Raw genomic sequence first — 44,347 nt, forward strand, 5'->3', positions numbered from 1 at the left:
AAGGAACTAATATTTCACAATAAATACAAAACAAGAGAAGAAGCAAGAAAGAGCATTATTGAATATATTGTAAGCTTCTATAATTACAAACGTATTCATTCAACTAATAATTATATGTCTCCAATGGCATATGAGAAGCTATATTTTAAGCAACTATCTAACAAGGTGGGGTAGAGCCGTTACCTCGATATAAAGGTAAGGGAAAATCCCTTACTTTTATATCGAGGCCAGCAAGCGAAGGCGCGGTAGGGATTTGTTAAAAATCTCAATTTGATTTGTCCATTTTCTTGACATAGTATCATAGGTAGCTGCTTTTACACTTTGGACAAAAACGATACCGAGTATATAAAACGGTGTTTTTTTGTTCAACTGATTTGATTGTCTTAAATTATTGGAGGTGGCTATGTTAGATTTCGATAATTTAGAAGGGTATCGTGATGCACACACTTATGATCTATTGAATGGTTTGGGCGAAATAGAAAGCAAGTTTTATTTTGACTTTGCAAACCAACAAGGAGGTCCAATTTTAGATGTTGCTTGTGGGACAGGTAGATTAACCTTACCATTAGCTGAGCATGGATTCGATATTACTGGTCTGGATTTAACTCCAGAAATGTTGGAACTTGCAAAGCAAAAGGCCGAACGCTTAAATGTCTCGGTCAATTGGATTCATGCTGATGCAAGACAGTTTGAGTTAGGCCGCAAGTATCGATTTATATTTACTACTGGTAACTCATTTCAGCACTTCTTGGATCGAGTATCAGTAGACAGATTTCTGGGATCCGTTCACAGACATCTTGATGAAGATGGAGTCTTTGCATTCGAAACTAGGAATCCGACGATTTCAGTTTTGGCGGTGAATGAAGATGCAGAAAAGGATTATGCCGATTCATGGATAGATAATGAAGGTTATCATTGCAGCAGCACATACAGACGTTCATATGATCATAAAAGTCAATTAGAGCACTATATCTTTACGAATCGTCGCTGGAAGGATGTGTCTAAAGTAGTGGAAACAGTAGAGCCGTTTGCACTTCGTTACTTTTTTCCTCAAGAGCTTGAAAGTTTGCTTTATTATAATGGATTTGTAATAGAAGAGATGTATGGGAAATTTGACAAGAGCCCATTTCAAGCGGATAGCCCACTCATGGTTTGCATTTGCCGAAAACGAAATAAATAAAGGATATACTGTTAAAAGGTACTTTTCTTTAGTAAAGAAAGGTCCATTTTTTTGTTTCCCCTGGATTTATAAGACAAGATTCAATTGTAGATGTATTGACACTCATTTGAAATGTATAGCAATTTTGCATGATATACCCACAACTGTCCTCATACAATTTCACATTACATTTTCACAGAACCTATTATTGATGATAGAAGAATGAACCTAATGCCATTATGTCAATAATATATTTGACACGACACTAATCAGTGTCTTATAATCAAGTCACCAATTGGTGTCCAATTATAAAGGGGGGGTGATTTTGAGCGAAAAAAATCAAGAGCGTGATATTTATGTAGCCATCGCTGACCCAACAAGACGTAAATTGCTACGTTTGTTGGCGGATGCAGAAGAGTTACCTCTTCATGAATTAACCGCTCAATTTCAAATGGGGCGTACTGCTGTCTCTAAACATTTGGCAATCCTTAAAGGAGCTGGTCTAGTTACGGACCGTAAAGTTGGTAGAGAAACAAGGTATCGACTAAATGCAGCTCCCCTACAAGAAATTAAAGATTGGGTATCGTTTTACGAAAAATTTTGGAATGAAAGAGTAGCACTTTTAAAAATGTTATTAGAGGAGGAATAATAAATGGCAGAATTTTCATTGGATTTTCAGATTAATAGTTCAATCAATAAGGTGTGGAACGCATTAACAGACTCAGATAATCTTGCAAAATGGATTATGAAAAATAACTTTAAACCAATCGTAGGACAAAAATATCAATTCGAAAATGAGCAGTGGAATTTAATCGTAGATTGTGAAGTACTAGTAGTGGACGAGCCTAATAAGCTATCTTACACATGGGTAGGTGGTCCTTTAAACACTGTAGTCACATGGACGTTGAAGGAAGAGGACGGAACAACTTACTTACATCTTGAACATACAGGATTCGATCAGGAAGATCAAGCGTTCAATGGTGCGAAATATGGTTGGGCGAATATGGTTGAAGAACTTAAAAAAATAGTAGAGTAATTGTAACAAAACCTCTGAAGTGAGTTTTTTAGTGTAAAGTTATCGTATATGAAATAACAAACGGCTCGGTATAGGACTGAGCCGTTTGCTTTTTCAGTACAAATATAAGTACAATTTTAATTAAGGAAAGATACCGAAATAAGGAGCTGTGTCAAAATGAAAATGGTACATCATTTAAAATTGGCAAGTTCCGTGTCGATTAAAAAAATATAGGCAAATTCATTTGAAATTGTGCTAACCTGGCAATACTAGATTTAGAGAATGGAGAGGATGTTCGGTGAAAATAAATCAATTAATTGCCAACAATATTAACCGTTTAGATGCCGTCTTACCGGAAGATCAATCGCTCGGAGTTGCTGGTTTGTCTGGATCCGGTAAAACCACCTTTTGTCAAACTATTGGTGAAGAATCCAAGAAACGTCTCGTTTCCTTATTGCCAAAGGCTGAATATCAATATTTGTTTTCTAATATAATGGAAACGAATTTTAGTGCCATCAGGATGGAGGAAATGCCTTTAGTACTTTTTCTCGGAAAATCATCCATTTCTTCCAATCCGCGCTCAACGATTGGCACCCATACTGGCGTTTTTAAAGAGATTCGCGATAGACTTGCTGAAAAATTTCATCTTTCTCCAGAAGTTTTTTCCTTTAATAATGAATTAGGCTGGTGTCCGGCTTGTAAAGGACGCGGAACTACTAAAAATGTCGAATGTAAAAAGTGTGAGGGACGGCGCTATAACCAAGAAGTTGAGCAGAAACAAATCGAATTATTTGAAAAACCACATAGTATTTCCGATATCAACAATCTAAGCATTGAAGCGATTTATTCCCGTGTAGAAGAATTACATATTAGTGAAGCGAAACAACATATTCTTAAAAATATAATCGATATGAATATTGGTTACTTAACATTAAATCGTATTATGGGTACATTGTCAGGCGGGGAATTAACTCGACTTTACTTGGCAGAATTCATGGCAGCAAGTGAAAATACGGTGATTATTATTGATGAAATCTCTGTTGGCCTTGATCACGAAACCTTAGTGAATATTTTAGATCAGATAAAAAAATTAGGCTATAAGAATCAAATTTGGCTTATTGATCATTCAGATACAGTTCTCAATACAACAGATGACCAATTGTTCTTTGGACCTGGAAGTGGGAAATATGGCGGTAAAATTGTCGAAGAATCACCGCGTCCAAAACCTGTTTATGGGGAACAAAATCAGGAAATGCCAACAGAATACTATCAATTTCATGATTTATATTGCCGTAATATTCAAATGGCTGAATTTCAGATTCCCAAAAATAGACTTTTAACCGTTACGGGGGAGTCTGGATGTGGTAAATCAACACTTGTCAATGAATGTATTGCCGAAGATTTTCTGAAGCGATATCCAAAAGACAAATTGGTTATGGTAGGTCAAGATAGAAACCAATCGATTACCAGTCGGTCAACCGTTGCGACTTTTCTTGATATTAAAAAGAAACTCACAAAATATAGTGAAGAAATCGATGACATTTTTGAACGTTCGATTGAAGATATTATTGATGAACTTCCAAATGAAGACATCGCTCATAAACGCTTAAGCTTATTAATCAAACTAGGACTTGGTTATTTGACGTTAGAAAGAAAGACACAATCCTTATCGACTGGTGAATTTCAATGTGTTCATTTAGTTTCGGAACTATTTGCTAATTCAAGAAACCCACATACGCTTTTTATCTTTGATGAGCCTTCAAAAGGTTTGTCCCAAAATATATTAAACCAATTTATTGATAGTGTCAGGGACATTCTGCAAGATGAATCTGTCTCCATCATGATGATTGAGCATAATGCCTATATGATGGAAAGCTCTGATTTTATCGTTGATTTTGGTAAAAGACAGCTGGAACCTGTTCGACATCTTGATGTTGTCCGTCATGACGATTATTTTAGTCAACATAAAAGTACAAATAGTGATGATCCAGTGCATATATCTTCAACACTAGCTTCAAAAAATGGCATTCACTACTTAAAAGAAAATCATATTAGCTATTTTAAAAATGCAGAAAACGTCTACAAAGGCGGTATCTTGAAAAGCTTATCATCCATGGCCCGTCTGATTTATGGTGAATTCGAATCTGAACAAATAGCACCAGTCATTGCTATCGACCTTGAGAGACACTTGTATAGTCAGTATAGTTTTCTCTATGAAATTGGTGGATTGATCAACCATATTGTGGCTGCACATCCAGCAAATAAAGATACTAGAAGCTTTGATTTCTATAATCAAGAAAATCATTGTCCAAGCTGTTCTGGTCGTCGGGAGATTGGGAAATTTGATATTGATGTGGTCATTCAAGACAAAAACGTACCATTCTGGGATGGTCTACTACATCCAGATGTAATGGAAGTATTAAAATATTATCAATATCCGAAACTGCAATTCCTTTTTGATGAGATCAAGAATGAACTAGGTCAAGATATTAGTAAAAGCTATAATGAGATGACAGAAGCGGAAAAGCATACCTTTTTATATGGTTATTGGGAAAATTCATTCTATGATAAAGAAGGTAAGACTCGGAGGATATGGGAAGGTTTTAATATCATCATCGGGCGGTATATGTCCATTTCGAAATCAGAAATTAAAGAGCAGATGAAAGCATCGAAAGAGATGATTACTTGTCCAGTCTGTCATGGAACCGTACTAAACCATCATAAAAAACTAACATTTGGTGAAACTGATATTCGTGAGATTATTCAACAACCTATTGATCAGCTAATCCAAACAATAGGGAAGCTACCAGAACTCGAGAAATTAAAAGCAATTGTTGGCGGCGATATAGTTTTGACGGAAGATGTCTCTCTGTTGCCTAGGGAAACACAGGTATCGTTGAAAATGCTTGAACTGGAACTAGCAAGCTTTGTCGGTTATGAAATGGTATTACAAAATGTTTTACCATTCTGGGACAAAATTAAAGGCAATATCGAAGCAATAAGTAGCAAAAATCTGATCACAATTTGTGATTTTACCAATATTGATGAAACAAGAGAAACCATCGTTGATAAGTATTTCACCAATGGAAAATACAAAAAACTAACATATGTTTATGAAGCATTTGGTTACAAAAAACTTGTCACCCCAATTAATAAGATTAGAAAAAGTCATCCATGCCCATTCTGTAAAGGGAAGAAAGTCATTTCAGAAGATAATCTCCATGATGGCGTGTTTAAACTAACCATTCCATGTGTAAGTTGCAATGTAAGTGGTATCGATGAAGAAGGACGCAACGAAACCGTTGATGGTATAGATGTACAAACATGGCTAACTGGAAAAGTAGGGGATGTTGTTGCTAAAAGCTTCCTTACAGAGGATGTTGAAGATATACCAATTTTTAGTCGTATTCGAGAGTTAAATAAACGAGATATGATGGCAGTTTATCAATGCCTTGAGCAAAATAATTAAGAATAATAAATGGAAGGACAGTAGAGAAAATTCCTGCTGTCCTTTTTGATGACTAGAAATTTCTATTGATCTAAGTGTTCTACATAATCCGACAGAGTGTTTATTAATCAAACGTTTGATTAAAATAGTAATAAAGCCTTTACGTGTCCTTTTTTGCTCATATAGGTTTGTGCAAAAAATGTAATGTTTTGGAAAGAATTCATTTTAAAATATGTCGAATAGCTTTTTTAGCTTGTGAAAAATATTTTGCGTATTTCAACAAATTATTACAAAGCAGGGTGTTAATCAAACGTTTGATTAAACCTATTTAAAACCTAAGTTTTTAAGGTGATTTCAAATAATCTAGACTGCAAAAATTGTTATCGTATGGCGAAGCATCGTTTATATCTTTTTCAATCCCCGCACATCCTTACTCAACAACGGGGCTAACCCCATTAACATCGCCCATGTACCTGCAAAATAAAAAATATAACGAATTGGAATATGATCGGCTAAATATCCGCCAAGAAAAACAGTTGCAGGCATCATGAATGCGGAAATACTAACAACAAGGGAATCCACTCGTGCACGGTATTCAGGTTCCACTAAGGTAATTAAAAGGGTTCCAAATACAACCGCTTGGAAAATACCAAAAAGAGTTTGAATGGCCAATAAAACAAAAGCGAATGGTAATGCGCTTCCTGTTCCTATTAGAATCATACAGGTTGAAGTGATAATTTGTGCTCCAGATAAAATAATCATCGGTTTGAATTTTTTAACAACCCTACCGACAAACAGACCAGTTATGATGGAAACAGCAACAGCGGTTGCCTCAAAGAATCCATATTGAGATGAAGATGCCCCATACTGTTTCTTAAGAATAACCATATATAAATATCCAATGGAAACTATGTTTGTCCCCATATTCATAAATGTGAGGGTAAGTAATGCTTTGTGACCACGTAAAATTTTTATCCCTTCCTTAAACTCCTTCCAAAATTCCCTTTTCTCTTTATTTTGTTGTCTTCCTTTTAACTTATATTTTGGAAGTGCAAACCATGAAACAAGCATTGCAGCAAGTAAAAATAAAAAGGAATGTGTCAACAGGACACCAATAAATCCGATCAACGAGAGCACAAATCCTGCAATAGCATTGCCGAGTAATGCAGCGGTATTGTTAGCTGAAGACATATAGCCACCCACTATTGGAATTCGATCTTTCCCTATTAGGGCAGGTAACAGGCGGTTTTTTGATGGGAATATAAATGCTAGAGCTACATCATTGAGGATAACCATTACCATAACAGAAAAGACTATGTAATCAATGAAAAAAACCTACAAAACATGGAATCATTGAACGAAGATTGGAAAATAATTTACGGAGAATCCGTAGAAGATACGATGGCCAGATGCTATACAAAGCTTAAACAACCAGAAAAAGCATTACCTTTATTCAGAGAATTACTAAAAGAAGACAATAACCATGTTTTTGAGTACTCTCCAATAGACATTGCGATTCGGGAGATTAACAAATCATACCAGGCGTTATGTTATATGGAATTGTGTCAACCGGAAACAGCCTTAGAATATGCACATGAAGCTGTTAAGAAGTTACGCCATTATCCACATACTGCATATTATCAATTTGCTAGGAATGTATTGCAAGAGATTCAGGTGAAGGCATTTAAGTGAAAATTTCAATGGAAAAAGAGATTTTGAAATTTCATGTAATGGGACAAGCTTAGAATAGTTACAGAGAAATAATGGATTGATATTTAAAAGTTAATAGATAAAAGTAAAACGGTTGGACTTAGCTAATCAGCCGTTTTATGTTCCTTTATAATTACTTAACATTGAATATTTACCTGATTCAACATTTTTCTACTGCTTTATTTTTAATCAAACGTTTGATTGAATTTCCCTGAGATGTTAGTATTAAGGGCAATTTATATGATTATGACTGCGAAAAGAGTTACTTTTTGACGAAGCATTTAATCTCAACAAATTATTTTCCAAAATTAATAATCCAAAAGTTTAGCAATCCCAATGGTAAAAATAGAAATATGCAGATACCGTTTAAAACTATTGCAATAGCCATCTTTTTAGCTTTTCTTACATCTCCAAGACAAGCTAAAATAAACCCGATAATTGGGCAGACCATAGCAGTGATCAATGTTAGATTTAAATAGTGATAATAAAAGAAGTCATTTGAAATAAATATGGACTCCACAATTTTTGCTACAACTGCAATAGAAAAAAATAAAAATGATAATGAGACAAGCTTTCCCATATAAATCCTCCAATAATAGTGATTTATTTCTTTCGTTTCTTGAGGTTATTAGCTAAAATTATCCCTAAACTCTGAGGAATCAAGTTTAATAGACTGACCACAATCTGTAATTGAGAGGGTGGAAATGGCTTCATATAATCTTCCCATCTTTCCACTCCGGACATTTGATTAACGAAATAATTAGATACAAGGGCAGAAGCTATATTGCCAATTAAAAGAGCTAGTTAGCCACTAGAAAATCTACCAAGAAAAGCAAGAATAGTAGTCACTACAATCGGACCTGTTAGAAAAGTCCTGGTACATAGACAAAAAAACATATGGAAAGAAGTCTAAACAGACAACAAAAATACCAATTACAAGCTTTTTCATCTTTCAACCCTCATTTAAAAACCAGATTGCCAAGCAATAATAATAAATGTGGTCCAAATTAACGAAGCAAATATCAAGAATGCACTTAGTAGCAAAATAAGGTTGTTTATGAGAAAAGCGGTTTTTTGATGATGTAGATTTTCAATCCTGATTACTAAGAATACTAGAAAAACTATTGCCAATATGGAAGAAACATATGAACTTTCTGCTCCTACCCAATACCAAACCATCGTTTCATTTCCCCAGTAAGCCATGTCCTGGAAAAGCATACTGAAGATGAATCCAATAATCGAAAAGATAAGGGTAAGAGTAGTTATATAGGGGGATACAATCATTTTTTTCAAAAATGTTCCTCCTTCTTTTTATCCTTAACTATCTAATTCACTTAATCGTCTTAGAGCTTCTTCTTTATCGAATGAGCTAAACCAGCGATAATGTTTGTCATCTAAAATACGATAATGCTGACTGATTAAATTTTGCTGCAAACGGAACTTTCCCTTGCTATCTATTTCCTTCCACCAAACTCTTCCGCCCAATGATTTTTCCATCGGTTGATTAATTCCGTTATGTGCAATGGTTTCCATCACCTCTAACGGTTCATTTCCCAAAATAGATTGCAGCACTTCACTTTCTTGGAATAGTGCACATATTGCCACTGCATTTGACCATCCTGATAAAGTTCTCCCTTTTTCAATTTGCACTAGAGTTTTTTTGGAAATCCCGATTACTTCCGCCATTTTATCCTGTGAATATCCTTTTTCTAACCGTATTAGTCTACATTTGTTAGAAATAAGTTCAATGACTTGATCCCGATTCATAAAATCACATCCTTTTTAAAGTTCCATTTCGCGCTAATTAGTGTAATTTTACACTTCTCGTTGTCGTTTAACAAGAAAACTTTACCTAAAATACCACAAAAAATATTTTTTATTCTAAAAATATTGAAATATCTATTTCATAAATATAGAATGTTGTATATAAAATATTTCGAATGGGGTGCAAAAATGGATGTCTTAAATCTAACAAGCCGAAAAAGAGAAACTTATAAAATTCAATTAAAATACTCTATTCTTTGGGAATGTGCACTTGGGATTGCGGCAATAACCAATACACGCTTAATAAATTCATTAGAAAAGTCGGCAGATTATTGGGAGGAGATTCGCAGTGAGTTATCAGGAGAAATCCTAAAACAATTAGATTATGTTGAAGAAAATAATACATGGAAAGCATTGCTCCAATTACTGCATCAACAAGACTTCTCAGAATTACCATCCTTTATTACTTACATCCAAGAACTTTCTAATTCAGAACTTAAATTTATTTGTCTCCCTTTTATCGGAAATGAATTTCAGGAAATAAGAAAACAAGCAGTATTAGGGGATGACACATCTGTTAAACAGATGAAAAGTCTAACGAGGGATAATCCATTTTTTCCGGATTACATAGAATTCATCTGTAAAGTGGATGGAGATTTCTTAAAAGAACACCTGATTGAAGTGATGACAGGGTGGTATCAATTTGTTTTAAAAAAAGATAATGAAAATATCTTGTCCATCTTAAAAACAGATTACGAATCGAAAAAAAAGATGGCGGATAAATTAACTCCGGAGGAATTGGTAGAATGGGCAACCGGTGGAGTAACCTATAACCCTGAGCCAAGCGTGAATTATGTACTTTTAATCCCGCAATATACTTATCGACCCTGGAACATTGCAGCAGATTTAGAAGATACAAAGGTGTACTATTATCCGGTTGCGAATGAAAGCATTTATCCGAATGATCGTTATGCACCAAGCAACTTTCTAGTATTAAAACATAAAGCTTTAGGTGACGAGGCAAGGTTAAGAATCGTTAAATTGTTGTATGACGGTGATCGTTCTTTACAGGAAATCACCGAACATTTGGATGTAGGGAAATCTACTATTCATCATCACTTAAAAATATTGAGGTCTGCAAAATTAGTAGAAATCATTGATTCGAAGTATTCCTTGAAAAGAAAAGCGATTGAAATGCTAGCTAAAGAATTGGAGTATTTTTTGAATGGGTAGGTAGATGCCGAAAAAATAGGAAGAAACTCCGAAAAAGGGGAGAAAATCTCCCAACTTTTGCGGGAAATCTTCCAACTATAGAAGGAAACCGCCGAACTTAAGATAAAGTGTCGAAAAACGAGGAAAAACTCCGAAAAAGGGAAGGAAACCTCCCAATTTTTCAAGGAAACCACCAAACTATAAAAGGAAATCATCCAACTCAAGAGGATGAACCGGAAAACAGGGGAGAAACTCCGAAAAAGGAAAAGAACTCTCCCTACTTTTGTTGGAAACTTCCCAACTATAGAAAGAAACCGCCGAACTAAAATTGATGTCCTGAAAAAATGGGGATAGTCACTGAACTGATTAAAGGTACCCTCCATTTATAAAATTTTTTCAAAGGTGTGTTCTAATTGAATAACAATCTACTAAAAAACCGTTCATTTCTTTCTGTTTGGATGGGCAATGCTGTCTCCGAAATAGGAGGAGCTTTTGGAACCTTTTGCAATTCGATCCTAATCTATCAGCTGACTGGTTCTAAAATGGCACTCAGCAGTATGTGGCTCTTATATTTCATCCCATCCCTCGTCATTCAATTAATCATCGGACCGTACATTGATAGATGGAGCAGAAAGCGGATTATGATCTTCTCACAATGGACAAGGGGGCTAATCTTTCTGATACCACTTGTTTCACTATTAAACGGACACCTTGAATCTTGGCATATCTACGCAGTCCAAATAATAGTTGGGTTGATTACTCCAATTTATACTCCAGCTAATCAGGCAATTACTCCGACTATTGTAGCAAAAGAACAAATTAGTAAAGCTAATGCCTATATTGATGGAACTGTCAGATTGATGACGTTCCTCGCACCAATTTTAGGAGGAATTGTAGTCGAGTATATAGGTGAAAAACTTACACTTTTATTTGTTAGTATACTGCTCATCTTAAGTGGAACACTCCTCCTTTTTATAAAAGAAAAAAGAAACCACCAAAATGTGCGCAAAACTTGGTTAGAACAATTTAAAGAAGGACTTTCCTATTTCTTTACACAACCTATCATTGTTTGGTTAGGAATCTTTCTTGCTTTTGTACAATTTGGAGTAGGGGTTACGATGGTGACAAATCTCCCTTACATAACAGATGAATTATCAGGCAGTTATGCGCAGTATGGTTATTTTATGGCCGGATTTCCTTTGGGATATGTGATTGGCTCTATGCTTGTCGGAAAAATTAAATTAAAAAGTCGCAAAGTTCTTATGTTAGGATCGCTAGTGATCGGTGGCCTTACATATGTATCTTTAGGTTTTAACCATAGTATTTATTTTGCTTGTATAACAGAGGCGATAGCGGGAATTGTGATGGCATTTTTCAGTGTATATAATATGACCATTTGCCAACAAACAGTACCTAATCACTTAATGGGGAAGGTTTTTTCCGTAAGACTATTGATTATTAGGGGTGTTATGCCAGTCGGTGTTGGGCTCGGTGGTGTATTAAGTGATGCCTGGGGAATTCGGCCATTATATATATTGATAGGCACAATTATTAGTGCCGTATCTTTATTTGGAATAGTACTTCCTTATTTTCGGTTTCTTGATCACTCAATCGATAGAAGAAATGTAGCGTAAGAAGGAAATTCGCACAAAATAGTAGAATCCATTTTAAAATCTATTTCAAGTAGGTGTAAAAAAATGTACGCTTCACAGAGTATCCTTTCAACATGGAGAAAATTTGATCAATTCCCAATGGAGACATTAACAAAAGCCTGGTTTTATCATCAGGATACGAAAAAGAAACAAAGAGACGTATCCTTAATGAAAGAGCATCGGGACCAGTATGGAATTTCCGGAAATTGTTTTGATCTTGCCATTTGGCTTCTCGATGAGTTTCTGAAAAATGGGATAAACGCTTATCCAGTAGGCCATTATCTAGGAACGAGTCATGCCCATGTTGCGATTATTGCTTTAGATGAATATGAAAATCGTTTCTTATGTGATCTAGGGGATCAGTGGCTTCAACCTATTTTAATTGACAAGAAACATGATGAGTTTACAGAGGGTAAGCTGCGAGGATTTTTCCCTGCCGCCAATGTACAAGTGAATCCGAGAGAAGAGGAAGTTGAAATCCTCTATCACCGCCCAAATGGAAAAATCTCAAAACAGGTATATGAAACTACACCAATTGACCAAGCTGAATTTTTACAAGCAGCAGAGTTCTCGCAAAATCTACTAAAGCAACGACCCTTGCTAGAAATGCAGAATCCCATATAAAGCGGAAATAGCCCAGTGGGAATTCTACAATTGGGAAAGCTTTTTAAGCACAACTAAGGGAATATTCCATGATCCTCAACTTGAAAGAATAGAAGATTGGGCAAATTTGATCCATGAAAAAACAGGTTATGATGTGACGTTTTTGATAGATGCTTTAAAGGTATATAGCGAAATGAACATTTAAACCAATCTCTTATCTTTAATGATAGAAAATGACAAATAATAGAAATATAGTACAAATGCAATCATAGCGAAGACAAGCCAAGTAGTTTTCGGTGAAGTATAGTAAAGCAGCCAGCCTCCTAAAAGACTACCAAGGGGGCGGCCGATTCCATCTGATAGTTTACTTATGCCGAAATAAAGGCCCATTTTTCCGGATCGATCGGAATAATAGGTAATACTTGTTTCGATAATTGGCAAAATGAATATTTGGCCAATTGTAAATAAAATAATCGCTATATATAAACTAAAAGAGTTATTCCAAAATCCAATGATAAAATAAGAGCCAAATAAAAACAGGATTCCTATCGACATATAAAATTGTGGTTTATAGAATCTACTAATTAATAAGCCTACAGGATATTGTAGGAGTAAACCTGTAATACTGTTGATGAAAAATAGACTTTGTATTTGGTTCGTAAAACTTTTTGCATACTCCGGAAAAGTTACAAATAGTTGTGCAAACAGTATGTAATAAAAGAATGTGAAAATCAAAAAGTGAATAAATTCTTTATGTTGAATCACTTCCTTTATATCTTTAAGTCCCAACTTGTTGAGGGGAGATTGTTTGTAATCTGAATGGACGAATCCCCTCAAAAGTACACTTCCTGCTAAATACAACATTCCTGCAAATATAAATACAAATTTTACTTCGCCTAACCAAATAACCAACCCTGCTAACGATGGTCCAATAAGAAGTCCTAGGTTCGTCGCACTTGATTTAAGAGATGAAAGCTTTGGTCGTTGACTAGAGTCGCCGCTTTTCATCATTAATGCTTGAAGGGATGGTCCGGTTATTCCACCTCCCAATCCTGCAAGTGCTGCAAAAAGAATTAAAAAGTAATATCCATTCATAATGCCAATACCAATAAAGCCAATTCCTCTTATCGTTTCTCCTAAACTTGACATACGTTTATAGCCAAATGTATCACCTAAAGGGCCGAAGATCACAGGTGTTACCATTTGCATGAAAATATAGATGGCAGTTAAACTACTTGCTTGAATAATTGATATGTTATCCACTTCAGTTAGGATTGGAAAAAGCGGCATTGCCATGTATCCTCCAGTAGAAAGAATAAAAATCAAGAAGGCAATAATATACGACTGTTTGTTCATTTTGGACCTCCTCTGCTTATTTTTAATCATAAAGGAGGATTTTCCATGTTTAAAACGAATTATTTTGATAACATTAATGAAATTATTTAATTAAATGGAGATAAAAATGGATATCGAGCAACTTAAAACGTTTATTTCTTTAACGAAAACGAAAAATTTTACCCGGACCGCGGAGGAGTTGAATGTTGTTCAATCGACTGTTACCACAAGAATTAAATTGCTGGAGGAATTTATTGGTGAGAAGCTTTTTGTAAGAAAAACGAGGAGTGTTGAAATAACAGAAGCGGGAAGGACTTTTCAAACCTACGCACAGAAGACAATAGAATTGATGAGCGAAGGGATAGTAGCAGCAAGAACCCGAACACAGTTTCATAATAGAATCGTAATAGGCGGTTTAAATTCTATATGGGACAGTCCTATTTTTGATATTGTAAAAGAATTTTATAAGAAGAGTGAAAGGACGGCTATTAGACTTGTAACGGGTCATTCGCAGGATATCATAGAAAAAATTTATCAAGGAATCATGGATATCGGATTTGTATATGTTCATCCACGATCTTCTGCATACAAGGTGCTAACATTTGGCGAAGAATCCATTAGTTTAGTTGCAGCAAAGAAATTAGCCATGAAATCTAGCATCTCATTAAAGGAAATTAAAAGTTATCCTTATATCCATTTCCATTGGGGTTCTCCCTTTTCGGAATGGTTTGAACAAGAAGTAGGAAAGCATGAAACAATGAGATTACGAGTAGATAATACTAGTGTCTTATTGCGAATGTTAGTAAACGGAGATGGTATTGGCTTTTTATTAGATCATATTGTAGAACCATATATCAAAAATGGAGATTTACAAAGAGTTGAGATTGAATCAGCAAAATTACCTCCTTCGAGACCTATTTACGTGATTTACCTGGCGGATAAGGAAGACAAAGTTAAACCGTTTCTAAACTTTCTACATTTAAGGAGTGATAATCATGCAATACACCATCCGTAAAATGCAGTTAGAGGACATTTCTCATGTTCAAAATGTAGCAAAGGAAAGCTGGAATGCAACGTATGAGGGAATTATCCCCTTACATGTTCAAGAAAGCTTTTTAAAATCTGCCTACAATGACGAGATGATGAAAAGAAGATACGAGCGATCCTTTATTTTTGTGGCGGAAGTAGAAGGGGAAATCATTGGTTTCGCGAACTTTTCTCCTTTAAAAGAGAATGGGGAAGCGGAACTTGGCGCAATTTACCTGTACCCGGAATTTCAAGGGAACGGGATAGGAACAGCTTTGTTAAAAAAGGGAATCAATTTATTAGAAGGGGTAAAAGAGATTTATATAAACGTTGAAAAGGATAATCAAATCGGAAAAAACTTTTATCAGGCAAAGGGATTCGAGGTTGTATCTGAATTTGATGATCATTTTGAAGGGCATAATTTAGAGACGGTTAGAATGGTACTTCGGTTATAGCATGATTGGAATATTCATGTTAATATAAGATAATCATCTAATTTAAAATAAGGGACGATTACATTTCATGGCTATTGAAAGAGAAGACGGTAATGACAAAAGTTCTAATATCTTAATCGATCATTTTCATTCTTCAGTTGTCGAAGCTATTGCTTTTTTGTCATTAGAAGCGAAGCAGGAACCGCGGCAGAACAATCTAGAAATTCATCTCTCAGATGATTCGGCAAGTTTTTTTCAAAATTGGAGAATAGAATCTACGATTGATTTTATAAGCCTGTTTAACTTTTTGATTCCTTGTCCAGCTTTTCATGATACGAATCTATTTATAGAAATGATGCAGGGATTATCTGATGAAGTGTTCCTTTATCATCTTTTTGGTGAGGATCTTGATGAAACAAGGGTAAGAGGGCTTCTAAAGGATCCAGCGACATTCATTATGAATAATGAAAATATATTTTGGGATTCTGATGTAAAGCAGGGCTTTGTCATTAAATTTGTTCAAAACATTATGGATTATCGCTCCGCATTAGAGCAATTATTAATGGAAGTGTCTGCTGCATCATTATTTGTAAAAGCACTCGATAATCGTAAGGCAATAATTGAAGAAGCAATGTTGAAAGTGAAATTTTTGCCGATGGAGCCTTTAACACTGGCTCAATACATCATGGGAAAAAACTTCCGGAGGGTAAGCAACTACAGAATGTATTATTTCATTCCGAGTTATTTCTTCCCATTCAAAATGCGCATCTTCAATACAAATCAATGCATAGTTATCTATCAATGTGCCTCTCCGATTTCAGATGACCTTCAGAAAAGCAAGGATCTAGATGCCAAGCTAAAAGCGATTGCAGACCCTAATCGGTTAATCTTGCTAAAGTTGCTCTCCGGTCAAAAATTGTATGGTGCAAGAATGGCAGAATACTTGGGAATCACAACCGCAACTGTTTCTCATCATCTTGATTTGCTGAAAAAGGCTGGATTTATTACGGAAGAAAAAGTCGGCACGATAAAGTATTTTACAAGTAACAAGAAGCAGTTAGAGGACTTTTTGGAACAACTTCATACATTCATAAAATAAAGTACACCTTAATTGGTGTATTTTTTTATAGAAGTGAGTTTGAACAACAATGTTCCCTTACAAAAAAATACGTACTCAGAAGCCCCCAATGTGCCAATAAACTGATTTCATGCGCTCCGAACAAGAATCAATGTTCCCGACAGATAGAACGTATCCCAAATCGACCCCAATGATCCCTGAATCAAAAAGAATGTGCCCCCAAACCGATTCCATGTGCCCTGAACAAGACTCAATGTGCCTTTAACAAAAGAACGTGCCCTTAATCGTCCTCAATGCGCCCTGAATCAAAAAGAATGCGCCGTCAAACCAATTCCATGTGCCCTGAACAAGACTCAATGTGCCTTTAACAAAAGAACGCACCCCATCCGTCATCCAATGTGCCTTGAATCAAAAAGAATGTGCCCCCAACAAAAATCAATACGCCTGAACAAAAAAATTCGCACCTCGAAAAGACCTCATTGTAATGCAATCTCCACAGAATCCACCCGCAATACCATTTATAATCACCCAAACCCATCCCCCAATCCACCACACTCATAAATATTAACAAACCATTCATAATTCTTATTGCCATTTTTCAAACAATTAAATATAATATAAACATCTTATAAGATAATCATCTAACATTAAAAAGGAGGCTATCACATTGATTTCTACCCAAAACGTCATTGAGGTTAATGATTTAGTAAGGGATTATCAATCAACCAAAGGTGTGCTGAAAAAGGAAAAACATATTGTTAGGGCTGTCGATGGAATTTCATTCGAGGTCAAAAAGGGAGAAATCTTCGGCTTGCTTGGATCAAATGGAGCTGGTAAAACAACTACGATAAAAATGCTTACGACATTACTCACTCCAACTTCCGGGAGCATCAAGGTTCTAGGATTTAACCCAGTAGGGGATGAAAAGGAACTACGGTCAAAAATTAACTTTGTTTATGGTGGGGAAAGAAGTCTTTACTGGAGGATTACGGCCAGAGAAAATCTAGAATACTTTTCCGATCTGTACAACATTGATAAAAGAACGAAGCGGAAGCGAATACCTGAGCTTTTAGAAATGGTCGGTTTACAGGATCGTGCGGATGAAAGGGTGGAGACATATTCAAAAGGAATGAAACAAAGGTTGCAAATCGCCCGGAGTTTGGTGAATGATCCTGAAATCTTATTTTTAGATGAGCCTACCATAGGATTAGACCCAATAGGTGCGAGGGATTTGCGTAAAATTGTAAAGGATTTAGCGAGTCTGGACAAAACGGTTTTAATCACCACTCATTACATGTATGAAGCGGATGAGATATGTGACCGGGTAGCAATCATAAATAAAGGGAAGCTTGCGGCTATGGATACACCTGCTAATTTGAAAAAGTTCACGGAAAATACTTCAGTTATTGAACTGCGGCTTGCAGACAAGGATGACCAATTCATTTACAGGCTAAATACATTGGATTTTGTTGATGCGGTTAATGTGGAAAACGGGCAAGAAGTTTACTTGCATTGCAAACAGCCTAATTTGGTCTATCCATCTTTATTCTCTCTTATCACGGATCGGCAAGTGTTAAACATTAGTACAAGAAATGCTTCGTTAGAGGACGTATACGTTCATTATGTAACCCAATAAGGAGGGAGTTAATGTGGTTCATGCACTACGAGTTATCGCATCAAGCTTAAATATCCACCGCAAACAAAGCTTTGCCCGTGCGACATTCCGGTTTATCGTGATATTTCAACCAGTCTTGTATTCTTTTCTTTTATATATGATGTTTAAAGGCACTCATAATACAAATATTGGAGAATATATCGTCATTAGCTCTGGTTTAATGACTTTATGGAGCAGCATTATTTTTTCTTCTGCGGGAGATATTGAGCGGGAGCGTTACATGGGAACATTAGAATTTATTTATGCTTCTCCGACAGATTTTCGCATTATCTTTTTCGGCAAGGTATTAGGCAATTTGCTGCTCGGTATTTTTTCCATGCTGCTCAGTGTTATATGTGTTTGTTTGTACGGGGAGACAGTGAAAATTGCGAACCCTTTAGAATTCAGCTTAACATTCCTTTTAACGATGGCTTCGTTTGCAGTAATTTCATTATTGATGGGTTCTTTGTTTACACTTTCAAGAAATTCACGTTTATTGATGAACTGGATGGAGTACCCGATTTACATCTTATGCGGTATTGTTTTTCCAATTGATGTGATGCCAAAGGCCATTCAATATTTGGCGTACTTGTTATCGCCAACATGGGCAGTGGATGCATTACGGGAAAGTATGATTGGGATAAAAGATATATCCATATTTTATCAACATCTTGGCATTTTGCTTGCCCTGACTATTTTGTATTTAATTCTAGCAATCACATTATTTAAAAAGATCGACTTACTTACAAGAATAAAAGGAACATTAGGGGTGCATTAAGTTGGAGAATATCGTCATTCGGTTTTTAAAACAATCCTTGCTTTCCTATAAAGCTTTAAAAGGCAATTTAAATACAAAGATGATCGTTTTTGATAAAGTGATCAATCCGATTATGCAATTAATTTTTTTTACCATGCTTGCCAAATTCGTGTACCAGACAAACGATGTTACACCATGGGTAATCGGGAATGCCTTTTTACTCAGTGTGTATAATTCGATTTTTGGTGTTGGAGCGGTCATGGTGAGTGAAAGAAGCTTTGGGACATTAAAATTAGTTATTGCCTCGACAGCAAATAAGTTTCTTGTTTTTACCGGGAGAGCGTTTATGCATGTATTGGATGGGCTTGTAACGGTAATCATTGGACTGATTGCTGGTGCGCTTTTGTTTCATTGCGATTTTACGGAAACAAATTTCTGGCTGTTTGCTCTATGTTTATTTGTCAGTATGTTTGCCGCGATGGGAATGGGCCTTTTAATTGGCAGTATTGGACTTGTAGCAAGTGACATAAACCTGATTTTGAATCTATCGATGTTTATCATTTTCATTTTTACCGGGGCTGAATTTCCACTATCGAAGCTACCAGGGTTTTTACACAATGCCGCTTATCTGCTACCTATTACAAGAGGTATTGAAGCTTCCAGGTTAATTGTAAGTGGGCATATAAACTCCCATGTTTATCATTTAATCGCGATGGAGTTTGTGGTTGGAGTTGTGTATGTGGCGATTGGTTATTTTGTGTTGAAGTATATGGAGAATTTAGCGAAGAAGCATGCTGCGTTGGATGCGTATTGATAGGGATGAGTGGTCATCACTTTTCTCAAAAGATTCGGGATCTGCAACAGTATTTTAGGGCGGTGGTATTTTCCTTTTTTTACATAAAAATTGTAAGAACAATTCTTCTCTCTTTTCATTTAACATGAAACTTCCGGAGAATATTATCGTAAGTATAAGAAGAAACAAAAAAGGGGGAAGGAAAATGAAACGAACTGCCGAGATTACACTAACAATTATTGGAGTTATTATTAATGCAATTGTTGGAGGTGGTGTGATATTAATAGCTTCAATATTTAAGAATGAGGCTTTTCAAGATCAAGTAAAAAATGCACTTGAGGACGACTCGAATATAAATAATGTGGACCCTTCTAAGGTTTTAGATGCTATTGGAAATGGAATCTGGTGGGTTGTTATAGCTTCTTTGATTGGACTAGTGTTAGGAATTATCGCTGTCATTTACCTTAAAGGTAATAAAAAACCAACTCTTGCCGGTATCTTGTTAATAATAGCAGCAGTTGTTTCCGTATTTCTAACAGTTGGGATTGGCTGGTTGTCAGGTATATTGTTCTTGATTGCAGGGATTCTCAGTTTAGCCCGTAAACCTAAAATTACTATAGAGGAATAAAATGGGACTTGCCTTTTTGGCAAGTCTTATATTGGAGTAAAGCTATTAAAAAGGGCAGAGGAGTTAGCTGAAAGGGTGGACGCTTCTAGCTTCCAAACACCCGAATTTTATAAAAAACAAGGTTGTCTAGTATATAGAAAAGTATAGACATCTCCATCTAATATAAAAGTTTTCCATATATGCAACGTTATGTGTAAGCCTTACTTTAATGCATTTTTTTCACACTTTACTGATGCGAGACCAAATAATCCGTTTTTCTCAAAGGTTACGGTTCTCCAGTTTGCATCCTCAAAACAAGATTCTATTTTTTTGGTAACTAGATTATGATTATGTTTGATTCTAGCAATAGACAATGAACAAACCAAGACTAGGACAATTGTAGTTGTTATTACCGTGATTTTTTGTAGTTTATTTTCCTTTGCTTTTAGCCTTTGGATGTCAGAAAAATCTTCATTTAATCTATAATTACCAGCTAGATATTTCTGAATCTCAACATAATAAATAGCGTTCTGGATGATTAATAATAGTAATAAGAGGAAGATAAACATATAACGATTGAACGGAAAGATCATAATGGAAATCAGCAATGGAATGCTGAACCAGTATAGTACATACACTTTCCTCGTTGCTTTTTGCGTTACTTGTATAAGCATTTCATCATCTTCTAAAAATTCACTAGGTTTTAAGAAAGAAATTGCATTTAGTTTGTTATCTGGATTTTTTCTGTTATATGTTATTACTTTTCTTGTGAAAATAATACAGAATGCGAATAACAAAATAAATCCTCCAATAAATGCTATCATTCCTGGTGTGTACCAATGGAATAAAATATTATCGCCTTCTATACTTATAACACTTTCAAACCCACTAAATAACGAATCTACCATAAATACTGCCCCAAACATCAAAATCATCATTATCACATACAAAGTTATGCTCCACAATGGAAGCTGTACACGAAAATCATTTTTGCTCATCTGAATCTTCCCCCTCTAACCAAAATAATTCATCTACTCGAATCTGCAAATGTTTCGCTAGACGCAATGATAATGCAATTGATGGCGAAAATTCCCCTTTTTCAATGAAGCCTATGGTTTGCCTTGTTACTCCAACGAATTTAGCTAATTCAGATTGTGAAAATCCGTGCCTTGCTCGTAATTCTCTAACCCGATTTCTTAGCATTTTGAACTCCTTTTGATAATGTTAATAAATATATTCATAATGTAAACTATTATTAACATTAAGTAAAGTATTACTAACATAAATTTTCGAATAAATAAAAAAACATCGCCTTTAGCGATGCTATTTCAGTGATATCTTAATTTTGTTTTAGAATATTAATGATACTCCGAAACCCAATTCGAATCCCATCTAAAATCATAGATTTCGCCTTTCTTTAGATTCAATACTTTTCCATTGATTTTAACAGTGTAATTGTTAATCCACTTAACGTTAGCGTGGTCAATTTTATAATCATTATAGATAGTTTTGTTAAACCAAAGAGGTCCATCCAATTCTCCTCTCACCCCATAGGAGGTCGTCGCTCCGCCGTTGGTGAGGTATAAATGAATTTTGTAATGATGATCGGGGGAAATGCTTGAGAACATTTCGCTTTTTGCCGCAGGAACAAAAAGAGAAAACAACACTGCTATAGTAAAAATAAATGAAAGTCCAAATGATATAAGAATTGTGAACCAGCTTCTTAAGGCTTTAGTCCAACCATTTATTTCCCTTAATCCGATTATTCCTGTGAAAAAAGCTATGATACTAAATGTAAGTAATATGTACGATGGTAGTGTTATCATCCAAAGCTGGTATATTTGAGAAAGAACATAGTAACAACAAGATAACAAACAAAATAAACATAGATAAAAAGACCATAAACTGTATTTTAATTTCATTACAATCACAAACCTTTCAATTAGTTCCGTTAATTAATCCACATGAATCATAATTTCAAGGCCTGTTGGATTTTCCATAAACGGTTTGCTATATTCTCTAAAAATAAAGTCCATTCCTGAGATATCATCGGGTAATGCCGGAGAAACAATGAAATTATAGGTGGATTGTCCTGTGGAACCAGTACCATTATCCATGCGGCAATCATATTTTTTTCCCATAATTAATTCTAAAAAGTTATGTTCACATTGGCTTGTTAGTGTGTCCAATATGCTATCCCATTCAACGATTAATTTCACAACACTGGCGTTAGTGTATTGGTGAATAGAAGTAACGGTATATAATCTTCCATCCATTTCTAAGAATTTATTAATTGGTAGAAGTTTGCGGAAACCATTTGGTTCAACGATAGGACGATAATGCTCTTCCATCTTTAATGCACCAAATAAGGAATGTAAAAAATCCTCATAAAAACCGAACTTTGTTGCCCACGCAGAGATATATTCATTAAATGGCAGACCTGGGTGGTTGTTAGAGATTTCTTTTCTTTGCTTCAACAATTCACAAATTTTTTCATCAATAAGAATGATTCGTTCATCATAGTAGTCAGATTGTAGTTGATGATGTATTCGCTTCATTTTTCCTCCAGAAAAGTCTTGATTTAATCCTATTTTAACAAATAATGGGATGGGTAGATATATTTATTGATGTATTTATTCCATTTTTTCACTATAGTTTGAAAAGTTTATATATAATGACAATAAAACAAAAGGGGGAAGAAAAATGAAACGAACTGCCGAGATTACACTAACAATTATTGGAGTTATTATTAATGCATTTGTTGGAGGCGGTGTGATATTAATAGCCTCAATATTTAAGAATGAGGCTTTTCAAGATCAAGTAAAAAATGCACTTGAGGACGACTCGAATTTAAATAATGTGGATCCTTCTAAGGTTTTTGATGCTATTGGAAATGGAATCTGGTGGGTTGTTATTGCTTCTTTGATTGGACTGGTGTTAGGGATTATCGCTGTCATTTACCTTAAAGGTAATAAAAAACCAACTCTTGCCGGTATCTTGTTAATAATAGCTGCAGTTGTTTCCGTATTTTTAACAGTTGGGGTTGGCTGGTTGTCAGGTATATTGTTCTTGATTGCAGGGATTCTCAGCTTAGCCCGTAAACCTAAAATTACTATAGAGGAATGAAATGGGGCTTGCCTTTTTGGCAAGTCTTTTAAACTCCGCAATTGCTACTATACGAAACGTTCTGAACACCCTTTAAAAAAGAAGCAGTCACTTATTGCATGTGCTGCAAGTCAATACGTGTCTTGTTTGTCATTGGGAAAAAGCAGTGTGAATTTGATGGTTCAAAATTATTAAGAGGTTTACCTCAAATCGAAACATTTCGTGAGAAAATTAATGATTATTGAAGGAGTGCTTCATTAATATATGAGATAAGGGATCAACCTTTCTACCGAAACGTTGATCCCAATCATTTTATTCGAGGAAGCTCTTGAAAGAAACCTCATAGCAACCGTGCATACTGTCTATATAAGTAGTCTATTCATAACAATGAATTAGGAAGCTTCCTCAACATAGTCCATGTCTATTTCTGGTGGCTGAACTTTAAAGCCCTTAGTTAGAAATAGTAAGTAGATAAATCCTAAAGCAGTCCAAGTAGTTCCTAATATTAGAGCATGTTTGTCTAGACTGATAAAAAGATAACCATCTAGGATTAAACCAATTAACGGTAATATTAAATAAAGTATTACATCCAGCCCGGATCTTTTCTTGTTTCTTACATAATAATGGGCAAAAACGGATATATTTACAAACATGAAGGTAATAAAAGCACCAAAATTAATAAAAGAAGTAGATGTAGTCATATCTAAAAAAAGAGCTAATAAACCAACGATACCAATTAAACATATATTAAATAAAGGGGTTCTAGATTTATTACTAATATATCCAAATACTTTTTTAGGTAATACAGAATCCCTTCCCATCGCATATAATAACCGGGCAGCGCTTGTTTGAGCGGACAAACCTGAAGTAAATTGGGCAATAATTAATCCTGCTAAAAAAAGAGCACTAAATAGATTTCCACCAATTTGTTTGGCAATTTCATAAGATGCTGAATCTGAATTCACGAAAGAACTATAATCAGGATGCACTAAATATAAGAAGTAAGAGGACACAATAAAAATGATTCCACCAAATAATGCAATTAGTATAATTGCTTTTGGAATGGTTTTCTTAGGATTAATTGTCTCCTCTGATAAAGTTGTTACAGCATCAAACCCAAGGAATGAATAACAAGCTATTGCTGCCCCGGCCACTAAAAGTGATAAGGAAGAAGAGTGATTCATGAAAGCATCCATAGAGAGAAGTGTTCCAGTACCATTGTGATTTAAAACGCTTACAATACTTAAAGCTAAGAATATAGCCATTACAAGTATTTGAAAGATCATCAATATAAAGTTAATGTTTGTTGCTACTTTTATACCGATTAAATTAATAATTGTAGTAATGGCAATAAATCCTATAATCCATACCCATGAAGGTACATCAGGGAACGAAGCATTTAAATAAACTCCACCAATTAACCAAATTACTGTTGGTAAGAATAAATAATCTAAAAGTACAGCCCATCCAACTAAAAATCCTAAACTAGAATTTACCGATTTCCTTGTATAGGTATAGGCTGATCCAGATGTTGGATAAGCCTGAACCATTTTACCGTAACTATATGCAGTAAATAGCATAGCAATAAGTGCAAACAAGTAAGAAGTGGGTACTACCCCATGAGTAACATCTGCTAAAACGCCATATGTTCCAAATACAATCATAGGTGTCATATACGCTAAACCAAATAAAACAACGTGGTACAAAGTCAATGTTCTTTTTAATTTCATACTATTTTCCATTCGAGGACCCCTTTTCAACAGTTAATGGATTATAAATTTCTGGCCTTAAGTTATTTATATAATTTAATCTGTTGTCCTTCTTTTTCGCCATATCGATTGCTACTGTCTTTATTTCTGCTTTATTACCCATTTTCATTAACGTTTTACCATGTAAATCTACTGCAATACTTTGTCCGAAGAATTCTATACCCTCCAGTGGTTCTGATTGATTACAGATCACAATAGGAATCTCATTTTCCATCGCTCTACTTTTTGTATAAACTTTCTGATATTCTTCGTATGGTGTCATATTTGCTAATGGAACGAGGATTAATTCTGCTCCTTTTCTTTTTAATGTTCTAGCCACTTCAGGAAACTCTAGATCAAAACAAATCATAACTCCGATTTTTCCAAGCTTCGTATCAAAAACTAAAATCTCACCCCCTTTTTGAAACACATTTATTTCTTGATCGAATTGATGTGTTTTTCGATAAACCCCAATGATATCTCCTTTGTCATCAATGAGGGCACAGGAGATATAAATTTCTCCTATTTCCTTTCTTTCAATAAATGAAAATGCTGAATGAATACTATTTTCCTTACAAATTTCTCGAAACTTAGTTATATTTGGTCCTTCTAACGTTTCTGCTAATTCATACGCAATTCCCGACGTTGTATATCCCGTCAAGGCTAATTCCGGAAATAGAACAAGGTCTGAATTTTGTCTTTTTGCCTCTTGTATTAATTTTTTCATTTCCTCCAGATTACTGAGTTTATCACCAATTTGTGGCGAAAATTGTGCGATTGTTATATTAAGCAATGTTATTCCTCCTAACTTGTTTTATATTATTGCAAAAATTGTGCCAAATGTTTGAATACTCATACATAAATGTTTTTTGTTGTGTTATCATAAAAAAATAATGAAAATAATCATCATTTCACAGTGATACTAAAAAGAAATATATGTCTATAGCAATTTGTTTTATTAAACAATGAATTTTTTCATCAAAAATGAAAATAATCATCATTTTTATTCAACAATGGAGGTGGTTAAGTGAATATCAAAGCAAATGTTACTAATAACCCATATGTTTTATTGCTTCTTAATAAGGATTTCCAGATACATAGTGTTTCAAGTTCATCAGAAATGATGAAGAAAAATATTTTTATAAAAGGACTACATGTCTTTGAAGAAGTTAATTGGCTATCTTATTTTAATGATACGCCAAATCGGATAGTCGAAAACCAAATTATATCTACAGTGGATGGAAGTCCCACATTCTATTTATTTAATGATATTGAAAAACCAGTGGATGAAATCTGTTACTTTATCTATTTGTTAGACTTGTCCGGGATAAATCCACTAAATTCCTCCATAACAAGGGAGAATACAATAGAGAATAGCGATTATATGCTGATATCTGAACCTATGCAAAGAATTAATAAAATTATTAATACAATCTCTAATGTCGATTCGACAGTCCTTCTCTTAGGTGAATCTGGCGTAGGAAAAAGTGCCTTTGCTAATCTTATTCATCAAACAAGCAATCGGCTGCATAATCCCTTTATTTCAATAAATTGCGGATCACTTCCAGAAAACTTGATTGAGACTGAGTTATTTGGCTATGAAAGTGGAACATTTACAGGTGGGAATAAGGGGGGAAAGATAGGATTATTTGAGGCAGCCGACAAGGGGACTATTTTTTTAGATGAAATTACTGAACTGCCTTTAAATCTTCAATCAAAGTTGCTAAGTGTTCTTCAGGAAGGTACAGTTCGTAGGATAGGTAGCACAAAATCAAAAAAAGTAAATGTTAGGATTATCGCAGCAACGAATAACGATATAAAGGAGTTAGTAAGCAATAAATTATTCAGAGAGGATTTATACTACCGATTAAATGTTATTCCTTTAACTATTCCACCGTTACGGGAGAGAAAAGAGGATATTCCAAATCTTATTGATCATTTCTTAACTAAATTCACTGAAAAGTATGGGTTAAAAAAAAGATTATCCAATCAAGTAAGACACGAATTATTAGAATATAATTGGCCAGGGAATATTCGTGAATTAGAAAATATGATTGAAAGAATTGTAGTAACTAACACAGATAACGAAATTAATAGTATTGATTCACCTGGAAACCAAAATCCCGGGAATTATTTTAAGTCGATTGATATTATGCCGTTAAAAGAGGCGAAAAAGCAACTTGAAAAGGTGCTTATTCTAAAAGCTGTTCATTTATATGGCAATACTTATAAAGCTGCTGAGGTTTTGGAAGTGGATCAATCAACCATTTCAAAGAAGATGAATTTATATAAAAAGGGGTAAATACAGAAATGAAGTTAACTATTGCTTTAGCGCAATTGCGCAGCATTATATACGATAAAGAAAACAACCTGCAACGAATTCTAGAGTCCATGTCAATTGCAAAAAAGAAGAATGCACAATATATTTTATTTCCAGAGTTATTCCTGACGGGGTTTTATATAGGAGATCAAATCAAACAAATGGCCGAATCTGTAGATGGGAAGATTATTAGAACGATAAGAAAGCATGCAAGCAATCTAAATATAGGTGTTATCCTGGGATTTCCAGAAAGGGATGGGGATCATATTTATAATTCCGCAATATTTATAGATAAAGATGGGGAAGTCTTATGTGTATATAGAAAAATACACTTATTTGATCATGAAAAAAATTATTTTAGTCCTGGCGAGGAAGTTCCAGTTGTTCATTTATCAGAAGCGAAGGTGGGTATCACAATTACTTATGATATGGAGTTTCCTGAAATCCCTCGTATATTAGCAGTCAAAGGTGCCCAAGTAATTTTTGTGTTATGTTCTAACATGATACCTTATCAGCAATACCAAGATATATTTTTAAGAGCACGAGCTTTAGAAAATCATGTGTTTATTGCCGCAGCAAATAGAGTTGGTCTTGAAAATGATTATGTTTATTTTGGTGAAAGTAAATTAATAAATCCTATTGGGGAGGCTCTTTGTCAGGCATTTAATAATGAGGAGATTATCGCCACAACCATTGATACATCAGAAATAAATAAAGCAAAGGGAGTATTAAATTATATAACTAATCGCAGGTCTATGATTTATAAAAAGGAAGGGTTAACTTAAGAATTATGGTTAATCCTTTAGCTGTCAGACTCTCTTCATAACGGAAATATTGTACGTTAAGGTTGGAACCTTTGATATAAAGGGATGTTCCATTAACGAACGTTTTGGGATTTCACCCATTTAGTGCTTAATCTCATTTAATGGAACATCAATATCACCCTGTTATTTTTTTTAAATCCATTCATCAGGGCTTCAAATTCAATAGTTACATGATGTGTAGCGCCATATCTGCTAAATGCACTGGATATCTTAATAGTAGGAATATTAATCTTTTCGCGACCAAAATATTAACATAGATTCAGCAAGGAGAAAATTTGCTTAACCATATACTAATGAAAAACACAGTACAATCGATTCACTGCTTCCGCTATTTGCTCTTCCTGGATATTTGCAAAACCGACAACTAGATCAATTCTGTTCTCATCCTTAATTTCATCATTTAACATAAACCTTCTCATAGAATAGATTTCAAGCTGGACCTGTTTTGCCTTTCCCTCGATCTCTTCATAACTTTTATTTGTCTTAAAATGCGTAAGAAAGTGAAGCCCTGCTGGGATATCTTCTATTAGGATGCTTTCTTGAAAACGTTGCTGAAGTTGTTTGATTAAAGTTTTTCTTTTCATTTCGTAATGATGATTCATTCTTTTAATATGCCGTGCATATTCTCCGCTATCAATAAAATAATGCAAGGTAAATAGATTAAGCGAATTACTAGATTGCATTAAATCAGCATGATGCTTGCAATACTCTCTTAAAAGCACAGGTGGTAAAACCATATAACTGATGCGAATCCCAGGTAACATCGTTTTAGAAAATGTGCCAGTATATATAACACACTGGTTTCTATCTAAACTTTGTAAAGAAGGGATGCTATCTGTTTCATATTTAAATTCACTGTCATAATCATCTTCCACAATATACCTATCACTTGTTTCAGCTGCCCAATTTAACAATTCAATTCGTCTGGAAATTGGCATAATTTTCCCTGTTGGAAATTGATGAGATGGTGTAACAAATAAAAAGTCTCCTCTAGCCGATTCTATCTGTTGAATATCAATACCTTGGTCATCTAGTGGAATGGGATGTACATCAAATTCCATTTCCTTCAGTAATTGATAAATACGTGAGTATCCCGGGTTCTCTATTAACACTTTTGTATGCTTTTTTTGCATATTCATTAACTGGCGTATTAGTGGTTGAGTGCCCGCACCAATGACAATTTGCTCTGGTTCACAAACTACCCCTCTCGTTAATGCAATCATCCGACAAATTGTTTTTCGTACAATATAGGGACCTTGGGGATGGGGGATTTCTGAGAGTTCTCCTTTGTGATTATTTATCGCTTTATGTTGGCACTTCAACCATTCTTTAAAAGGAAATAAGGATATATCCGCGGTCATATGGGAAAGGGAGAGCCATCCATGTTTATCAACAATCTCCTCCCTTAAATCGGCCGGTAATTGTTTCCTTAACACATTCTCATTTTTAGAGTATTCCGTTATATTCTCCACATAATAACCACTTCTTTCAATCGTATAAATATACCCCTCAGCTAATAATTGCTCATAAGCATTGGAAACAGAATTCACGCTAACGTTTAATTGTTCTGCTAATTTACGCTTAGATAGCAGCTTTTGGTTAGATGGAATCTTTCCTTCTAATATAAATTTTTTTATTTCTTCATAAATCTGTTGATATAAATAGCCGGAGCTTTGACCTTTATTTAGCGTTAATAAAATCATCACTTTCTCCTTTCTGGTACCAGGTTTTTTGTTTTTTTGGTACTTTTCATTATATCAGTCAGTTGGCATAATTTTAATAACGATTAATAATTGAGGTGATCTTTAATGACAGTTTCATATGAATCAACAAAAGAGCTACAGGAAAAAAGGAAAAAATATGTACCAAAAGGTGTAAGTAACGGTAATTTAAACGTTGCTCACCATGCATCTGGAGCAACTATTACGGATATTGACCACAATGAATGGATTGATTTTGCCGGTGCGATTGGAACGCTAAATGTTGGACATAGTCATCCAAAAGTAACAAAAGCAGTAAAAGAACAAGCAGAAAAATTCTTGCATCCGGGTTTTAATGTAATGATGTACGAATCATATATTAATCTAGCAGAAAAGCTATGTGAAATTACACCGGGAGACTTTGATAAACAAGCTATTTTCTTTAACTCAGGTGCAGAAGCAGTTGAAAATGCGATAAAAATCGCCCGTCGATATACAGGAAGACAATCAGTTGTTTCATTTGTTCGCGGTTACCATGGAAGGACTAATTTAACAATGGGTATGACAAGTAAAGTAAAGCCCTATAAATTTGGATTTGGTCCATTTGCACCGGAAATCTATCAAGCACCTTTTCCTTATATGTACCACAGACCTGCAAGAATGACAGAAGAAGCATATACAGACCATATGATCGAAGAATTTAAAGATTTCTTTATTGCTACGGTAGCACCTGAAATGGTTGCCTGTGTAGTAATGGAGCCTGTACAAGGGGAAGGCGGATTTATTATTCCTCCAAAGAAATTTGTGCAAGCTGTCAGTGATTTCTGTAAAGAGCATGGAATTCTGTTTGTAGCAGATGAGATTCAAACAGGATTTGGGCGTACTGGAAAACTATTTGCCATCGAACATTTTGACGTTATTCCTGATTTAATGACTGTTTCCAAATCACTGGCTGCTGGGCTTCCATTAAGCGGTGTGGTAGGAAAAACAGAGATTTTAAATGTGGCGGATCCAGGGGAGCTAGGAGGCACCTATGCCGGTAATCCAGTTGCATGTGCTGCAGCATTAGCTGTAATAGATATTATGGAAGAGGAAGATCTATCCCGTAAGGCTGAAATCCTTGGGCAAAAAATGCAAGATAAACTGCAAGAACTATCTCAAAAACATGAATATCTAGGGGAAATTCGCCGCCTTGGTGCAATGGTTGCGGTGGAAATTGTTGAAAATCGAATAACGAAAAAGCCTAACAAAGCACAAACAACCCAAATTATTAAGTACGCTAATGAAAATGGATTATTACTACTTTCAGCTGGTATTAAAAGCAATGTTATTCGCTTTTTAGCACCATTAGTAATAACAGATGAGGAACTATCAAAAGGAATGTCCATTCTGGAAAAAGCTTTCGAACAATAAATGGTATATTCAATTTCTGACCAATCAAGCAGTTTTTATTATGGCTCGATTGGTTTTGAACTGTTCCATAATTGAAACAAACATACGGGATATGGGGTGTTATACATGACGGATTTGATCAAAGTAAAGAATCCTGCAACAGGTCAATTAATCCAAGAGGTAGAAGTAAATACAGAAGAAGAAATCAAACAAGCATTAAAAAACGGCCATGTAAGTTTTAAAAAATGGTCGAAGGTGAATGCCCATGAACGATCAAGTTATTTAAAAAAATGGTCTCAAAAAATACAAGACCATAAAGAGGAAATAGCAGAGATAATGACGCTAGAAAACGGTAAACCCCTTCATGAATCATTGGGTGAGGTGGACTATGCCACCAGTTATATTGATTGGTATGCGGAAGAGGCAAAACGAATATATGGCCGTACAATCCCGGCATCTACCGAATCGAAAAGAATCGTTGTAAGCAGGCAGCCGATTGGATTAGTTGCAGCTATAACTCCGTGGAACTTTCCGGCAGCGATGATGACCAGGAAAGCAGCACCTGCTTTGGCTGCCGGATGTACATTTATTGTAAAGCCTGCAGAAGAAACACCTTTGACTACCATGAAATTAATTGAACTTGCACATGAAGTAGGAATTCCGACTGATGTAATACAATATGTGAATGGCTCCGGAAAGGAAGTAGGAGAAGTATTTACAAGTAGTGAATACGTAAGAAAAATTACGTTTACAGGATCTACCCCTGTGGGGAAACTTTTAATCAAAAATAGTGCGGATACAGTTAAGCATGTCACGATGGAATTAGGCGGTCATGCTCCACTTATTGTGGCAGAAGATGCCAATCTTGATTTTGCCGTCCAACAAACAATTGCAACGAAGTTTCGAAATGCCGGACAAACCTGCGTATGCGCAAATCGAATTATCGTTCATGAGAGTATTGTAGAAGAATTTTCTCAAAAACTAACAGAAGAGGTTAGTAAACTGAAGGTCGGTAATGGATTAGAAAAAGAAACGAATATAGGCCCAATCATTAATGAAAAGGGTTATGACAAGATCGTCTCCCAGCTTAATGATGCAATGGAGCAAGGTGCGGAAGTTCTTATTGGGAACCAATTTAATGCGGATAAAGAGCAAGGTTATTTCTTTATCTATCCGACCGTATTAAAAAATGTACAACCGGAGATGAAAATAATGCAGGAAGAAACATTTGGTCCGGTTGCTCCGATTATTAGTTTTACTAGCTTAGAAGATGCTGTCAACCTTGCAAATAATACACCATATGGACTTGCAGCATATTTCTTTACGAACGATTACAAAACAGGAACGTACCTTCATGATCATTTGGATTTTGGTATTGTCGGATGGAACGATGGTGCTCCGTCCGGTGCCCATGTACCATTTGGAGGAATGAAAGAAAGCGGTCTTGGACGTGAAGGCGGATTGGAGGGTATCGAGCCCTATTTAGAAACAAAATATTTATCTATTGGTAATCTATAAGGGGATTTTACTCATAATTAAGACAAGTCGGTATAATTGGTATGATCAAAAGTAGTATTTTTCACCATTTTCATAAATAATTAGATTATAATGAATAGAAAAAATAAAGGGTGATAATATGGATTCTACAAACTTAAATGAAGATTTACCAGTTTTGGAAACGGAGCGGCTTTTGCTTCGGAAAGTAACAATAGACGATGTAGAGGATATTTTCGCTTATGGTTCAAAAGATGAGGTAACAAAATATGTAACATGGGATACGCATCGTACATTATCAGACTCCATGGAGTTTGTTCAGTTCATTCTAAATCAGTATGAAAACAACCCAAAAGTGGCTCCTTGGGGAATCGAATATAAAGAAAACGGAAAATTGATAGGAACCATCAATTATGTTGCATGGCAGCCAAAACATTATAGCGCAGAACTTGGATACGTAATTGCTCCTGATTATTGGGGGAAGGGGATTGGAACAGAGGCAGCCAAAAAAGTTATTGAATACGGATTTGAAAATATGGATTTAGTGCGGATTCAAGCAAGATGCTTATTAGAAAACATTGGCTCCAGCCGTGTAATGGAAAAAGCGGGAATGAGCTATGAAGGGATATCAAGAAAGGTTGCATTCATTAAAGGACAGCACATTGATTTAAAAGTGTATTCTATTTTGAAGGATGAGTTCTTAGCGTAGATAGATAAGAATTGAGGGGAAAATATGAAAAGGGTTATAACTATTTGTTTTACATTATTAGCCTTACTCGGCATTAATTATGGGGTAACTTATTTTACAAATACGAAGTTTATAGACTATTCATTTGCTGTGGGATTAGTCTTTAGTATTATCATTTGGTTCTTCACTTCGAAAGGCGGTGTAACCTCGCGTTTAACGGATGGAATCGTGCAAACGGAATCAACGAATTTTAAATTAAAATCAGATACCTATAAATTTGCGCCTAATACTGCTTTTTTTACATCACTTGCATATACCCTGTTGGCGATTATTTGTACCTTATATAATTATCGACAATATTTCTTTTAAAAAGGGAGCGATGAGTGATGCAAAGTCCCATTTTAAATCAAATCAACACGATCTTTGTACATGTTAGTGATTTGGGAAGATCCGTAGAATGGTATTCAAACTTACTTGGGCAAGAATATAATTTAGCAGAAATTTGTCCACCGGTGTATAACATAAAGATTAATCACCATACTGGTCTGACATTAGATGCAGGTCCGGCTGGAACAACAAAACAAATCAATCCTTCTGGGAAGCCACTATTTAATTTTCATACGAATGATATAGATGAGGCGTATGAGTATATTAAGCAGTTAGGATATACAATGGAATCGGATATTGTTCGATTTGAGGATTTTGCATTTTTTACTGTTAGTGATCCTGATAAAAATATCGTTATGATATGTACCGGTTGAATAATTGGTATTTCGAACTTAAAAGCCTGATTTCTTGATAAAGGAGAGATCAGGCTTTTTATAATAGCTTCTTTAAAACTAAATGCTGATATTTGCATAATAATGTAAGGTGTAATTTCCTAATCTTTATTAAATTAACGTCAAATCTTTTCGGTGATTAGCAAAAATAAAAAAAAAATCACCTCACTGCTATTTAGAAAATAGGAGTAAGGCGATTTAAATCAATTTTTAGTAATCAAAAATAAAAATCCCTAAAATGAAATAAAGCAATCTCGTATGGAGGTATACGTTAACGGGACGTTTTTGGTGGTTGGCACACATCACATTTACGTTGGTGATTATTTTTGAATTTCGTAAATGTTTTTTCAAAATTGCTACCACATGCACATTTAAATAGTAACTTTTGAGAAAAACCATGATATTCCGTCGTTAGCAACTTACTATCCGAATTTTTCTCAACAAATTCTTTTATTTTATCGATTGTCCATCGTTTATTCATTCTCTTACACCTCCATTTTATCGCTAGACGGAAGCTTTTTATGGCATCCGTTCCATTATGATCAAAAGTCTTCATTATCCAAAGTTTCTCATTATAACATGACCTGGCGCACCATTAAGCAGATTGTTATTTTGAAAATTTTACTATCCTTTTTAGTCCTGATCAAACCACAGTGGATCTTTGTCATCAACTTCACCATTATAATTGATTAGAATTTCATCCCCTGCTTTTATATCTGTGTAAGCATAGAAGTCAAATGTGTGATTATCAAAATTAATCTCATACCTTGCATTAGGTTCATAAGAATGATTAAACAACATTCCATAACCAAGAAGGATCGCAGTATGATTTATCCCATACTCAAAAGCGTAATCAGCGAGTAGAGTTTGCTCAATGTATTGATGCTGGTCGTTTGGATAAGCAATGACAGGAGCTTCATGTATAAGCGCTCCTTTTTTGATATCACATGTAGCAAATACCCCTCTATTGAATTCTCCATCACTAATTGGAGATGTTTTTACCTCAATCATGTTGTTCACCTACTCATTTTAAAAATTTTCTTCCTAACTGTAACATTAAATTGAACAATGAGCCATTTTTATTAAAAAATGAGGCTTAATCTTTATTATTCTAGGTTGAACCCAATTTAATTAGTTTTATTCATTTTACTCGGTAATTAACCAAGCTATTTCAATAAATAAACTAATACCAATCTCAATATAGAGTAAAAACAATACACTAATAACAAAAATATCCTTTTTCTGATGAAAAGGATAGATGCTTCAATCCGAAGCAGACCCCCATAAAAAAGGAACTTGAGTATTCCCGATTTACACGGACACAGGTTCCGCTATTCCCTTATAAAACTCTATTTTCATCTTATAATAGGACACACATTCCGTTACTAGATGAAAATCATTAATATATAGCTGTCATTTGCCATATTAACGGAACGTGTGTCCGACAAAGCTCCGGAATCACCACTTTTGTCACGGATAACGGAATCTCTGTCCGGAAAAACAAGGACTTATTAAAAGCTTGGAGAATAATAAAAAGTAAAATACTTGTATATAAGGAGATTATTAAAGTGAAAAAGCTATATTTTCGTACTACTTCAGGCCAGGAAGACGCATCATACATTCGGCAAAAATTAATAGAATATAATATGCAGTACCTTTCAGATAGCGAAAAGGCATTTAATAATGAGGATATTAGCATTACAGTAAACGATGAAGAAGGAAATATACTTGGAGGCATTACTGGAAGCACCAAGCTTCATTGCCTATTTATCCAATTCTTATGGGTGGATGATAGTCTCAGAGGTGAAGATATTGGGGCAAAACTATTAAACAGAGCAGAGGAACTAGCTATTGAAAAGGGTTGTAGGATGGTAAGGGTGGACACTTTTAGCTTCCAAGCACCTGAATTTTATAAAAAACAAGGCTATGAAGTATATGGTTTGGTGGAAGATTTTCCTGAGGGATGTACACATTATATGCTGTTAAAAAGAATTTAACGGGTGGATAATATACGACCGTAATAGTCCTAGGATTAAAAAAAAGCTGGCAGAACTTACTGCCAGCATTTAAAGAAAAAAGCTATGACTTTATGATTCTCGGAAACGTCAAATAAATAACCGTTCCTATTCCTTTAGTGCTGCTTACATTTATTCTTCCGCCCATTTCCTCCGTTACTTGTCTACATACCATTAAACCAAGTCCTGTTCCCTTTTCTTTTGTGGAATAAAAGGGGAGTCCGAAACGATCAATAGTTTCCTTGCTCATTCCTTCTCCGTTATCTGCGATAGAGATATGAACATGTTTTTGATTAGTTTCTACTTTTATCGTAATCATCCCGTTCCCGTTGGAGGCTTCTATCCCATTTTTAATAAGATTAATAAATAACTGCTGCACCCGGCTACTGTTTCCTTTGACATTAACAGGAAATTTATGCTGAAAATTAATTTTTACATTATTAAGTGTTGCAAAAGAGGAGAGAGACCGAATGGCATTTTTTAATTCAATCGTTATATCTAAAGAACTGTCTTTTTCAGAGGAATGGTCTTTCCCTAATGCAAGATAGTCAGCGATAATGGCATTTGCCCGGTCTACTTCCTCGATGCAGATTTTTATATATTCTTTTTCAGAAAGGGATATTCTACTGGAAGATTGCAATATTTGCATAAAACCACGAATACTTGTCATAGGATTGCGGATTTCATGAGCAACACTCGCCGCAAGCTGTCCTATAACATTAAATTTTTCTGCACGTTGAATTTCGCTAAATAAGTTTATTTTTTCAATATGTGACTCAATCAAATAAATAACGAGCCATACAACAATTACATTTTCAAGGACATATATTGAATAAATAATAAATTTGTTAAATGTCAAACTTTCATTCATGATGAAGGAGCCTAAAGTCGGTATGAGAGCCGAAACTAAGCCAATGAACAAAGAGGTAATTGATAACTTTTTCTTTAACGAAAAAGTAAAAAATTTATTTTTAAATGCAAACAAGGCAATGCTGGCGATAAATATAACAATATAAGACGGAAACACTCCGGATCCACCGAATAAAAAGCGAATTATTATGTAGAATAATGTGACTACTACTCCAGTAATATTTCCTCCATAAATAAATGCCAAATACCATGGAACAAGCCTCAAATCTAGTAATTTACCATTATTGATATGTATCGCGAATGAAAGTGATAACGTAATTGCAATACCACAAGTAACACCGAACATGACTTTGTTTTTTACATCGCTTATTTTCTCTTTAACTAGGACCAAATATATTACAAATGGAAAAAGTACTACAAGTAATTGGAGTAAAATGTTGTCATAGTGAAATTCCATGGATTCTCTCCTTAGTCGACAATAACAAACATAATTTTAATTTCTATACAAGTGATAAAAACTCCTTTTAAATTACTTCTAGTATTTTTAGATTATATTTAGAAAATGGGACTTTTATACTATTAAAGCAACATTTGTATTTTCTGTCAAAAAAATATATAATATGAACAATTCGAAATATTGTATTTTCATAACTGGATTAATACCAAGACAAACTAGATGAGAAGGTGATGAAATGACACAGTTGACGAAAGAAAGAAATTTGGAAAAAGGATTGAAGAACAGACATATTCAATTAATCGCAATTGGAGGGGCAATAGGAACAGGGTTGTTCCTTGGAGCAGGAAAATCAATACATCTTGCTGGACCTTCGATTATGCTTGTTTACTTAATAATCGGTGCTCTTTTATTTTTTGTTATGCGTGCTTTAGGGGAATTATTATTATATAAATCTACTACAGGATCTTTTACAGAATTTGCGGAAACCTTTATAGGACCGTGGGCTGGCTTTATTACAGGCTGGACATATTGGTTCTGTTGGATTGTCACAGGAATCGCGGAGATAACGGCTGTCGGAATGTATGTGAAATTTTGGGTGCCAAGTATTCCGCAATGGATACCTGCGCTAATATGTGTTCTTGTCTTACTTCTTATTAATCTAGCAACAGTGAAGGCTTTTGGTGAAATTGAATTTTGGTTTGCTTTAATTAAAATTATTGCGATTGTAGCTCTAATTGTCATTGGTTTTGTCCTTGTATTTATGGGCTTTGAGAGTCACGAAACAAAAGCCTCTTTTGCGAATCTCTGGAATCATGGCGGATTTTTTCCGAATGGATCTTCTGGATTTCTACTAGCCTTTCAAATGGCTGTCTTTTCTTTTGTCGGTATCGAGCTTGTAGGGGTTACAGCAGGTGAAGCAGAGAATCCAGAGAAAACACTTCCGAAAGCGATAAATAGTATTCCGATTCGGATATTAATTTTTTATATCGGTGCCTTGTTTATGATTATGTCGATATATCCTTGGAATGGAGTAGACCCTTCCAGCAGTCCTTTTGTAAGGGTGTTCGCTTTAATTGGGATACCTGCTGCAGCGGGAATTATTAATTTTGTCGTGCTAACATCTGCGGCATCTTCTTGCAATAGCGGTATTTTTAGTACAAGCCGTATGTTATATACACTTGCTAATGATGGAAAAGCTCCAAAAATGCTAAAACATTTGAATGAGCGAAATGTGCCTGCACCGGCATTAATTGGATCGACGTTAGTGTTATTAGTTGGGGTATTACTTAATTATTTATTGCCGGATAAGGTCTTTACTTTAGTCACAAGTATTTCAACGATTTGCTTTATTTGGGTATGGGGAGTCATTCTCGTGTCCCATTTACGTTATCGTAAGTTAATGCCGGATAATGCAAAAGAAAATCCATTTAAAATGCCATTGGCACCATTTTCAAACTGGATTGTACTGGCATTCTTTGTTTTCGTTCTCGTTTTACTCGGCTTTGCTGCTGATACTAGAGTAGCGTTATTTGTCACACCGGTTTGGTTTATCCTGCTATTAATTAGTTACTATTTTATGAAATTATTAAAAAGGTAAAAAGTGTTATACGAAAACCGCCTGACAACTTAGGCGGTTTTTTGATTGACTTTGAATGCGAAATAGCATAACAATAAATGAAGAGGAAATTCGAAATTTGGAGATAATATTAATTATATCCTCATAATTAAGGGAGAACGATGATTGGTGAAACAGAAAAGAAACTCTAGATATTTAGCAACTCTTTTTCTAATTGTGATGGCTTTAGGCTTTTTTATTACGATACCATTTCAAGAATATATAATCGGTAGGCTTTTACAAGGCGCATTTGAAGCCGGTGTTGTTGGGGGATTGGCAGATTGGTTTGCGGTAACTGCATTATTTCGCCATCCATTAGGTATACCTATTCCACATACAGCAATATTGCCAAATAATCGAAAGCGCATGACGGAAGCTGCGACGAATTTGGTAGAGAACAATTGGCTTTCAAAGGAAAGTATTCAATCAAAGGTGGCCGGGGTTCGAATTTCAGATAAATTGCTTGAAGAGCTGGAAAAGAATATGGATTCCAAACTAGTGCGGAAAGGCATATCTAGTTTTGCAAAAAAATTAGTAGCTCAAATAGATGTGGAGAAACTAGCTGGAATTCTAGAAAAAGAAGTAAAGCTTAAGGCCCAGTCGCTTGATGTCAAAGCTCTTCTTGAACTAGTAATCGATAAAACGCTCGCAGGACAATATGATGAAAAGACATTTGATTATTTACTAGTAGAAGTGGAAAAATGGATTGCAAAGCAAAGCACCCGTGAGCAGTTAGGAAGCTTAGCTATACAATTAATCGACAATGCGGATGTAGATGGTTTTGTTAAATTTGCAATCAAGTCATTTCGTAATCTTATCAATGAAGAAACGCTTGGGAACATCATTTATAAACTTGTTACAAAAGGTATTGAAGATCTTCGCAACAGTGATAGTAAAAATAGAGATGTCTTGCTTGGGAAGGCACGCACATTTTTGGAGAACCTAAAAGTAAACGAACAGGTTATTTCAGAATTAAATCATTGGAAAACCAGCTTTCTAGAAAAATGGGATGCCAAAAAGCAAATCACGGGAATTTTAAAGGAAATACAAGAAAAGCTCCTAACATTTATTGAAGATGATAATTTAGATCCGTATATTTCTCCGCTTTTAACAAAACTATTAGAGGATTTAAAGGTAGATCAAAAGAAAATGGATCAAATCGAGCAATGGATTCACAAACAAGTGATGGATCTTGTTGAAAAAAATCATTCTAAGATCGGCGGCCTGGTAAGAGAAAACTTGGATAAGCTTGATAATGATAAATTAGTGGAACTGGTTGAAACCAATGTCGGCAAGGATCTTCAGTGGATTCGGGTAAACGGTGCGGTATGCGGATTTATTATTGGATTGGTTCTTACTACATTTAAAATATTGCTTTAAAGAAACACCTTGTAAAAGGAAGTATAACTTTCTTTTATAAGGTGTTTTGATACTGTTTCAAAAAACTGCTCCTGCGTTTGCTAGCCTCGATTTGTAGCCATTTTTGTATATATTAATGGTAGCTGCATAGGTCCTTGGTTTCCGTTATCTCAATTAACAAGAGAATGAACTATGTGAGTATACCGATAGTTATTAAACATCTGATGTTATCTATCTACCTAATTCCTTTTTAATTAAATTTATATTCGCTTCATGAAAGGCTTTCATCCCTCTTTTATATGAATACTTTTCAATTAATTGTAAACTATCATTTTCATTAACAATGGCATTTCTTAATTTCTGTATATAGCTTAAGGATTCTTTTTTACGTTTCTGAATCTCTTCTTTACATTCTGTTACATGACCATGACCGGGAACAAGCAGTCTTACATCATGATTTTTTAAAATACATTCTGTTTTGGCTAATGTTTCTTCGTATTGTTCACTACTAAAATAAATATATGGAAATTCAATATCTGACAAGTAATCTCCTGCAATCCATATACCATATGGTTCAACTATTGTAAATAAACCATCATCAGTATGTCCATTCGCAATATAAAATTTTAGAGAGGTATTGCCAATATTGATAACTTGTCCATCTTCACGTATTACTAGGTCAATTTTAGGATAAACAATAGGGTAATCGCGATCTAAATAATATTTACTATCAAATAACTGTATTTGTTCGATAATTTGTTCTTTATCATTCCGTTCACTTAATTTCTCACTTCCAATTACAATTGCATCAGGAAATGCCCCATAGCCTAGAATATGATCCCAATCTGAATGCGTTAACAAAAGATATACTGGTCTTTTATTTTTAACTTTATTAACGTATTGTCTAATTTTCTCCACTTCATCGGGTAGCCAAGTTGGATCAACTACTATTACACAATCATCGGTTTGGATAACGGTAGATGTAGTTTTAAATAACTGACTTTCAAAAATGGTAATATTATTATTTTTAAATTGTATCAAATTGGTTACTCTCCTTATGTAAGTTACCTTTATTTAACTTGTATGCTTATCGTAAATTATGTTCATGGTTGTTACTATACATTTGATAATATTCTCCTTCTTTTTCATCTCTCAGATTCTTTATATTCTATTTAATCTGCAATGTTTCCTTCCTAATACGAGGTTCATTATCGATATATACTACCCTTTTTGGACATTAACAAGGAAAGATGCGATTCACTTACCTTTCACGCTAGATGAATAAGAAAGTTCAACCTTATTTTCTTTCATTCTTATTAAATGTAACTATCAAAAAGATCATAGTAGACCAATTGTGAAAAGTAATCTTTTCTTAACGAGGAGATTTATGAAAAAATAATTTAATCAAACGTTTGATTAGTTGGATAATCGCTTGGTAGGAAAGGCTTTGTACGATTTAATCAAACGTTTGATTTAAAAAAAGGTGGGAGGAAAATCAGTGGATAAATGAGAATATAAACATGAAACACAAAAAATTGAGTATGGGTAAGGGGTTACTAAAAAAGGAGATAATAGTAATGTCCAAATCAGATAATATGCTATCAATCCTATGGTTATTAAAATCAAGAAAGCAAATGACGGCGAAGCAGATTGCAGAGGAATTAGAAATTAGCATTCGGACAGTGTACCGCTATATCGATTCATTGTGTGCGAGCGGGGTGCCTATTGTTGCTGATTCTGGTCATAACGGCGGGTATAGCTTATTGGAACATTTTAATGATGCCCCTTTATTTTTTGAATTACTGGAACAAAAAGCACTAATTCATGCGGCAAAGTATGCGCAAGAAGCAGGATACCCTTATGGTGATGCACTAGAATCTGCTATATCAAAATTAAAGTTTTATACAAATGAAGAGCAACTAGAGAAAATAAATCGTCATTCCATCGGATTTGATGTAATCCATTCACCGATTCATTCACCTAGAACGAAAACTCTCCAACAGTTAGAAGAAGCAGTAGCAAATGAAACAACGCTTTCCATAGAGTATATAAAAGGGAATGGGAAGGAACATTCTTGCAGACAACTCGATCCATATGGGCTATTGTTCTGGAAAAATAGATGGTATGTCGTAGGATTTTGCCATCTTCGCAACGAGGTTAGGAGTTTTCGGGTTGATAGGATCATTACTATTGCCACGACAGATCAAACGTTTGAGCGACCATTAGAATTCTCAGCACGGAAATTTTTTATGAATAGTATTCTACCTGGCATACAGGACCCTACAGAATTAATCTCTGTTCGAATAAAAGGACACGTATCAGCTATTGATAACCTTTGTGAGCACTGGTTATTAGGACATGTTTTAATAGAAAGATCTGTTCATGATGTACATTTTAAGCTGGATAGAAATTTGATTACCTTTTATTTACCGCATCTAATTTTGTCCTATGGAAAGTCCATTCAAGTGCAAGAACCTAGTTTTTTGAAAGAGAAGTTAGTTAGTATCACCACGGAACTAAATAATTTTTATCAAACATAATTTTCACTGACCAGATCTGACAGTGAAAGTGGGCTATGCTGACCATAGAATGATTTTATTAGGAGGTAAAATATTTTGAAATTCTATGGTTTTAGGCTTTTGGTAAATGATTTTAAAAAAAGTGTAGAGTTTTACAGGGATTTATTACAATTACCGGTTGAATGGAATCTGGACGATGTGGGATATGCGAATTTTAATTTAGGAAGTACGAACTTAGAGATTTTCTCTAAAAAAGTAATGGCAGAAGCTTTGAAAACGCTAGAGACCATGAGATCCACCATAAAGGTCAATTATTTACGTATGCAAGGATGATTGGTGTTGAAAAGTTGCCATTTTTTTAAAACAACCGGATAAAAGATGAGGAGGGTTATTATGGAACAAAAATTTACAAAGATTTATGATTATCATGTTTGGGCGAATCAAATGGTGTTTGCGAAACTGAAGGAAATACCTGAGGAAATTGTACAGGAGAAAATTCAAAGTGTATTTCCAACTATTTTAGATGCAGCCAAGCATATCTATACAGTTGATATGGTTTGGTTGAATGTTATGAAGGGGAAAAGCTTTGGTGAAATTGTGGCAATGATGAGTGGGGTATCAGAGGAAATAAGTTCAATAACTCTCTCAGATCTTGAAAATGCCTATCGAGATTTAACATTACAATATGAAGAGCTTTTTTCTAGCTTAGAATACAAAGATCAATCTATTGTGGCAGAGCATCCACACTTCGGAAAATTAGAATCTACTGTATCTGAGTTGGTGCAGCATGTATCAAACCATGGAACTTACCACAGAGGAAATATTACTGCGATGTCGAGACAACTAGGTTATCCCGGAGCATCCACAGATTACATATTTTATTTGTATGAGAAACAAAAAGAAGAAGCACGGTAATTTATGTAAGTAGTTCGGTTCAGAGGTAGAAAAATAAAAAGAACATGAGTTTTAGCAAGCAAATTAGCATATATATCCGCTTGCTTCTTTTTTTTATTATGACAAGGATTTTTAGGTTTAAATACTGAAAATAGCAACAGATTTAGCACAGATTTTAACAGGTGAGCAATAGCTATTGGTCACACTATAAAATATGTGTTAAGAGCATTGTCAAAAACGTTGTTAATTGTGTAATCAATTATTAGACTTATCTATGGAAATGAAGGTTTATGTTGGGGGACAGGTCCAGTAACCGATCTA

General features: G+C 34.8%; 46 protein-coding genes and 3 pseudogenes. 33 read left to right on the forward strand and 16 right to left on the reverse strand.

Annotation, left to right across the window (positions count from 1 at the left end; all coding sequences use genetic code 11):
• The 5 genes from AC3WJF_RS16325 to AC3WJF_RS16345 form a co-directional block, all read left to right on the forward strand.
• On the forward strand, positions 1-174 hold a 174-nt coding region (locus AC3WJF_RS16325; protein ID WP_492452889.1), incomplete at its 5' end, for an IS3 family transposase.
• Positions 175-403: 229 nt separating this feature from the next.
• Complete coding sequence (locus AC3WJF_RS16330) at positions 404-1,180, forward strand: class I SAM-dependent methyltransferase (RefSeq protein WP_492454077.1); 777 nt, start codon at positions 404-406, stop codon at positions 1,178-1,180.
• 304 nt (positions 1,181-1,484) lie between these two features.
• Positions 1,485-1,808 carry an ArsR/SmtB family transcription factor gene (locus AC3WJF_RS16335; protein WP_492454079.1) on the forward strand — a complete coding sequence of 108 codons (324 nt, stop codon included), beginning with the start codon at positions 1,485-1,487 and terminating at the stop codon, positions 1,806-1,808.
• Between the two features lie 3 nt (positions 1,809-1,811).
• Positions 1,812-2,195: an SRPBCC family protein gene (locus AC3WJF_RS16340; RefSeq protein ID WP_492454081.1), complete on the forward strand. Its 384-nt coding sequence runs from the start codon at positions 1,812-1,814 to the stop codon at positions 2,193-2,195.
• Positions 2,196-2,472: 277 nt separating this feature from the next.
• On the forward strand, positions 2,473-5,643 hold the full coding sequence (locus AC3WJF_RS16345; RefSeq protein ID WP_492454083.1) for an ATP-binding cassette domain-containing protein: 3,171 nt from the start codon (positions 2,473-2,475) through the stop codon (positions 5,641-5,643).
• 381 nt (positions 5,644-6,024) lie between these two features.
• Here AC3WJF_RS16345 and AC3WJF_RS16350 read toward each other — a convergent pair whose 3' ends face one another.
• Positions 6,025-6,924, reverse strand: a complete 900-nt coding sequence (locus tag AC3WJF_RS16350; protein WP_492454085.1) for an MFS transporter — start codon at positions 6,922-6,924, stop codon at positions 6,025-6,027.
• 51 nt (positions 6,925-6,975) lie between these two features.
• Between AC3WJF_RS16350 and AC3WJF_RS16355 the strand changes: the two genes are divergently transcribed.
• Positions 6,976-7,314: a hypothetical protein gene (locus AC3WJF_RS16355; protein ID WP_492454087.1), complete on the forward strand. Its 339-nt coding sequence runs from the start codon at positions 6,976-6,978 to the stop codon at positions 7,312-7,314.
• A 313-nt stretch (positions 7,315-7,627) separates the two neighbouring features.
• On the opposite strand, the gene AC3WJF_RS16360 is transcribed toward AC3WJF_RS16355, so the two are convergent.
• The 3 genes from AC3WJF_RS16360 to AC3WJF_RS16370 form a co-directional block, all read right to left on the reverse strand.
• Positions 7,628-7,912 (reverse strand): hypothetical protein, encoded by a 285-nt coding sequence (locus AC3WJF_RS16360; protein WP_492454089.1) that lies wholly within the window; start codon positions 7,910-7,912, stop codon positions 7,628-7,630.
• A gap of 383 nt (positions 7,913-8,295) precedes the next feature.
• A complete protein-coding gene (locus AC3WJF_RS16365; RefSeq protein ID WP_492454091.1) occupies positions 8,296-8,625 on the reverse strand; it encodes a DUF3902 family protein in 330 nt (109 codons plus the stop codon).
• Between the two features lie 24 nt (positions 8,626-8,649).
• On the reverse strand, positions 8,650-9,099 hold the full coding sequence (locus AC3WJF_RS16370) for a helix-turn-helix transcriptional regulator (RefSeq protein ID WP_492454093.1): 450 nt from the start codon (positions 9,097-9,099) through the stop codon (positions 8,650-8,652).
• Positions 9,100-9,285: 186 nt separating this feature from the next.
• On the opposite strand from AC3WJF_RS16370, the gene AC3WJF_RS16375 reads away from it, so the two are divergent.
• From AC3WJF_RS16375 to AC3WJF_RS16385, 3 genes are all read left to right on the forward strand, one after another.
• Positions 9,286-10,329: an ArsR/SmtB family transcription factor gene (locus AC3WJF_RS16375; protein WP_492454095.1), complete on the forward strand. Its 1,044-nt coding sequence runs from the start codon at positions 9,286-9,288 to the stop codon at positions 10,327-10,329.
• Between the two features lie 392 nt (positions 10,330-10,721).
• Positions 10,722-11,942 (forward strand): MFS transporter, encoded by a 1,221-nt coding sequence (locus AC3WJF_RS16380; RefSeq protein WP_492454097.1) that lies wholly within the window; start codon positions 10,722-10,724, stop codon positions 11,940-11,942.
• Between the two features lie 63 nt (positions 11,943-12,005).
• Positions 12,006-12,584, forward strand: coding sequence for a hypothetical protein (locus AC3WJF_RS16385; protein ID WP_492454099.1), 579 nt, complete (start codon positions 12,006-12,008; stop codon positions 12,582-12,584).
• A gap of 180 nt (positions 12,585-12,764) precedes the next feature.
• Here AC3WJF_RS16385 and AC3WJF_RS16390 read toward each other — a convergent pair whose 3' ends face one another.
• Complete coding sequence (locus tag AC3WJF_RS16390) at positions 12,765-13,919, reverse strand: MFS transporter (protein WP_492454101.1); 1,155 nt, start codon at positions 13,917-13,919, stop codon at positions 12,765-12,767.
• Between the two features lie 106 nt (positions 13,920-14,025).
• Between AC3WJF_RS16390 and AC3WJF_RS16395 the strand changes: the two genes are divergently transcribed.
• From AC3WJF_RS16395 to AC3WJF_RS16425, 7 genes are all read left to right on the forward strand, one after another.
• A complete protein-coding gene (locus AC3WJF_RS16395; RefSeq protein WP_492454103.1) occupies positions 14,026-14,913 on the forward strand; it encodes a LysR family transcriptional regulator in 888 nt (295 codons plus the stop codon).
• On the forward strand, positions 14,894-15,379 hold the full coding sequence (locus AC3WJF_RS16400; protein WP_492454105.1) for a GNAT family N-acetyltransferase: 486 nt from the start codon (positions 14,894-14,896) through the stop codon (positions 15,377-15,379). Before AC3WJF_RS16395 ends, AC3WJF_RS16400 begins: the two co-directional genes overlap by 20 nt.
• 67 nt (positions 15,380-15,446) lie before the next feature.
• On the forward strand, positions 15,447-16,457 hold the full coding sequence (locus AC3WJF_RS16405; RefSeq protein WP_492454107.1) for an ArsR/SmtB family transcription factor: 1,011 nt from the start codon (positions 15,447-15,449) through the stop codon (positions 16,455-16,457).
• 646 nt (positions 16,458-17,103) lie between these two features.
• Positions 17,104-18,072, forward strand: a complete 969-nt coding sequence (locus tag AC3WJF_RS16410) for an ABC transporter ATP-binding protein (RefSeq protein WP_492454109.1) — start codon at positions 17,104-17,106, stop codon at positions 18,070-18,072.
• Between the two features lie 13 nt (positions 18,073-18,085).
• Positions 18,086-18,868 (forward strand): ABC transporter permease, encoded by a 783-nt coding sequence (locus AC3WJF_RS16415; protein WP_492454111.1) that lies wholly within the window; start codon positions 18,086-18,088, stop codon positions 18,866-18,868.
• Position 18,869: 1 nt separating this feature from the next.
• Positions 18,870-19,661: an ABC transporter permease gene (locus tag AC3WJF_RS16420; protein ID WP_492454113.1), complete on the forward strand. Its 792-nt coding sequence runs from the start codon at positions 18,870-18,872 to the stop codon at positions 19,659-19,661.
• Between the two features lie 184 nt (positions 19,662-19,845).
• Positions 19,846-20,268 (forward strand): DUF4064 domain-containing protein, encoded by a 423-nt coding sequence (locus AC3WJF_RS16425; RefSeq protein ID WP_492454115.1) that lies wholly within the window; start codon positions 19,846-19,848, stop codon positions 20,266-20,268.
• 200 nt (positions 20,269-20,468) lie between these two features.
• Here AC3WJF_RS16425 and AC3WJF_RS16430 read toward each other — a convergent pair whose 3' ends face one another.
• The 3 genes from AC3WJF_RS16430 to AC3WJF_RS16440 all read right to left on the reverse strand — a co-directional run bounded on the left by AC3WJF_RS16430 (position 20,469) and on the right by AC3WJF_RS16440 (position 21,914).
• A complete protein-coding gene (locus AC3WJF_RS16430) occupies positions 20,469-21,245 on the reverse strand; it encodes a hypothetical protein (RefSeq protein ID WP_492454117.1) in 777 nt (258 codons plus the stop codon).
• Positions 21,232-21,450, reverse strand: a complete 219-nt coding sequence (locus tag AC3WJF_RS16435; RefSeq protein ID WP_492454119.1) for a helix-turn-helix transcriptional regulator — start codon at positions 21,448-21,450, stop codon at positions 21,232-21,234. The genes AC3WJF_RS16430 and AC3WJF_RS16435 overlap by 14 nt, the downstream gene beginning before the upstream one ends.
• A gap of 155 nt (positions 21,451-21,605) precedes the next feature.
• Positions 21,606-21,914, reverse strand: a complete 309-nt coding sequence (locus AC3WJF_RS16440) for a DUF5412 family protein (RefSeq protein ID WP_492454157.1) — start codon at positions 21,912-21,914, stop codon at positions 21,606-21,608.
• On the opposite strand from AC3WJF_RS16440, the gene AC3WJF_RS16445 reads away from it, so the two are divergent.
• Positions 21,862-22,092, forward strand: a complete 231-nt coding sequence (locus tag AC3WJF_RS16445) for a hypothetical protein (protein ID WP_492454161.1) — start codon at positions 21,862-21,864, stop codon at positions 22,090-22,092. The two genes, AC3WJF_RS16440 and AC3WJF_RS16445, sit on opposite strands and share 53 nt — an antisense overlap.
• Positions 22,093-22,202: 110 nt before the next feature.
• Here AC3WJF_RS16445 and AC3WJF_RS16450 read toward each other — a convergent pair whose 3' ends face one another.
• Entirely contained in the window at positions 22,203-22,805 is a 603-nt protein-coding gene (locus AC3WJF_RS16450; protein ID WP_492454121.1) for a hypothetical protein, read from the reverse strand.
• 145 nt (positions 22,806-22,950) lie between these two features.
• Here AC3WJF_RS16450 and AC3WJF_RS16455 point away from each other — a divergent pair, with 145 nt between their 5' ends.
• Entirely contained in the window at positions 22,951-23,373 is a 423-nt protein-coding gene (locus AC3WJF_RS16455) for a DUF4064 domain-containing protein (protein WP_492454123.1), read from the forward strand.
• Between the two features lie 36 nt (positions 23,374-23,409).
• A pseudogene (locus AC3WJF_RS16460) lies at positions 23,410-23,597 on the forward strand (IS110 family transposase); the annotation flags it as partial.
• A gap of 147 nt (positions 23,598-23,744) precedes the next feature.
• Here the strand turns inward: AC3WJF_RS16460 and AC3WJF_RS16465 are convergent.
• Together AC3WJF_RS16465 and AC3WJF_RS16470 are read right to left on the reverse strand one after the other, a co-directional pair.
• On the reverse strand, positions 23,745-25,094 hold the full coding sequence (locus tag AC3WJF_RS16465; RefSeq protein WP_492454125.1) for an APC family permease: 1,350 nt from the start codon (positions 25,092-25,094) through the stop codon (positions 23,745-23,747).
• Positions 25,084-25,893 (reverse strand): carbon-nitrogen hydrolase family protein, encoded by an 810-nt coding sequence (locus AC3WJF_RS16470; RefSeq protein WP_492454126.1) that lies wholly within the window; start codon positions 25,891-25,893, stop codon positions 25,084-25,086. The genes AC3WJF_RS16465 and AC3WJF_RS16470 overlap by 11 nt, the downstream gene beginning before the upstream one ends.
• A 234-nt stretch (positions 25,894-26,127) precedes the next feature.
• Here AC3WJF_RS16470 and AC3WJF_RS16475 point away from each other — a divergent pair, with 234 nt between their 5' ends.
• Positions 26,128-27,402, forward strand: a complete 1,275-nt coding sequence (locus AC3WJF_RS16475) for a sigma-54 interaction domain-containing protein (protein ID WP_492454128.1) — start codon at positions 26,128-26,130, stop codon at positions 27,400-27,402.
• Between the two features lie 8 nt (positions 27,403-27,410).
• Positions 27,411-28,205 carry a carbon-nitrogen hydrolase family protein gene (locus AC3WJF_RS16480; RefSeq protein WP_492454130.1) on the forward strand — a complete coding sequence of 265 codons (795 nt, stop codon included), beginning with the start codon at positions 27,411-27,413 and terminating at the stop codon, positions 28,203-28,205.
• Positions 28,206-28,534: 329 nt separating this feature from the next.
• Here AC3WJF_RS16480 and gabR read toward each other — a convergent pair whose 3' ends face one another.
• Positions 28,535-29,950, reverse strand: coding sequence for a MocR-like transcriptional regulator GabR (gene gabR / locus AC3WJF_RS16485; RefSeq protein ID WP_492454132.1), 1,416 nt, complete (start codon positions 29,948-29,950; stop codon positions 28,535-28,537).
• Positions 29,951-30,052: 102 nt separating this feature from the next.
• On the opposite strand from gabR, the gene gabT reads away from it, so the two are divergent.
• From gabT to AC3WJF_RS16510, 5 genes are all read left to right on the forward strand, one after another.
• Positions 30,053-31,357, forward strand: a complete 1,305-nt coding sequence (gene gabT, locus AC3WJF_RS16490) for a 4-aminobutyrate--2-oxoglutarate transaminase (protein WP_492454134.1) — start codon at positions 30,053-30,055, stop codon at positions 31,355-31,357.
• 105 nt (positions 31,358-31,462) lie between these two features.
• The gene (locus AC3WJF_RS16495) at positions 31,463-32,854 is read left to right on the forward strand and encodes an NAD-dependent succinate-semialdehyde dehydrogenase (RefSeq protein WP_492454136.1); all 1,392 of its coding nucleotides are present in this window, start codon (positions 31,463-31,465) and stop codon (positions 32,852-32,854) included.
• A gap of 118 nt (positions 32,855-32,972) precedes the next feature.
• Positions 32,973-33,539 (forward strand): GNAT family N-acetyltransferase, encoded by a 567-nt coding sequence (locus AC3WJF_RS16500; RefSeq protein WP_492454138.1) that lies wholly within the window; start codon positions 32,973-32,975, stop codon positions 33,537-33,539.
• A 24-nt stretch (positions 33,540-33,563) separates the two neighbouring features.
• Positions 33,564-33,887 carry a hypothetical protein gene (locus AC3WJF_RS16505; RefSeq protein WP_492454140.1) on the forward strand — a complete coding sequence of 108 codons (324 nt, stop codon included), beginning with the start codon at positions 33,564-33,566 and terminating at the stop codon, positions 33,885-33,887.
• Between the two features lie 17 nt (positions 33,888-33,904).
• A complete protein-coding gene (locus tag AC3WJF_RS16510; RefSeq protein WP_492454142.1) occupies positions 33,905-34,279 on the forward strand; it encodes a VOC family protein in 375 nt (124 codons plus the stop codon).
• Between the two features lie 289 nt (positions 34,280-34,568).
• Here the strand turns inward: AC3WJF_RS16510 and AC3WJF_RS16515 are convergent, their stop codons facing one another.
• Both AC3WJF_RS16515 and AC3WJF_RS16520 read right to left on the reverse strand, forming a co-directional pair.
• The gene (locus AC3WJF_RS16515; protein ID WP_492454143.1) at positions 34,569-34,778 is read right to left on the reverse strand and encodes a hypothetical protein; all 210 of its coding nucleotides are present in this window, start codon (positions 34,776-34,778) and stop codon (positions 34,569-34,571) included.
• Positions 34,779-34,930: 152 nt separating this feature from the next.
• Complete coding sequence (locus tag AC3WJF_RS16520; RefSeq protein WP_492454145.1) at positions 34,931-35,308, reverse strand: SET domain-containing protein; 378 nt, start codon at positions 35,306-35,308, stop codon at positions 34,931-34,933.
• 557 nt (positions 35,309-35,865) lie between these two features.
• On the opposite strand from AC3WJF_RS16520, the gene AC3WJF_RS16525 reads away from it, so the two are divergent.
• Positions 35,866-36,294, forward strand: a complete 429-nt coding sequence (locus AC3WJF_RS16525) for a GNAT family N-acetyltransferase (RefSeq protein ID WP_492454147.1) — start codon at positions 35,866-35,868, stop codon at positions 36,292-36,294.
• Between the two features lie 82 nt (positions 36,295-36,376).
• Here AC3WJF_RS16525 and AC3WJF_RS16530 read toward each other — a convergent pair whose 3' ends face one another.
• Entirely contained in the window at positions 36,377-37,639 is a 1,263-nt protein-coding gene (locus tag AC3WJF_RS16530) for an ATP-binding protein (protein ID WP_492454148.1), read from the reverse strand.
• A 235-nt stretch (positions 37,640-37,874) separates the two neighbouring features.
• On the opposite strand from AC3WJF_RS16530, the gene AC3WJF_RS16535 reads away from it, so the two are divergent.
• Together AC3WJF_RS16535 and AC3WJF_RS16540 are read left to right on the forward strand one after the other, a co-directional pair.
• Positions 37,875-39,236 carry an amino acid permease gene (locus tag AC3WJF_RS16535; RefSeq protein ID WP_492454150.1) on the forward strand — a complete coding sequence of 454 codons (1,362 nt, stop codon included), beginning with the start codon at positions 37,875-37,877 and terminating at the stop codon, positions 39,234-39,236.
• Positions 39,237-39,383: 147 nt separating this feature from the next.
• On the forward strand, positions 39,384-40,634 hold the full coding sequence (locus AC3WJF_RS16540) for a DUF445 domain-containing protein (RefSeq protein ID WP_492454159.1): 1,251 nt from the start codon (positions 39,384-39,386) through the stop codon (positions 40,632-40,634).
• Positions 40,635-40,844: 210 nt separating this feature from the next.
• On the opposite strand, the gene AC3WJF_RS16545 is transcribed toward AC3WJF_RS16540, so the two are convergent.
• A complete protein-coding gene (locus tag AC3WJF_RS16545; RefSeq protein WP_492454152.1) occupies positions 40,845-41,654 on the reverse strand; it encodes an MBL fold metallo-hydrolase in 810 nt (269 codons plus the stop codon).
• Between the two features lie 536 nt (positions 41,655-42,190).
• Between AC3WJF_RS16545 and AC3WJF_RS16550 the strand changes: the two genes are divergently transcribed.
• From AC3WJF_RS16550 to AC3WJF_RS16565, 4 genes and pseudogenes are all read left to right on the forward strand, one after another.
• The gene (locus AC3WJF_RS16550) at positions 42,191-43,153 is read left to right on the forward strand and encodes a helix-turn-helix transcriptional regulator (RefSeq protein ID WP_492454154.1); all 963 of its coding nucleotides are present in this window, start codon (positions 42,191-42,193) and stop codon (positions 43,151-43,153) included.
• 99 nt (positions 43,154-43,252) lie between these two features.
• A pseudogene (locus AC3WJF_RS16555) lies at positions 43,253-43,336 on the forward strand (hypothetical protein); the annotation flags it as partial.
• Between the two features lie 71 nt (positions 43,337-43,407).
• A pseudogene (locus AC3WJF_RS16560) lies at positions 43,408-43,494 on the forward strand (DinB family protein); the annotation flags it as partial.
• Positions 43,495-43,525: 31 nt separating this feature from the next.
• Positions 43,526-44,047, forward strand: a complete 522-nt coding sequence (locus AC3WJF_RS16565; RefSeq protein ID WP_492454155.1) for a DinB family protein — start codon at positions 43,526-43,528, stop codon at positions 44,045-44,047.
• Positions 44,048-44,347: the final 300 nt, after the last annotated feature.

This window comes from Heyndrickxia sp. FW510-T9, assembly GCF_058781025.1.

Coding starts and splice junctions, on each gene's coding strand:
- AC3WJF_RS16465 (WP_492454125.1), bottom strand. CDS start 25,094: ATGGAAAATAGTATGAAATTAAAAAGAACATTGACTTTGTACCACGTT.
- AC3WJF_RS16520 (WP_492454145.1), bottom strand. CDS start 35,308: ATGATTGAGGTAAAAACATCTCCAATTAGTGATGGAGAATTCAATAGA.
- AC3WJF_RS16510 (WP_492454142.1), top strand. CDS start 33,905: ATGCAAAGTCCCATTTTAAATCAAATCAACACGATCTTTGTACATGTT.
- AC3WJF_RS16450 (WP_492454121.1), bottom strand. CDS start 22,805: ATGAAGCGAATACATCATCAACTACAATCTGACTACTATGATGAACGA.
- AC3WJF_RS16515 (WP_492454143.1), bottom strand. CDS start 34,778: ATGAATAAACGATGGACAATCGATAAAATAAAAGAATTTGTTGAGAAA.
- AC3WJF_RS16495 (WP_492454136.1), top strand. CDS start 31,463: ATGACGGATTTGATCAAAGTAAAGAATCCTGCAACAGGTCAATTAATC.
- AC3WJF_RS16435 (WP_492454119.1), bottom strand. CDS start 21,450: ATGCTAAGAAATCGGGTTAGAGAATTACGAGCAAGGCACGGATTTTCA.
- AC3WJF_RS16530 (WP_492454148.1), bottom strand. CDS start 37,639: ATGGAATTTCACTATGACAACATTTTACTCCAATTACTTGTAGTACTT.
- AC3WJF_RS16390 (WP_492454101.1), bottom strand. CDS start 13,919: ATGAACAAACAGTCGTATATTATTGCCTTCTTGATTTTTATTCTTTCT.
- AC3WJF_RS16400 (WP_492454105.1), top strand. CDS start 14,894: ATGCAATACACCATCCGTAAAATGCAGTTAGAGGACATTTCTCATGTT.
- AC3WJF_RS16330 (WP_492454077.1), top strand. CDS start 404: ATGTTAGATTTCGATAATTTAGAAGGGTATCGTGATGCACACACTTAT.
- AC3WJF_RS16350 (WP_492454085.1), bottom strand. CDS start 6,924: ATGGTAATGGTTATCCTCAATGATGTAGCTCTAGCATTTATATTCCCA.
- AC3WJF_RS16395 (WP_492454103.1), top strand. CDS start 14,026: ATGGATATCGAGCAACTTAAAACGTTTATTTCTTTAACGAAAACGAAA.
- AC3WJF_RS16445 (WP_492454161.1), top strand. CDS start 21,862: ATGCTTGAGAACATTTCGCTTTTTGCCGCAGGAACAAAAAGAGAAAAC.
- AC3WJF_RS16405 (WP_492454107.1), top strand. CDS start 15,447: ATGGCTATTGAAAGAGAAGACGGTAATGACAAAAGTTCTAATATCTTA.
- AC3WJF_RS16385 (WP_492454099.1), top strand. CDS start 12,006: ATGTACGCTTCACAGAGTATCCTTTCAACATGGAGAAAATTTGATCAA.
- AC3WJF_RS16370 (WP_492454093.1), bottom strand. CDS start 9,099: ATGAATCGGGATCAAGTCATTGAACTTATTTCTAACAAATGTAGACTA.
- AC3WJF_RS16550 (WP_492454154.1), top strand. CDS start 42,191: ATGTCCAAATCAGATAATATGCTATCAATCCTATGGTTATTAAAATCA.
- AC3WJF_RS16375 (WP_492454095.1), top strand. CDS start 9,286: ATGGATGTCTTAAATCTAACAAGCCGAAAAAGAGAAACTTATAAAATT.
- AC3WJF_RS16360 (WP_492454089.1), bottom strand. CDS start 7,912: ATGGGAAAGCTTGTCTCATTATCATTTTTATTTTTTTCTATTGCAGTT.
- AC3WJF_RS16505 (WP_492454140.1), top strand. CDS start 33,564: ATGAAAAGGGTTATAACTATTTGTTTTACATTATTAGCCTTACTCGGC.
- AC3WJF_RS16500 (WP_492454138.1), top strand. CDS start 32,973: ATGGATTCTACAAACTTAAATGAAGATTTACCAGTTTTGGAAACGGAG.
- AC3WJF_RS16455 (WP_492454123.1), top strand. CDS start 22,951: ATGAAACGAACTGCCGAGATTACACTAACAATTATTGGAGTTATTATT.
- AC3WJF_RS16340 (WP_492454081.1), top strand. CDS start 1,812: ATGGCAGAATTTTCATTGGATTTTCAGATTAATAGTTCAATCAATAAG.
- gabT (WP_492454134.1), top strand. CDS start 30,053: ATGACAGTTTCATATGAATCAACAAAAGAGCTACAGGAAAAAAGGAAA.
- AC3WJF_RS16480 (WP_492454130.1), top strand. CDS start 27,411: ATGAAGTTAACTATTGCTTTAGCGCAATTGCGCAGCATTATATACGAT.
- AC3WJF_RS16565 (WP_492454155.1), top strand. CDS start 43,526: ATGGAACAAAAATTTACAAAGATTTATGATTATCATGTTTGGGCGAAT.
- AC3WJF_RS16425 (WP_492454115.1), top strand. CDS start 19,846: ATGAAACGAACTGCCGAGATTACACTAACAATTATTGGAGTTATTATT.
- AC3WJF_RS16430 (WP_492454117.1), bottom strand. CDS start 21,245: ATGAGCAAAAATGATTTTCGTGTACAGCTTCCATTGTGGAGCATAACT.
- AC3WJF_RS16535 (WP_492454150.1), top strand. CDS start 37,875: ATGACACAGTTGACGAAAGAAAGAAATTTGGAAAAAGGATTGAAGAAC.